Origin of the sequence: Paenibacillus endophyticus (assembly GCF_014192395.1) — a bacterium.
Lineage (GTDB): Bacteria > Bacillota > Bacilli > Paenibacillales > Paenibacillaceae > Pristimantibacillus > Pristimantibacillus endophyticus.
Genome location: NZ_JACHXW010000009.1, coordinates 54,131 through 111,801, shown reverse-complemented (window position 1 = coordinate 111,801; position 57,671 = coordinate 54,131). Strand labels below are relative to the sequence as shown.

39 protein-coding genes and 2 pseudogenes (1 of these 41 cut by a window edge) are annotated in these 57,671 nt (G+C 49.4%); 20 read left to right on the top strand and 21 right to left on the bottom strand.

Going from position 1 to position 57,671, the window contains the following annotated elements; all coding sequences use genetic code 11:
• From FHS16_RS16260 to FHS16_RS16250, 3 genes are all read left to right on the top strand, one after another.
• On the top strand, nt 1-318 hold the 3' end of the coding sequence (locus FHS16_RS16260; RefSeq protein ID WP_183564495.1) for an efflux RND transporter periplasmic adaptor subunit. 843 nt of this gene lie to the left of the window's left edge; 318 of the gene's 1,161 nt are visible here — the last part of the coding sequence; the start codon falls outside the window, past its left edge; it ends in the stop codon at nt 316-318.
• A gap of 25 nt (nt 319-343) precedes the next feature.
• Nucleotides 344-1,675: an extracellular solute-binding protein gene (locus FHS16_RS16255; RefSeq protein WP_183564492.1), complete on the top strand. Its 1,332-nt coding sequence runs from the start codon at nt 344-346 to the stop codon at nt 1,673-1,675.
• Between the two features lie 2,669 nt (nt 1,676-4,344).
• Nucleotides 4,345-9,483 carry a cadherin-like beta sandwich domain-containing protein gene (locus tag FHS16_RS16250; protein WP_183564489.1) on the top strand — a complete coding sequence of 1,713 codons (5,139 nt, stop codon included), beginning with the start codon at nt 4,345-4,347 and terminating at the stop codon, nt 9,481-9,483.
• A 1,459-nt stretch (nt 9,484-10,942) separates the two neighbouring features.
• On the opposite strand, the gene FHS16_RS16245 is transcribed toward FHS16_RS16250, so the two are convergent.
• The 3 genes from FHS16_RS16245 to FHS16_RS16235 all read right to left on the bottom strand — a co-directional run bounded on the left by FHS16_RS16245 (nt 10,943) and on the right by FHS16_RS16235 (nt 14,178).
• A complete protein-coding gene (locus tag FHS16_RS16245; protein WP_183564486.1) occupies nt 10,943-11,296 on the bottom strand; it encodes a hypothetical protein in 354 nt (117 codons plus the stop codon).
• Nucleotides 11,289-13,526 (bottom strand): YhgE/Pip family protein, encoded by a 2,238-nt coding sequence (locus FHS16_RS16240; RefSeq protein ID WP_183564483.1) that lies wholly within the window; start codon nt 13,524-13,526, stop codon nt 11,289-11,291. Before FHS16_RS16240 ends, FHS16_RS16245 begins: the two co-directional genes overlap by 8 nt.
• 76 nt (nt 13,527-13,602) lie before the next feature.
• Nucleotides 13,603-14,178: a TetR/AcrR family transcriptional regulator gene (locus tag FHS16_RS16235; RefSeq protein WP_312890936.1), complete on the bottom strand. Its 576-nt coding sequence runs from the start codon at nt 14,176-14,178 to the stop codon at nt 13,603-13,605.
• 405 nt (nt 14,179-14,583) lie between these two features.
• On the opposite strand from FHS16_RS16235, the pseudogene FHS16_RS16230 reads away from it, so the two are divergent.
• Nucleotides 14,584-15,728, top strand: a pseudogene (locus FHS16_RS16230) (IS3 family transposase).
• A gap of 457 nt (nt 15,729-16,185) precedes the next feature.
• Here FHS16_RS16230 and FHS16_RS16225 read toward each other — a convergent pair.
• From FHS16_RS16225 to FHS16_RS16210, 4 genes are all read right to left on the bottom strand, one after another.
• Nucleotides 16,186-17,625, bottom strand: a complete 1,440-nt coding sequence (locus FHS16_RS16225) for an N-acetylmuramoyl-L-alanine amidase (RefSeq protein ID WP_183564477.1) — start codon at nt 17,623-17,625, stop codon at nt 16,186-16,188.
• A gap of 215 nt (nt 17,626-17,840) precedes the next feature.
• The gene (locus FHS16_RS16220) at nt 17,841-18,995 is read right to left on the bottom strand and encodes a hypothetical protein (RefSeq protein WP_183564474.1); all 1,155 of its coding nucleotides are present in this window, start codon (nt 18,993-18,995) and stop codon (nt 17,841-17,843) included.
• Nucleotides 18,992-20,443: a sensor histidine kinase gene (locus tag FHS16_RS16215; RefSeq protein WP_183564471.1), complete on the bottom strand. Its 1,452-nt coding sequence runs from the start codon at nt 20,441-20,443 to the stop codon at nt 18,992-18,994. Before FHS16_RS16215 ends, FHS16_RS16220 begins: the two co-directional genes overlap by 4 nt.
• Entirely contained in the window at nt 20,427-21,152 is a 726-nt protein-coding gene (locus FHS16_RS16210; RefSeq protein WP_183564468.1) for a response regulator, read from the bottom strand. Before FHS16_RS16210 ends, FHS16_RS16215 begins: the two co-directional genes overlap by 17 nt.
• A 332-nt stretch (nt 21,153-21,484) precedes the next feature.
• On the opposite strand from FHS16_RS16210, the gene ytxJ reads away from it, so the two are divergent.
• From ytxJ to FHS16_RS16190, 4 genes are all read left to right on the top strand, one after another.
• On the top strand, nt 21,485-21,823 hold the full coding sequence (gene ytxJ, locus FHS16_RS16205; RefSeq protein ID WP_183564465.1) for a bacillithiol system redox-active protein YtxJ: 339 nt from the start codon (nt 21,485-21,487) through the stop codon (nt 21,821-21,823).
• A 90-nt stretch (nt 21,824-21,913) separates the two neighbouring features.
• Nucleotides 21,914-22,342, top strand: a complete 429-nt coding sequence (locus FHS16_RS16200) for a GNAT family N-acetyltransferase (protein ID WP_183564462.1) — start codon at nt 21,914-21,916, stop codon at nt 22,340-22,342.
• Between the two features lie 352 nt (nt 22,343-22,694).
• The gene (locus FHS16_RS16195) at nt 22,695-23,942 is read left to right on the top strand and encodes an S-layer homology domain-containing protein (RefSeq protein WP_183564459.1); all 1,248 of its coding nucleotides are present in this window, start codon (nt 22,695-22,697) and stop codon (nt 23,940-23,942) included.
• Between the two features lie 120 nt (nt 23,943-24,062).
• Entirely contained in the window at nt 24,063-25,178 is a 1,116-nt protein-coding gene (locus FHS16_RS16190) for a stalk domain-containing protein (protein WP_183564456.1), read from the top strand.
• A gap of 156 nt (nt 25,179-25,334) precedes the next feature.
• Here FHS16_RS16190 and FHS16_RS16185 read toward each other — a convergent pair whose 3' ends face one another.
• Nucleotides 25,335-26,717 carry an amino acid permease gene (locus FHS16_RS16185; RefSeq protein ID WP_183564848.1) on the bottom strand — a complete coding sequence of 461 codons (1,383 nt, stop codon included), beginning with the start codon at nt 26,715-26,717 and terminating at the stop codon, nt 25,335-25,337.
• Nucleotides 26,718-26,964: 247 nt separating this feature from the next.
• Between FHS16_RS16185 and FHS16_RS16180 the strand changes: the two genes are divergently transcribed.
• Nucleotides 26,965-27,579 (top strand): PH domain-containing protein, encoded by a 615-nt coding sequence (locus FHS16_RS16180; protein WP_183564453.1) that lies wholly within the window; start codon nt 26,965-26,967, stop codon nt 27,577-27,579.
• A gap of 461 nt (nt 27,580-28,040) precedes the next feature.
• Here FHS16_RS16180 and FHS16_RS16175 read toward each other — a convergent pair whose 3' ends face one another.
• The 7 genes from FHS16_RS16175 to FHS16_RS16145 form a co-directional block, all read right to left on the bottom strand.
• Nucleotides 28,041-28,553 carry a hypothetical protein gene (locus FHS16_RS16175; protein ID WP_183564449.1) on the bottom strand — a complete coding sequence of 171 codons (513 nt, stop codon included), beginning with the start codon at nt 28,551-28,553 and terminating at the stop codon, nt 28,041-28,043.
• A 996-nt stretch (nt 28,554-29,549) separates the two neighbouring features.
• Nucleotides 29,550-30,776, bottom strand: coding sequence for a (S)-ureidoglycine--glyoxylate transaminase (locus FHS16_RS16170; RefSeq protein WP_183564446.1), 1,227 nt, complete (start codon nt 30,774-30,776; stop codon nt 29,550-29,552).
• A complete protein-coding gene (gene allC / locus FHS16_RS16165) occupies nt 30,773-32,059 on the bottom strand; it encodes an allantoate deiminase (RefSeq protein ID WP_183564443.1) in 1,287 nt (428 codons plus the stop codon). Before allC ends, FHS16_RS16170 begins: the two co-directional genes overlap by 4 nt.
• Nucleotides 32,060-32,088: 29 nt before the next feature.
• Nucleotides 32,089-33,459 carry an allantoinase AllB gene (gene allB / locus FHS16_RS16160; RefSeq protein WP_183564440.1) on the bottom strand — a complete coding sequence of 457 codons (1,371 nt, stop codon included), beginning with the start codon at nt 33,457-33,459 and terminating at the stop codon, nt 32,089-32,091.
• A gap of 378 nt (nt 33,460-33,837) precedes the next feature.
• Complete coding sequence (locus FHS16_RS16155) at nt 33,838-34,923, bottom strand: ABC transporter substrate-binding protein (protein WP_183564437.1); 1,086 nt, start codon at nt 34,921-34,923, stop codon at nt 33,838-33,840.
• Between the two features lie 80 nt (nt 34,924-35,003).
• The gene (locus FHS16_RS16150; protein WP_183564434.1) at nt 35,004-35,900 is read right to left on the bottom strand and encodes an ABC transporter permease; all 897 of its coding nucleotides are present in this window, start codon (nt 35,898-35,900) and stop codon (nt 35,004-35,006) included.
• Nucleotides 35,900-36,661: an ABC transporter ATP-binding protein gene (locus FHS16_RS16145; RefSeq protein WP_183564431.1), complete on the bottom strand. Its 762-nt coding sequence runs from the start codon at nt 36,659-36,661 to the stop codon at nt 35,900-35,902. Before FHS16_RS16145 ends, FHS16_RS16150 begins: the two co-directional genes overlap by 1 nt.
• A gap of 219 nt (nt 36,662-36,880) precedes the next feature.
• Here FHS16_RS16145 and FHS16_RS16140 point away from each other — a divergent pair, with 219 nt between their 5' ends.
• The 3 genes and pseudogenes from FHS16_RS16140 (at nt 36,881) to FHS16_RS16135 (ending at nt 39,928) form a co-directional block, all read left to right on the top strand.
• Nucleotides 36,881-38,554, top strand: coding sequence for a PucR family transcriptional regulator (locus FHS16_RS16140; protein WP_183564428.1), 1,674 nt, complete (start codon nt 36,881-36,883; stop codon nt 38,552-38,554).
• A 153-nt stretch (nt 38,555-38,707) separates the two neighbouring features.
• Nucleotides 38,708-38,899, top strand: a pseudogene (locus FHS16_RS31780) (WCX domain-containing protein); the annotation flags it as partial.
• Between the two features lie 459 nt (nt 38,900-39,358).
• Nucleotides 39,359-39,928 carry a YdeI/OmpD-associated family protein gene (locus FHS16_RS16135; protein WP_183564425.1) on the top strand — a complete coding sequence of 190 codons (570 nt, stop codon included), beginning with the start codon at nt 39,359-39,361 and terminating at the stop codon, nt 39,926-39,928.
• A gap of 399 nt (nt 39,929-40,327) precedes the next feature.
• Here FHS16_RS16135 and FHS16_RS16130 read toward each other — a convergent pair whose 3' ends face one another.
• Nucleotides 40,328-41,182 (bottom strand): YheC/YheD family protein, encoded by an 855-nt coding sequence (locus FHS16_RS16130; protein WP_312890935.1) that lies wholly within the window; start codon nt 41,180-41,182, stop codon nt 40,328-40,330.
• Between the two features lie 157 nt (nt 41,183-41,339).
• Here FHS16_RS16130 and FHS16_RS16125 point away from each other — a divergent pair, with 157 nt between their 5' ends.
• From FHS16_RS16125 to FHS16_RS16115, 3 genes are all read left to right on the top strand, one after another.
• Nucleotides 41,340-42,563: a phenylacetate--CoA ligase family protein gene (locus tag FHS16_RS16125; RefSeq protein WP_183564422.1), complete on the top strand. Its 1,224-nt coding sequence runs from the start codon at nt 41,340-41,342 to the stop codon at nt 42,561-42,563.
• 17 nt (nt 42,564-42,580) lie between these two features.
• Complete coding sequence (gene sbnA / locus FHS16_RS16120; RefSeq protein WP_183564419.1) at nt 42,581-43,546, top strand: 2,3-diaminopropionate biosynthesis protein SbnA; 966 nt, start codon at nt 42,581-42,583, stop codon at nt 43,544-43,546.
• 84 nt (nt 43,547-43,630) lie between these two features.
• A complete protein-coding gene (locus FHS16_RS16115) occupies nt 43,631-44,620 on the top strand; it encodes a 2,3-diaminopropionate biosynthesis protein SbnB (protein ID WP_183564416.1) in 990 nt (329 codons plus the stop codon).
• 99 nt (nt 44,621-44,719) lie between these two features.
• On the opposite strand, the gene FHS16_RS16110 is transcribed toward FHS16_RS16115, so the two are convergent.
• Both FHS16_RS16110 and FHS16_RS16105 read right to left on the bottom strand, forming a co-directional pair.
• Nucleotides 44,720-45,085, bottom strand: coding sequence for a hypothetical protein (locus tag FHS16_RS16110; RefSeq protein WP_183564413.1), 366 nt, complete (start codon nt 45,083-45,085; stop codon nt 44,720-44,722).
• Between the two features lie 203 nt (nt 45,086-45,288).
• Complete coding sequence (locus tag FHS16_RS16105) at nt 45,289-45,525, bottom strand: DUF6953 family protein (protein ID WP_183564410.1); 237 nt, start codon at nt 45,523-45,525, stop codon at nt 45,289-45,291.
• A gap of 205 nt (nt 45,526-45,730) precedes the next feature.
• Here FHS16_RS16105 and FHS16_RS16100 point away from each other — a divergent pair, with 205 nt between their 5' ends.
• The 4 genes from FHS16_RS16100 to FHS16_RS16085 all read left to right on the top strand — a co-directional run bounded on the left by FHS16_RS16100 (nt 45,731) and on the right by FHS16_RS16085 (nt 48,436).
• Nucleotides 45,731-46,180, top strand: coding sequence for a MarR family winged helix-turn-helix transcriptional regulator (locus FHS16_RS16100; RefSeq protein WP_183564407.1), 450 nt, complete (start codon nt 45,731-45,733; stop codon nt 46,178-46,180).
• A 48-nt stretch (nt 46,181-46,228) separates the two neighbouring features.
• Nucleotides 46,229-47,209 carry an aldo/keto reductase gene (locus FHS16_RS16095; RefSeq protein ID WP_183564404.1) on the top strand — a complete coding sequence of 327 codons (981 nt, stop codon included), beginning with the start codon at nt 46,229-46,231 and terminating at the stop codon, nt 47,207-47,209.
• Between the two features lie 108 nt (nt 47,210-47,317).
• Nucleotides 47,318-47,806, top strand: coding sequence for a general stress protein (locus tag FHS16_RS16090; protein ID WP_183564401.1), 489 nt, complete (start codon nt 47,318-47,320; stop codon nt 47,804-47,806).
• A 135-nt stretch (nt 47,807-47,941) separates the two neighbouring features.
• Nucleotides 47,942-48,436, top strand: a complete 495-nt coding sequence (locus tag FHS16_RS16085; protein WP_183564397.1) for a glutathione peroxidase — start codon at nt 47,942-47,944, stop codon at nt 48,434-48,436.
• Nucleotides 48,437-48,573: 137 nt separating this feature from the next.
• Here FHS16_RS16085 and FHS16_RS16080 read toward each other — a convergent pair whose 3' ends face one another.
• Nucleotides 48,574-49,746: an ATP phosphoribosyltransferase regulatory subunit gene (locus tag FHS16_RS16080; protein WP_246431793.1), complete on the bottom strand. Its 1,173-nt coding sequence runs from the start codon at nt 49,744-49,746 to the stop codon at nt 48,574-48,576.
• Nucleotides 49,747-50,018: 272 nt separating this feature from the next.
• Nucleotides 50,019-50,801, bottom strand: coding sequence for a CPBP family glutamic-type intramembrane protease (locus tag FHS16_RS16075; protein ID WP_183564391.1), 783 nt, complete (start codon nt 50,799-50,801; stop codon nt 50,019-50,021).
• A gap of 364 nt (nt 50,802-51,165) precedes the next feature.
• Here FHS16_RS16075 and FHS16_RS16070 point away from each other — a divergent pair, with 364 nt between their 5' ends.
• Complete coding sequence (locus tag FHS16_RS16070) at nt 51,166-53,007, top strand: AbfB domain-containing protein (RefSeq protein ID WP_246431792.1); 1,842 nt, start codon at nt 51,166-51,168, stop codon at nt 53,005-53,007.
• Nucleotides 53,008-53,080: 73 nt separating this feature from the next.
• Here FHS16_RS16070 and FHS16_RS16065 read toward each other — a convergent pair whose 3' ends face one another.
• Nucleotides 53,081-57,226, bottom strand: a complete 4,146-nt coding sequence (locus FHS16_RS16065) for a glycosyl hydrolase (protein ID WP_183564385.1) — start codon at nt 57,224-57,226, stop codon at nt 53,081-53,083.
• Nucleotides 57,227-57,671 lie beyond the last annotated feature (445 nt).

Sequence of the window (57,671 nt, the reverse complement as noted above, 5' to 3'; positions counted from 1 at the left end):
CGCCTCCTTTTGGATGATGACGCTCTGAAAGGGGGTGAACAGATTTCGGTCAAGCTGGAGCTGGCTTCGCCTAGGAAAGGGTGGCTTATTCCGAACGAGGCGGTTCATAGGGAAGGCGAGGAGCAGTTTATATTCAAGGTGGAACAGCTGCGAGGGGCTTTGGGCAATGTGTTTTTGGCCCGCAAGGTTCCCATTGAGGAAAGTGAGTCCACGGATCGGGAGACGATGATTCCAGAAGACCGGCTGTATGAAGGGGAAATGATTATTCTGGAAAGCAGTGAGCCGCTGCAGGACGGTAACCGGATTCGTCTGCAATAAAAACATTGATGGGAGGTATGAGGCTATGATTAAAAGAGTAGGTTTGACAACGGTTTGGGCAGTTCTCATATCCATGGCTATGACGGCTTGCAGCACCGGAGGAGACGAGGCAGAGATCGGTGGAAAAAGTGAGGTAAATGAAAATGGAAAAACCGTCCTCACCCTGTCCGTTATGCAGGCCACGCCGTTCTATACAGCGTTGGAGAAAAAATTCGAGGCCAAGCATATGGACATCGATCTGCAGATTCAGGCATATAAACAGGCCGGGGAAGAGTTGAAACCCGGGGAATGGGAGGAATACCGGAAGTCAATGAATACGGCTTTATTATCCGGGAAAGGGTCAGATGTTATCGAGCTGTTAGACGGATTGCCAGCGGATGAATATGTCGAGAAGGGACTTCTTTTGAATATGGAAGATTTAATGAACAAGGACGACACGTTGAAGCCGGACAACATGTATATGAATGTATTAAATGCCATCAAGCAAAAGGGTGGAACGTATGCGATTCCTTCCGAATTTTACCTGAGGGCGTTCATCGGGGATGGAGAGCTGTTGAAGGATGCCCAAATTAATGAGCAGACTTGGACCTGGCAGGATTTTGCTGGCATTGCTAAGCAACTGACGCAGGGAAAGGACGGCTTGTATGCCATGGCTGATTATACGCCGGATATGCTAATGCAGGAAATGACGATCGATAGTTACAGTTCTTACGTGGATAAGACTGCTAAAAAAGCAAAGTTTGATACCCCTGAATTCGTGTCACTACTGAAACAGGTGAAGAACATGTATGACGAAGGCGTGATGACTGCAGAACCGGCTGAGCGCGACAAGCAATTATTCTATTCTGCCGTATTGCGCGAGCCGGCAGATGTGGTTAACGTAACGCATACAACCTTCAGTCACCCTCGGCTGCTGCAAAAGCCGCACAGCCTAGAGCAGTCCGGCATGATGCGGATCATCCCGTCCTCCAGGTTTGCGATTCGAGCGAAAACCCCTTCGCAGTTGGAGGCATGGAAGCTACTCAGCTATCTCCTGTCCGAAGAGGGGCAGTCGATGCCGGAGCGGAGCGGATTCTCGCTGCTCAAATCGGTGAATGAACAGAAGCTCGACGAGATTAAAAAACAAATTCAGGCAGGTACCTACAAACTTCCTGACGGCCAGTCCATCCAGGCCGCAGATGAAGAATTTACCCGGTTTACGCAGCTTCTGGATTTGGCTGACCAATACTCGATACTCGATGGAAAAGTGATTTCCATCGTGGGGGAGGAGTCCCTTGCTTTTTTCAGCGGTCAAAAGTCCGCAGAAGAGGCTGCCGGGCTTATCCAAAACCGGGCCATAACCTTCTTGAACGAGTAAACATTCCAATATAGCTATGGTTAAAATGACTATTCCATGAGCACGACCGGTTACCGCGGTCTTGCTCTTTACTTATTTTAGCGCGGCCGTTTGGCGATTCCAACTAACTTAGAAAGCTAAACGCTCATCTTTGCTAAACAGCTAAAAAAGTTAAGCCTACCATGTGGATGTAATGAGACCGCGCTACGTAAATCTATTTCATTTGTTCCTAGAGAGATGCTGCAAGCTCCCCAGCTCCACATGCTGCGGTTATGGCCAGCCCCCATTTTACTCATGCTTCTGCTTCTGCATGTGCTACTACTTCTGCTTCTGCTTGTGCTACTACTTCTGCTTATACTACTACTAACTACTACTACTACTACTACTTCTACTGCTACTGCTACTGCTACTGCTACTGCTACTGCTACTGCTACTGCTAATGCTACTGCTACTGCACCTGCTTCTGCTACTGCTCCTACTTCTACTTCTACTTCTACTTCTACTTCTACTTCTACTTCTACTTCTACTTCTACTTCTGCTACTGCTCCTACTTCTGCTTCTGCTTCTGCTTCTGCTTCTGCTTCTGCTTCTGCTTCTGCTTCTGCTTCTGCTTCTGCTCCTGCTCCTGCTCCTACTTATGCTTATGCTCCTACTTCTGCTTCTGCTACTGCTACTGCTTCTGCTCCTACTTCTGCTACTGCTCCTACTTCTGCTACTGCTCCTACTTCTGCTACTGCTCCTACTTCTGCTACTGCTCCTACTTCTGCTCCTACTTCTGCTACTACTCCTACTTCTGCTACTGCTTCTACTGCTTCTACTTCTACTTCTACTTCTACTTCTACTTCTACTTCTACTTCTACTTCTACTTCTACTTCTACTTCTACTTCTACTTCTACTTCTACTTCTACGTCTACTTCTACACTGCTTCTGCTTCTGTTACCGCTACTGCTTCTGCTCCTACTTATGCTTATGCTTCTGCTCCTACATCTGCTCCTGCTTCTGTTACTGCTTTTGCTTCTACTTCTACTTCTACACAGCTTCTGTTTCTGCTTCTGTTACTGCTACTGCTTCTGCTCCTTCTTATGCTTATGCTTCTGCTCCTACTTCTGCTTCTGCTTCTGCTTCTGCTTCTGCTTCTGCTCCTGCTCCTGCTCCTGCTCCTGCTCCTGCTCCTGCTCCTGCTCCTGCTACTGCTCCTGCTACTGCTTTTGCTCCTACTTCTGCTTCTGCTACTGCTACTGCTCCTGCTCCTGCTTCTACTACTGCTTCTGCTACTGCTTCTGCTTTTGCTCCTACTTTTGCATGTGCTACTACTTCTGCTACTAATCCTACATCTGCTCCTGCTTCTGCTTCTACTTCTGCTTTTGCCCTATTCCTCCCCCCGCTCCTGCTCTTACTTCTGCCCTACTCCTTTCCACATATTTGAACTCAACTTGTATCCGCACACTTCCGACACTTCCCCCCACTTCCATCACTTCCACAAGCACAACAACAAACAGAACAATAAGCTACGCTGTACTTTATACAACCTAAACCTTACATAGCGTACAGATCCTTTACCTACGTTGTAAAAAATACAACAGAATAGCTCCCTTTGCTCCTTAAATGACTGAATCATTCATTTACATTGTAGATACTGCAGCGTAGCCAGCCAACGACCTTCGTATGGCGAAATACGTTGCACTTTATGCACTGTAGTCGAGCAAATGAGCTGCACCTAGTTCCGGCTTTAATGTTGGTCGAATTAATAAAGCAACAACGGTGGTAATTACGATCGTTGGTCGAGCAGATGTTCCGTAGGTGGACGGTGGCCAGGATCTGGTGAAGCTGCAGACTTTTGGACTGTTTTACCAATTCGGTCGGAGCAAATCCAGCAGCAGCACTTCGCAGAGCGTAGAAGGTCACAGAGCAGGCTTTGGAAGAGGAATTCTGGAGGAGGTCACGGAGCAGGTTTTTGCAGAGGAATTCTGGAGGAGTTCAATGAGCCTCTATTTCGAACCATTCAGGCGATCAAGAACAACCGCGTTATCAACGTATCCGCGATAGCCGGAATAACGGCTCGTACGAGATCGATAAAGCGGTCGACGACCTCATTTCGCAATTGTATAACTGCAATGTCGCTCAACTATCTTTTTCAGCGCATGTGCATGTTCCATACATGATCGGGCTTTACCAATAATTAAGGAGAAGGTGCGGAATAGAAAGTTTACGCTTGCGGCGGAAAACCTTGCACGCACAGACAATAAACTTTTTCCAATGTCATAAAGTCGATAAAGGAATATGCCCAAACAAGTCGATTATTATGATTGAATCTATTATTATTAGAATCAAATCTATTATTTGTTTATTTAACTCGGCTTTCGGGGGCTTGGGCTATGATTTAGAAGCACGTGCCAACATAAATTGCACTCTCGATCTGGTGGTGTAAGCCGAGCATGCCTACCCTATTTAGCAGCTTCGACCTACCCGCCCGGGTAGGTCAATTCGATCCAGCCTTGTTTTATAGTAGAAGAAACGACCCATGCGTGTCGTATCTTACGAACCTGCAAGGAGAGTAGAGCATTCATGCTGAGGCGTTTCATATAGGTGATAGTTTCATTAAGGCGTCATCAATAAAATGATTCTATAGCTTATTTTACAATGTATGATTGCTATTAAAAACATTATGGAAAAGGTGCGTGTTGATAACTATGTATAGACGTTTAGTGGCCATGCTGGCCGTGTGCGCTGTCCTGGCGGGTCTTCTTCCAGCCCCCACTCCTGCTTCCGCGGCAACCGGAGACCTCTGGGCTATAGCGTACGGTAATGGGATGTACGTGGCGGTTGGCGAGGGAGGTGCGATCAAGACCTCTGCAGATGGAGAAAGCTGGACAGGAACAACTGTATCACCTAAATGGTCTTATTCCGATGTGGCATACGGCAATGGTTTGTTCGTAGCGGTCGGGGACAAAGGCAGCATAATCAATTCCGAAAACGGCAGTTCCTGGTCCCCAGCCGACTCGGACGTGACGGATTATTTAGTCGGCGTTATCTATCAGGACGGGAAATTCACGGCGGTAGGTGGCAATGGAGCCGTTACAACATCGACGGATGGGGTCACGTGGACCAGCCAGTCATCCGGGACATCGAGAAATATGGGACAAATTGCATACGGCAACGGCTTATATGTAGCGGCGAGTTCCGATGCAATACTGACCTCCAGCGATGGCATCACTTGGTCGGAGCAAGTCTTGGAAATAGAAGGGGCGTCTATTGTTTCCGTGAGCTACGGGGACGGGATGTTCGTGGCTGTCGGAGGCTACTACTTTAGTGGTGGCAGCAGCGTTGTCATGACTTCCGCGAACGGTACCATATGGACCAGACGGGACTCGGGAGAAGCAACTTCGATCATCTATGACGTCGCCTATGGCAGCGGCAATTTTATGGCGGTCGGCAAAAGAGGAGTCATTCTAGTGTCTGAGAACGGCATCGACTGGGATTCTCGCACTGCTGGCACATTAGCGGATCTCAAAGGCATTGCTTTCGCCAATGGCAAGTTCATGGTTGCGGGTACAGGCGGCGCGATTATCAGCCCAAATGAAATAACGAATTGGACGCATCCATCATCGACGACCTCGTCTTCGCTGCGTGACATCGTTTTCGGCAACGGCATGTTCGCGGCGACAGGGGAAAAGGGCGCAATGCTTACATCCACCGACGGCATCAGTTGGTCAAGCCGCGATATCGGCGATGCTACTCAAATGGAAGGCGTTGCCTACGGCAACTCACGGTTTGTGGCGGTCGGGTACGGCGATAAGGTTGTCACCTCGGATGATGGAATCACATGGACCGATCGTTCGGGCGAGTGCTGCACGTACGGTGTTTTTCACGATATCTTATTTGCGGACGGCAAGTTCGTGGCTGCCTACGTAGGAGGCTTAGTCAAAACATCCAAAGACGGCATAACCTGGACGGTGCATGAATCGGGCACGAGCTCCCCCTTGAAGGACCTCGCCTATGGGAATGGCATCTTTATCGGGGTAGCAGCAGACGGATCAGTCGTGACCTCTTCCGATGGAGAAACATGGACGAATACGTACAAATCTTCATATGGCCTAGTGACTGTAGCTTACGGCAACGACAAGTTCGTGGCGGCAGGAGACATCGGTACCATTTTAACTTCAAGCGACGGCGTCACCTGGACAAAGCAATCATCAGGCATTCGTAACCTAATCAATGGAATAACATATGGAAAAGGAAAATTCGTAGCCGTAGGGGATGACGGCACAATCGTGTCGTCTGCAAATGGCATTTCTTGGGGGAATATGACCTGGATCACCCCCAAACATCTGAATGGCATTGCGTACGGCAATGGGATGTATGCGGCTGTAGGGGCCAAAGGAACGATCGCTCATTACACTGTTGCCGATTTGAACGCGCTGACGGCTTCTGCAGGCACGCTTAATCCGGCATTTGATAAAGGGGTATACCAGTATTCGGTTAGTGTCGCGAATGACGTGGACCGCATCTCGTTCACGCCAACCGTGGAGGATGCGGGGGCGACGGTAATCGTGAACGATATGACGGTCACGAGCGGCACGGCGTCCGTTGAGATTGCTCTGAGCGTTGGCAATAACCCGATCTCCATTGAAGTGACGGCGGCAGATGGGAGGGCGAAGCAGAAGTATGTAGTGACGGTGAAGCGAGCGGCGCCGTTAAACAGCGATACCGATTTGAGCTACTTGATCCTGACAAGCGACTCCCAACTGAGCCCGGCATTTGTGCCAGGGATACATAACTACCAGATAAGCGTTCCTTATAACGCGGAACCTTTCATGGTCATACCGGGCGCCGCCTTCGCAGGAGCGACGATTAAGGTCGACGGCAAGGAAGTCCCAAGGGGGGGGATGTCAGAAGCAATCACGCTTAGCGTAGGCGAAACCCTCATTATCATAGAAGTGACGGCCGCGGACGGCGTGAACCGGTCGACGTACACCGTCACGGTGACTCGAGCGGAGCCGCCGAGCGCGGATGCGAGCTTGGGCAGCCTGACATTATCTGACGGAATTGCCCTAAGCCCGGCGTTTGAGCCAGGTACGGTAGCTTACACGGCAAGTGTCACGCATGACGTGAGTACCATGACGATTACACCAAACGTAGCTAACGCTAAAGCAAGGCTGCAAGTATACGGTGGAACGATCGCTAGCGGTACTCCATATGTGATCGCGTTGCGAGAAGGTAACAATCCAATCCCCCTTCGCGTGACGGCAGAAGACGGCAAGACAACCACGGAATACATGGTAACGGTGACGCGCGCCGCCGCGCCGCCAAGTACGGACGCGAGCTTGCGCGTATTAAGTTTTGTCGCCGGCGGACCGCTTAATCCAACGTTTGCGCCGGGGACGTTGAATTACACGATGAATGTAGACTATGACATGAGTGATATCATCGTAGCCCCAATCGCCTCAAATAAGGGTGCGACGATTCTGATTAACGGTATGACGAATCACGATGATCCCATTCCGCTGAGCGAAGGCGATAACCTGATCACGATTGAAGTGACGGCAGCGGACCGGATCGCGAAGCAGACATACAAGCTAACTGTGACGCGTGCGGCACCTCCTTTGAGCGGGAATGCCGACTTGAGCAGCCTAACATTATCTGGCGGAGTCATGCTTGATAAAATGTTTACATCGGATATGCTGTACTACGATGCGAGCGTGGCCTATGAAGTGGATACGCTATCGGTGACGCCGACTGTGGCGAATGGGGGCGCGACGGTCAAGGTTAACGGAGCAAATGTAAGCAGCGGAACGGCGTCCGACAACATTGCGCTGAACGTAGGCGTCAATCCTATTGATATTGAAGTGACGGCAGCGAATGGATTAAAGAGGACGTACACGGTCTGGGTCATGCGTGCGGAAGTAAGCGTAAATGCCAGCTTGGGCAATCTGACGTTGTCTGGCGGAGTCGCACTAAGCCCTGCGTTTGAGTGGGACACAATAAGTTACACGGCAGACGTACCGAATGATGTGAGTACACTAACGGTCACGCCAACCGTGTCGGCCGAGGGAGCTAAGGTAACGGTAAAAGACATGACGGTAGCAAGCGGAGCCGAATCGGGCGCCATCCCATTGGACGTAGGCGCGAATACGATTCCGGTTGTGGTAACGTCCGCGGATGGCACGATAACGCAGATGTATACAGTAACGGTAACGCGTGCTGAGTCATTGCCGAGCTTAAGCAATCTGGTCTTGTCGGGAGGCGCGGCACTGGACCCGGCGTTTGATCCAGCTACGACAGACTATGTCGTTTTCGTGCCGTACAGCCAAACTAGCTTGACGGTCACGCCGACGGCGACTGATGCAGGAGCGACGATAATCGTAGAAGACAATATCGTAGAAAGTGGTACGGAATCAGGCGAAATCGCACTGAAAGAGGGCATCACCTCCATTCTGGTCCTCTATGTGCCGGCGGACGGTAACGAAACGCAGGCTTACCTAATTACTGTGGTGCGCGCATCCACGTCGGCGAGCACGAATGCCAACTTGAGCAATCTGGCGCTTTCGGAAGGCGCGGCGCTGAATCCGGCGTTTGCATCGGGTAGGACAATTTATACCGCTAGCGTAGCGAACGGGGTAAGCAGCTTGATGGTCATGCCTGCAGCGGCGGACGCCAAGGCGACGGTCAAAGTGAATGGCATGGCGGTAACAAGTGTAAATGCGTCGGCACCAATCACGCTAAACGTTGGTGCCAACATCATTGAGGTCGTGGTCACGGCTGAGGACGGAACGACAATGAAGACGTACACGGTAACTGTAACCCGTGCGGCGGTGATAGATCCTTCACCAAGCCCGTCTGTTCCGGCACCTCCTTCGAACGAACCTATCGTTTCGAGGAATGGTCAACTGACGCTTCCTGTGGGCAAATCCGGGGAAGTCAGCATGGACAACACCGTGAAGCTGGTAATACCGAGCGGGGCTGCAGAGCAAGAACTTAAGGTGAAAATCGAAAAGGTGCTGGATACGGAAGGCCTGTTAACGGATAATGATACATTGGCCAGCTCGATCTATGAGATTACGAAAAACTTCACGAAAAACTTCGATAAACCGATAACGCTGACCTTTGCATTCGATTCTAGCAGCGTCAAGAACACCGACAAGCCTGTCATCTTCTATTATGACGAAACGAAGCAAGAGTGGGTCGAAATCGGCGGAGAAGTCACCGGCAGCGAGATTAGCGTACAGGTGGACCACTTCACGAAATTCGCGGTCTTCGCCGTGGATAAGGAGGCTGTTCCAAATCCCGAGGCGCAATTCAGCGACATTGCGGGGAATTGGGCTGAATCGAGTATTAAGCTGGCTGCGAACCTTGGCTTGGTCAAAGGCTACGACGACGGCACATTTAAGCCTGGCAGAAGCGTAACGCGTGCAGAATTCGCGGCTATGCTCGCGCATGCGTTGAAGCTGCCGCAAGCAGACGGGGAGCTAGCCTTCACGGATAAGGCGCAAATCGGAGCTTGGGCACGGGAAGCAATCGCCAAAGCTGTTGAAGCGGGGATCATCAAGGGCTATGCAGATGGCTCCTTCCGTCCCAATGCCGAGATTACGCGCATGGAGATGGCAGCGATGATCGCAAACGCGCTGAAGTTGACTATTCCTGCGAATCCCGTCTCTGGATTTGCGGATGACGGAGCAATCCCGGCATGGGGGAGAGGTGCAGTGGCTGCAATTAAGGAGCTTGGGCTTATAAAAGGCACTGACGATAATCGGTTCAACCCTGCTGCGCCAGCGACGAGGGCCGAGGCTGTGACGATATTAATCCGCATGCTGGAGGGATTAAATCAGTAAACCAAGCAAACATAAAGTCTACATTGCATAGGGTACCTATTTAGGTGCCCTTTCATTTTTGAAGGGAGTCTACAGAATCCCTCACAATCGAACAAGCATCCTCCGCCATTTCTTTGAGGAGCCTTTCTGGGAGGTTATCACTACGAATAGGATGAAATGCATGTCACGCGATTTCTTGTATCAGAAGACTCCACTCCCCCTAAATGTTGCCTATCTCAACGCATGGGACTTACATCCCTTTTGGCTATTCTTTTGTTCAAAATTCCCTTATTTAACCTAGTTCCGCACCGACTCATTCCATTACTCGCCAACGCACCAATTTCGCTCGTCCCTGTGTCAGCGCTCCTATCCTATAGCTACTCACGATTCTTTCCTCAAATCAAATCTCCATTGCATCTTCGCTTTAACTGCGGTTTATCTGCGGTTTATCTTCTACGTCTCATCTGCATTCAATCCGCGTTTCTTCTGCGTTTCATCTGCATTCAAACCGCGTTTCTTCTGCATTTAATCTGCGTTTCATCTACGTTCAATCCGCGTTTCTTCTGCATTTCATCTGCGTTTCATCTACGTTCATTCCGCGTTTCATCTGCATTTCATATGCATTTTATCTGCTGCGTTTTTCTGTGTTCTATCTGTGTTCTATCTGTGTTCTATCTGCGTTCCATCTGCGTTTTATCTGTGTTTGTATCAACGCACCGTCCCTACAGCTGACACCCAGCACCAATTAGCCTACACTGTACTTTCTGCAATCTAAACCTCACACAGCACACAAGTCTGCCCTCTACACTGTAGAAAGTGCAATAGTATGGCCCCCTATCCTCCTAATTCAGCAGTAATCCTTACTTAACGTTGTAATAACTGCAATGTAGCTAGCCATTTACTTACTTCTTGAGGATTACATTGCACTTTCTACAGCGTAGCTATACAGGCTCGATAAAATTTGTCTAAGGGATGGCACAGTATGGCTCTTAAAGCTTAATCACCGTCATTGCAACGATGAATGGCTCTTTGCGAGCCTCTAAAGAGGAAAGCTGCCTAACTTTATCTGATTTTCTCGGAAGCAGACGTGAAATCCTCTCTGCTAAACCCACTATTTAATTGGGCTGCACTCGTTAACGTCCAGCAAGCAGATAGAAAAAGAGGATAGCGATGATCGCTACCCCCTCGTTTACCTGCTGTCTTGAATGCTTGTTGTACTATTATTAGCCGATAAATCTGCTAGCAGCTCGCAAGGCGTACCTGTAATCGTACCGACAATAAAGCAATATCGACTGCACTTTCCGGACTGCTCCACAAGTTTCCAGAGAAAACAGATGTAGCACGGTCAAAGACGAATGACCTGTCGCTCCGTTTACGCATGTCGCGCTCGTTGCTCCCGGATCCCCTATGCTTCCAGTAACCGATTGATCTTGTACCTCCAGTAACCAATTGCTCCTGTGACTCCAGTAATCAATTGCTCCTATGACTCCAGTAACCAATTGCTCCTGTGACTCCAGAAACCAATTGCTCCTGTGACTCCTGTAGCCATTTGCTTCTGTACCTTCAGTTCGCCGATTGCTCCTGTGACTCCTGTAGCCGATTGCTCCTGTGACTCCAGCAGTTCCTGTCGCTCCCGTCTCCCAGTTAGTTCGGTTGGACCCATTGCTGAAACATAAACATCGTCTTGAACGACGACAAACACAGCTTTAACGGGAACGTTAGCAGAGAGACACACGAGAGCCGCACCAGCATTCACAAGCGGAACGGAAACGGGTGAAGCAACTTTTACAATGCCTATCCCTGAAATGAATCCGTGCAGGAAGCCTCTAAACAACCGGAACTGCCGGCTGCTCCGAGCTTTCATTTTTGATTTTGCGATGAGACAGCGTGAAGTAAAGGTAGGATAACAGGGCGAATAAAATCGCAATGCCTGCAAGTGTCGCAATATCTCTGCCCATTGAGCTGTAATCGCCGCTCGATACGATGTCCCTAAATCCTGCTACCGCATAGGTCATCGGCAGGAATGGAGAAATCTTTTGCAGCCAGCCTGGTACAAGCTCGATCGGGAACGTCCCCGCGGAGCTCGTCAACTGGAAAATCAACAATATTACGGCGATAAAACGCCCTGGATTGCCCATTGATGCAACCAAGAACTGAATGATCATCATGAACGTTAAGCTGGTCAGCATGGAATAAAACACGAATAGTCCCACACTCTGCACTTCAAGCCTCAATAAGAATAGAAGCGCTGCGTCAGCAATTAACGCTTGGATGATGCCGATTAGCGACAAGGTAAGCGCCTTGCTCCAAAACCAGCTCCAGCCGCTGTCCGGACGGACAGCAGGCTCGCGCACGGAGTACACGATTGTCAGCAGCATTGCCCCTACGAACAAGCCCAGCGACAGGAAGTAGGGAGCGAGTCCCGTTCCGTAGTTGTCGACCTCAGTCATTTTCTCGACATCGAGCTTAACCGGGTCCGAGAACATATCGACCATCGCATCGGTTAGATTCAAATCAGCCGTTTTGTCCGATGCATCACCCAGCTTGCCGGAAAGCTCCTGTGTACCGTCTTCCAGCTTCAACAGCCCTGTGGCGACTCGCTTTGCGCCATCCTCCAGAGCTGCGGACCCGTCTACAAAGGGAGCGACGCTAGTCGACAGCTGCGAGAGCCCCGCCGTAAGCGTTGATGCTCCGCTATCCAGCTGCTTCGCTCCCGCTGCAAGCTTAGCCGCACCGCCGCTAGCTTCTTTCAGCTTGTCGCCAAACTGAATCATACCGCCTGCAAACTTTTCTGCTCCAGTTATGACCTGCTCCGCACCAGCGCCTAATTGCTTGCCGCCAGCAGCCGCTTCCTGCGCTTTCACATCGAAGCTTCCAAGGCCTTCAGCGACCTTCACCAATCCATCATTAAGCTTGGTGGCGCCACCGCTCAGCTGCGCTTGGCCGGCAGCGGACTTCTCCAATCCTTCAGCCAGCTCGCGGCTAGCCTTCAGCAGCGAAGCAAAGCTGTCGCTCGAAGCCAGCTCCGGATTAGACTGGCCAAGCTGCGCCAGCCCATTCGCCAGCTCCGCAGCCCCATCCTTCAGCTGCTCCTCGCCTGCTGAAGACTCCTTCATCGCGCCAGCCAGCTGCCCCGCAGCCTGCTGCGCGTCCGAAGCCCCTTCCGCCAGCTGTCCGCTCGCTCCAGCCAGCTGCGCCATCCCGTCGCTGAGCTTCGCCGCTCCGGCGCCAAGCGAACCCGCGCCTTCGCCTAGCGATGCTGCTCCGGCGCCAAGCTGCTGCTGCGCAGCCTGCAGCTGCGCCAGGCCGCTCGCTAACCCTGCAGTGCCTGCGCTGAGCTCGGCACTGCCTTTCCCAAGCGCCGCGCCGCCATCGCTAAGCTTGGCGACACCTTCCTTCAGCGTCATTGATCCGCTGACGAGCTTTGCAAGATTGCGCTCGATGAGCACGGCTCCATCCTTTGCTTTCGTCGTGCCGTCGGCAATCTCGCCGGCACCGTCGCTCGCCGCCCCGATTCCGTCAGCGAGCTCTTCGATTTGCCCAAACACGGTACGCGTATACGCTGCCGTCACTTCGCGGCCAAGCTCCACCTTCATCGTATCCACTGCTTTGCTGCCAATCTGCGAGGCTAGAAAGTTATAGCTCTCGTTAGCCAAGTAAGTCAGCTGTGCTGGCGTAGGCTCATCCGAAGTGAGCGTCGTTGTTTTCTCGGAGAAATCAGCGGGAATCTCAATAGCCATATAATAGCTGTGATCCTCCATCCCCGCTTCCGCTTCTGCCTGGCTTACGAAATGCCATTCGAATTTTTCGTTTTCCTTTAATTGTTCCTCGAAATCATCGCCAATATGCAGCGTTTCGTCGTTATACGTGTATCCTTTATCCGCATTGACGATAGCTACGGGCATTTTGTCCAGATGCCCGTAAGGATCCCAGAATGCGCCCAAAAACATCGATGAATACATAAGCGGAATCATAAGTACGCCGATTACGGATATGAGCAGCATTTTGTTGCCTGCAATGCCGGTTAGTTCCTTGCCAAACTGTTTCAATCCTCTGAACTTCAACGCGTCCACTCTCCTCATTACTAATTGACCATTATTGTCATTCGGTCATTTTATAGTGTAAAAAAAGGCATCCAGGCTATTCCGGAGCCAATCCTACTTGCATATAAAACCGCAGCTGCTCCGCTACCTGCTGCTTATCCAGCGGATCATGCGTTTTTTTCCAATCCACCGTCAGTGCCATGTACAATCTCAGCATGACAAATGCCGTAATTTCCGGGTTGCATGGTTTAATCTCGCCTTTATCCATCGCCTGCTGCACCTGGTTTTGAATGTAGCCTACCACAGCTTTCTCAATCTGCTGCATGCCTTCCACTGCCATCGGCGTACCGATCTCACGCACCTCATGGGAGAGCTTGAGCGCAAGCTCATGCTCCTCACGGAATTCAAGCAATTGCTCCAGTGCTGCATGCAAATTATCGAAGAACCCGCGATTTGGATCGAGAACCTTCTCTGCTACCAGCTTCATTTCCATAATCAGCTTTTTCATAATCTCATGAAACAGCTCTTCTTTATTCGAAAAGAACGTATAGATCGTTCCCTTGCCTACATTCGCAATCTTCGCAACCTGATCCATCGTCGTCGCTTTGTAGCCGAACAACGCAAAAGACTTGGCTGCCGCATCCACAACCTGCTGTCGTCGATCAATTGCCACCCTAACACCTCCGACCCGATACTTCTCAATAAATGACCAAAAAACCAAAACGGTCATTTCGACTTATGTCATCATAGCACGCGCCAATTTCAATTGCAACGGGTTCATTTATATATACCGGAAATCGTACAGCTGACGTGTTTATTAAGCTAAAATTATGGTTTTTATAGAAATAGTGCAGCCGATGCGGGAACCGTTCAGGACGCCAAAAAACAAGAAGCAACCATCCATATGGTTACCTCTTGTTTCGTATTTGTTTCGTATTTGTTTCGTGATTGTTTGTACTTATTTGTTCTTACTTCGCACTTGTCTCGCACTTATCTCGTACTTATTTCGCACTTGTGACCTTGCCCCGAATAGATGGACACGAAGAAAACCTCTATAATAAATTATGGAGGGATTCACATGGGACAACGAAAAAAATTCGACAAGGCATTTAAGGAGCAGGTAGTCCTGCGTATATTAGCAGAAGAATCAACAGCTTCTTAAACAGCCAAGGAACTAGGCGTGCATTATACGACGGTTAAAGACTGGATAAAGTTGTACAAGCAAGACGGCGAACAATCCTTTCCTGGCAGTGGAAATCTTAAAGTGGAAGATCAGGAAATACGTAAGCTTCGTAAGCAACTCGCTGATCTCAAGGAAGAAAACGACATTCTAAAAAAGGCGGCAGCCTACTTTGCGAAAAATCTGAAGTAAACACGTTCAAGTTTATCTATGAACACCGCTTCGAATTTCGGATTGCAAAGATGTGCCAGGCTCTCCATGTCTCTCGAAGCGGCTATTATGCTTATGTGAAGCGACCCGAAAGTAAACGAAGTGTAGAAAATCGGAAGCTGCTAGATACGATCCGAAATATCCATCATGCGAGCCGTAAGATCTATGGAACGCCACAAATCACAAAGAATCTACCGCCGGACCAGAAAGCTAGCCGAGGCCGTGTAGCCCGCCTCATGCAAGCAAATGGAATACGGTCTAAAGTGGTCAAGAAATACAAAGCGACAACGAATGCTAAACACAATTTGCCTGTTGCCGATAACCTACTAAATCAAAACTTTGAAACAACGAAACCACGTGAGAAATGGCTGACTGATATTACGTATATTCCAACTGACGAAGGTTGGCTCTATCTTGCAGGAGTTATGGATCTGCATGGCCGCGCCATCGTAGGGTGGGCAATGGACAGCCGCATGAAGACTGAACTCGTATCATCTGCATTAAAACAAGCCATAGGCCGCGTAGGTGCAGAAAAAGGCTTGATCGTCCATTCTGATCGTGGTGTTCAATATGCCAGCAAGAAATACCAACGTCTTCTAAAGAAACACGATTTCGTCTGTAGCATGAGTCGCAAAGGTAATTGTTACGACAATGCACCAATGGAATCTTTCTGGGGGAAGCTTAAAATGGAATGGCTAAATGATCGTAAATTTAAGACTAGGGCTGAGGCCAAGAAGGCTGTATTTGAATATATTGAGCTGTTTTACAACCGACGGAGAACGCATTCTTCCAACGGTTACCTCACGCCATTACAGCTTTTCTTGGCAGTGTAATGTTTAGACTAACAGTTGTAATGAGGCTTTCTTACTGTCTACTTAATTAAGGCAACGTCACTTGTTTCGTACTTGTTTCGTACTTGTTTCTCGCTTGTTTCTCGCTTGTCTCGCACTTGTCTCGCACTTGTCTCGCACTTGTCTCGCACTTGTCTCGCACTTGTCTCGTACTTATTTCGTACTTGTCTCGCACTTGTCTCGCTCTTGTTCCGCTCTTGTTTCGTACTTATTTCGCACTTGTCTCGCACTTGTTTCGCTCTTGTTTCGTACTTATTTCGCACTTGTCTCGCACTTATTTCGCACTTGTCTCGCACTTGTTTCTTACTTGCTTCGTACTTGTTTCATACCATAAATGAATCGTTGTCGCTGAATGGACGATTGCGTTGCAGTCCATGCCAATCATCGCCGTTCACATAACTTATAACTTCACCGTTAACATAACTTCACCGTTCACACACTAAGCGTCCTGGTAATCGGGCAAGTTCAGCATTTCCGGTACCGTAACGAATGTGTATCCTTTTTCTCGCAATTGCGGGATCATGAGTTCGAGCGCTTCGACCGTATTTCCCCTTCCGCTGGTAGAATGCTGTAAAACAATGCCCCCCGAATAGACTTGTTTGTTCACGATTTTCAATATAGCTGGCGCAGTTATTCCAGACCAATCCATCGTATCCACGGACCAGTTCACAACAGCCATGTTCAGCTCATGTACAGCCTTCACTCTCTCCTCATTCAATTCCCCATAGGGAGGGCGAAACAAGAGAGGACGCAAGCCCGAAATAGCTTCCAGTTGATCCTGTGTATCCTTTATTTGTTTCAATGATTCTTCGATTGTCAGTTTGTTGAAATTAGGATGTGACCACGAGTGGTTGGCTATCACATGTCCTTCTTTTACGATTCGCTTCACCATCTCAGGGTGGGCCTTCGCTTGTTTTCCCACGATAAAAAATGTCGCCTTTATCTCATTTTCTTTCAAAATGACCAAAATATCAGAAGTAATCTCCGTGTCTGGGCCATCATCGAAAGTCAAGGCAACGCGCTTTCCATCAGCCGCTAAGCCGTTGTAATACACCTTCTTATTAATAATAGAGCTTGCATCTACATTCGAATGCTCCTCATCATTATGTTCCTCTTGACCATCTATTTGAAGTCCCTCCAGATTAGAGGGATGCTCGCCATATTGTAAGAAATATTGCTTTAGGCCTTCTACGATGCCCTTTGCTGCTGCATTTTGTCCGTCCCCGCTGAGCATGACAGCTTCCTCGCCAGCGTTGGTTAGATAACCGACCTCAACGAGTGCTGCCGGCATTTCGCTGAGCGAAAGCACCTTTAGCTGCTCCTCCTTCACTCCGCGGTCCCGAAAACCTAAAGCCTCGATTACGTTCTTTTGAACGGTTTGGGCCAATAGATTGCTATCATCATGTGTGTACAACGTCTCCGTTCCGTTTGCACTGTCATCCGTGTACGTATTTCCGTGGATAGACAATAGGGCATCAGCCTGCCATTCATTTGCCATAGCTGCGCGATCTTCCAATTCAACAAACACGTCTGTAGTTCTCGTCATGCGCGTCTCAAACATCGGTTCATCTCTGAGCAAATCGAACACCTTCTTCGCAAGGGCGAGCGTATAATCCCTCTCGTAGTTCCCGCTTACCCCCGTGGCGCCTGGATCTTTCCCACCATGTCCCGGATCGATCATAATTTTATACTTTTGCGTTTGAGAAGATGGAGGAGATAGCTTAACCGGATTATCGAAAGAGTGCTCGGTTATTGAAGGAAGTTTCTCCTCTGAATGACCGATGCTCCAAGCGGCAACAACACCCACCATAGTAAAGAATAAAAGAAAGAGTATAATGAATGCTTTCATGGACTGTTTGCGTTTTTTATAAGTTTTCATGGCGCCTCCTAGCGAATGATCGTAATAGTCATCTCTTAAAATCTACTATAGTTCAGAGATGTCTCACCCACTTCGCTAGCATGTAAACAAGTTGTGTACGCCTTCTACCTCCCAATCCTTTAAATCGCAAACGCCTTCTCTTTCATAAAAACGCAACGCAACAAAAGAGCACAGCTTCTGCCGTTAAGCAGAGGCTGTGCTCCTCCTATCCGTTCTTAATTAAATTCAATGACTAGGCTCTGCATGCCCTTAAATGCTTGTGTTTCAGCCATAGGTTGGGCAATGTCGTACTTTTTCGATCCACTAAGCAATAACTTCCCATTATCCGGGCTCCAAGCCATTTGGGCGGGAATGATTCCTTGATAAATCTGTTTCATGTTTAACACATTATTCCCATATAGTCTTGCTGCAAAAACGGAATCGCCATCCTGGCAAAAAGCGATAAATTTCCGGTCATCAGATAGCCGAAAAAGTCCAATATCTCTTAACAAAAGAGACACCACAGCATTTCGCAGGTCATATGCGTACAAATTCCCATCCGGCCCGACGAATGCGATCTGATCCTGGTGAATCCACTCCACCCATCCCTCGGAGCTAATCGGATGCTCGTATTTGCTCTTGAACTTGTCCCCGCTCCATTGGCCGACTTCAAGCATTAACTGCCTGGCTACATATTTTACAATGACCGCGCTTTCCCCGTCATTGGAAACATGAATCGAATGCAATGCGAAAAACTCCTTTGAATTTGACCCATTTTGCGCTAAAGAGTACCACTTTGTATCCCTAGTTTCCCTATCATAAACGCCGATTTTCACCTGTTTATCCGCTTCATTCACGATTGAATAGGTTAGGAAACGACTATTGCTAGACCATGTCATTCGAACAAATTTCAGTTGGTCGGTTGTGATCTCACCGAGCAGCTCGCTATTGCCTCCCGCAAGCGAAAACAACTTGAGCGTAAAGGCACCATTCTCCACCACTGGAAAAGCTGCCTCTTTCCCGTCTGGAGATAAGGCTATTAAATTATTAAATAGAAAAATGCTGTTTCTCTCATCCCATAATTTTGTTTGGGATACATATGGAAACTCCACGCGGTTAATCGTCGACGCAAATTTGTAATTTTCCGCCCCAAGCGTAATTAAGGCGTTTTCATTGCTCCAGCCAAGTGGATAGACTTGGTCTGATTTGCCTTCCATTACAGGATAGATGGTCTTGACTTCAAAAAGGGACAGCTCGTCGTTTGAAGCCTGCTGATCCTCTTTATCATCAATAATAATCGTCTCGACTTTATTCGCTCCCTGGCAGCCTGCCAGTAAGCAGCAAATCACGATTATTAATGCGAGATAGACGGCTCTGCTCCTCATATTCATTTCCTCTCGGCCTCCATGAACGAAAGCTCAATTTGCACGCTCGTCTGCCCATTGTTACTCGTTATCCGAATGAGACCTTGGTGCTCGTCCACAATAGACTTGCTTATGCTAAGGCCAAGTCCTGCGCTCGCTTCTTCATTAACAACGCTTCCGGCCCTGTAATACGGCTCGAAAATTTTTTTTAGATTATCCGGACTGATCGTTTCCCCTTCATTCGTAACCATGATTTTGACCGCTTGGGCATCCAGATGGGCCTCAACCACTATTTCCGAATAGGCAGACGAATACTTAATCGCATTATCCAGCAAATTGATAAAGAGCTGGCGCAGCCGGTCTGATTGACCATATACGAACAAATCATGACTGGCTTTGCAATGAATCGTTTTTTTGTACCGCTTCGCTTTGATCGCCATCGACTCAGATACGTCCCGTAATATACAAGCTGCATCAATTCTTTCAAAGTTATTGGCTCCTTCGGATGCCTTGGACATTTCCAGAAGCCTCAAAACCATGTCATGCAGCCGTTTGCTCTCATCCATAATATGGCCCATCCCTTTTTGAAAAATAACCGGATCCTTCGCACCATTCATCAATATGATTTCGGAGTAGCCCATAATCGTCGTAAGTGGTGTTTTCAGCTCATGGGTCACATTATCAAAAAAACGCTTCCGATGATTGATCAACTCTTCGAGCCGATCCCGGTCCTTCTCAATGGTTAGAAATTGCTCTCTGAGCTTCTCTATCATGCTGCTGAAGTTAGTGGCAAGGCTGCCGATCTCATCCTTTCGCTTGAAAGCGATGCGAACGTGCAGATTTCCATCTTTCACCTCATTCGAGGCTTGCATCAGCTTAACCAGCGGAACCGTAACATGACGCGAGAGGATATAGGAAAACAGAAATGCTGCAGTAAATACCGCCAACGCGATAAAAAATATCGTTCGCTTCATGGCTCTGCTTTGCTCGTAGAGCGGAGTAAAATCTTTGGCAAAACGTATGATACCTACTTTAGTGCCATTAACAACAACGGGATAGGCATAGAGAATGGATACCTCCCCGTTAATCATTGCAATCGTATACGCTGTTTTTCCCTGCATGGCCGCTGTCAGATCATCTCCGCCTGCTTTAAATATACTTTTGTCGGAAGTATACAGCAGCTCACCAGCTAACGAATACATTCCGACACCGTCGGAAACCGTATGCTGCAGATCCGTTCCCATGTCCTCGGCAATTTGCTCAAAGTAAATCTCATCGCTCGTAAAGTGATGCGTTAAGAAGGATTGCCGAATATAGTTGTTGCTGTTTTTTTTTAAGTCAATCAAGCTATCGGAAATTGTGCTCCGGTTGCCGGCTTCAATATTCCTTGTCACCCACTGGTTGAGGATTAAGAAAAATACGGTGAAAATAACAAAAAAACCGAGGATGAACTTGGCCCTAATCGTGCGAATCATAGGAAGTGTCCACATGCTTGTTGAATTTGTAACCAATGCTGAATACGGTCGTAATCAGGTCCGCTGCATCCAATTTTTTGCGCAACCGTTGGATATGCGTATCCACTGTTCTCGTGTCTCCAGTGTAATCGTATCCCCATACGTAATCCAGCAGCTCCGTTCGAGTGAAAATTTTCCCCCTATTTGTATAAAGCTTCAGTAGGAGATCATATTCCTTAGGGGTCAATTCAATCTCTTTTCCGCTTTTCTTGACCACTCTCTCACTAACAGCGATCTCGATCTCCTTAAAGCGAATCACTTGGTCCTCTTGTTCGGTATTTCCATCGGCATGCCGATTGGCTTGCGCAACCCGTCTAAGAATGGTACGGATTCTTGCAATGACTTCTCTTAAATCAAAGGGCTTCGTAATATAGTCATCCGCACCAAATTCGAGCCCTAATATTTTATCCGTAATATCGGATTTAGCCGTAATCATCAAGATCGGGATATTATAAGATGCCGTTACTTGCTTGCAAATATCTAATCCGCTTTGATCCGGAAGCATCCAATCGAGAATTAGCAAATCCGGCTTGAATGACGCAAGCGCCTTAAGACCGTTCGCACCTGAATAGGCTTTTTCCGTTTCATATCCTTCCATATTTAGACCGTATTCCAGTATATCTGCAATGGCAGCTTCATCTTCAATAATTAAAATTTTAGTTTTCTCCATAACCATTCCTTATCAGTCAGATTTATAACAATATAAACTCTGCATGTATCCGCAACGTGATCAACTTGTCACAAACTTGTAAACAACAAATATCGGTGTTTGTTCGTTTCGGTTTAATTGAGGATCTCTCGGCGCTCAGCGCATCCGGCGCCTTCTTAGTTGTTGTCTAATTTCCAAGTAATTATTACAGAATGTTTGAACGATCAGGCTTCATCGACATTCTTTCATTTTCCACTCGCCCAAAGATGACTTTAATCGGCAAAAAGAGCTATAATACATATAGAGTTGTAAGTAACTATCATCTGCAAAGCAGAATATAAGGAGTGTTCCCGATGACTTTGAAAGAAATTACATCCATTGAAGAATGGAATAACGTTTACGAAGCTTCCGCTACTCGCCCGCTCGTCGTATTCAAGCACAGCACAACGTGTCCGGTTAGCGCGAATGCTTATACAGAGTTTAACCAATACCTGGACGGCAAGCCGAGAGAGGACGTTGATTACGTGCTCGTGAAAGTAATCGAGTCCCGTCCCGTTTCCAACCAAATTGCTGAAGATACATCCGTGAAGCATGAATCGCCGCAAATCATGTATATCGACAAAAAAGAAAAAGTATGGTCCGCTACTCACTGGTCCATCACGAAAGCACATATCACCGCTGTTCTTGACTAAGCTTAACAACGCAGCAGCAGCGAGGCTGTTCTTGAAGGTTCAACACCCTTCAGAGCAGCCTCTTCTTATTACCTATGGGGAGGAATTCAAATGTCAGACATCGTGAAGCTAACTACTGATGAGCAAATTCTCGGCGCATTCCCGTTAATCCAGCAGCTTCGCCCTCATTTAACCAAAGAAGATTATTTGGCAAAAGTAAAACGGATGCAAGCCCAGCACGGCTATGCCCTCGTCGCCGCCATCGTGGATGGCGAGGCCAAGTCCGCAGCCGGATATCGGATTAATGAATCGCTGGCATGGGGCAAATATTTTTATGTCGACGACCTGATCACCGATGCGGGCAGTCGTTCCAACGGCTATGCCAAGCTGCTATTCGACTGGCTCGAAGCGGAAGCGGCTGCCAATGGCTGCGAGCAATTCCATTTGGACTCCGGCGTCCAGCGGCATGATGCCCATCGTTTCTATTTGAATAAAAGAATGGATATTGTTGCTTATCATTTTTATAAGCCGCTCCCCTAATAATACCACTGTATGCTGCAACCAAGCGTAAACGGCTGTCGCCGTCCTCCGTGGCAAAAGCAGTCGTTTCGCGGAGATAGATAAGCACATTTATGTGTGATTACATATAAATTCTTATATACGAACAAAAAGCTGCCTAGGCAGCTTTTTTTCATATGCCAGCCCCATCAAAAACGTACGGAATCCATACCCCCCACTTCTCGAAACCACAATCCACATAAAGACTCACAGCATTTAGAACTACACCGCACATCTTCACTATGCCATTAAGCCCATTCTCAATAACGCATATATGTGGTTATCTAGAGAATGTCGGAATATATCGTTTTTTATAAATTAGGGGGATATTTTTATGAAGCGTTTCGCTTTAATCGCAGTGATGATCACCATTCTCGGGATCGCTTTTTCAAGCACATTCACGAATGATCAGGCAACGGCAGCAGCCTCAGCGCCGGTATTCAAGGATATTAAAGGCCATTGGGCGGAGAAAACGATTGCCGATTTGGTAAAACAAGGGATTTTAGACGGATATCCCGACGGGACCTTCCGACCACAAGAGCCTGTAAAGGTGGACCAATTCATCAAAATGCTCGTTCTTTCGTACACTGACCTGCACCAAAACGGTTCACGGAGCTGGAACCTTCCGTTCCTTCAATCGCTCAGCGAAGAGAATCAAGCCATTTTAAAGCAGGACTACCGATATTTTGATTTCAAACCGAACCCTGTCGGATATTGGGCCAAGCAATTCATCGACGTAGCCAGCGATCTTCATTTTCTAAACAAGGCCAGATATAACGATTTCCAAGCAGATATGACCCGCGAGAATGTGGCCGAGATTGTTTATTACACGCTGCAGGAAACCGAATTTTTAGAAGACGGCCTATTCGGACAGAAGATGGCTCAAGCTTATGGCGACATCATGGGCGCAACGGAGCGCGAGCAGAAATTTATTGCAGAAACGCTAGTGAAAGGCATTATGCAAGGGTATCCTAACGGCTTCTTCGGCGTTGGCGACACCGTTACCCGCGCGGAATCGCTCGTTATACTGAATCGACTTACCGATAAATCGAAACGACTGGCAATCACCGTGTCTCCCGAAAAGCTGGAGCGCGTGGTTCCTACTCTTGGCGGCGGGAAAAAGATCATCGTGTTCCCGGACAAACGAATGTGGGATGCCTATGAAGCACTCATTCAAGCTGGCCAACTACGCGGCTCGAACCATGATCTATACGAAACGACGCTCCGTCTATTCAAAGACCAAGCAGAGAAGGACAGCGTACTGAACCGCCCGTCCGGCGCTGCGGCAGTAGACGAGGAGGCCGCTGTGTGGCTCGATCCGCAATACAATACGTACGGCATAACGATGAGGCTGAGAGAAGGCACGCTCGCACGGAACAAAGAGGTGGTGGAGCAGTTCGCCAACCAGCTGTTCGGCTATAATGCCTCCGTCTTCAAAGAGCTGTTTAACGATATTTGCAAAAAAGTCGAGTCAGGCGCCAAGGTCGCATCGCAGCAGAAACTGATCGGCAGCGATAATGTAAACATTCAAATAGATGCGGCTGCCAAAACGGTTATTTTCTCCATTGCTACGAAAAAATAAATAAAACTTCCGTTTGAAGAAGCTGCTCTACGGTTAAAAACCTGTAACAGCTTCTTTATTTTATTGGCAAGCAAGCAGGTGACTATCTCGCTCTTCATGCATTCGAAGGAGGAATAAGATATGGCTCTAACGATCTCTCATTGGAATAAAGCATCAAAACGAAACCGAAAGCTTGTGGCTTTAGTGACGGCAGTACTCCTCGCATCCACGCCAGCAACCGGCATTCTTCATGGCGGAGGAACAGCGGCTGCCGCCGAGTCCACGCTGAACGTTGTACCTCAGCCCTTCGTTATAGACGGCATGCGCACAACCGTGCCTACAGCCATCGTCGACGGAGAAACGTACATCAGCCTCCGCGCGCTTAACGAGAAGCTTGGTCTGGCGACTAGCTGGGATGCCAAAGCAAGAACCGCCATCGTTATTGGACGCAATCGAGTATTCATCGCATCTCCAGACAAGGGAACCTACGAACTGAACGGCCAGCCCGTTTACGGAAGCATGTCCATCCTGTCCAACGGGTCAACTTATATCCCGCTCCGCTTTCTACTAGAGAGGATGGGCTACACGATTTCCTATGACGCGCCTACGCGTACCATCGGCATTCAAACCATTGATGAGAATAAGCTGACCATCGCCAGTAAAACGATCAGCGAGGTGAACGAGTCACAATCACTCGTCATCCATTATCCGGTGATCTCGGGCTATAAGAACGAGGAAGCTGAGGACAAAGTGAATGCTTACTTGAAAAAGGAAGCCGAAACCTTCTCTGTCTCCGCTCAGGAAAGCCTCACCAAGGCGATCCAAGACAATAAGAAATGGCAGGCCGATAATCCAGGCGTGGACTATCCTCCCGTTGCGTATGAGGCTACCTATACGATTACGTATAATGAAAACGACTATTTAAGCCTCTACGTAGACTATTATATTGATCTCGGCGGTGCCCATGGATCAACGATACGCGTACCGTATACGTTCGATTTGAGTACCGGTGAAACCGTCTCTCTGAAGCAAGCCGCGAACAACAATACAAACTACGTATCCATCATTAATAAACACATTAATGACCAGATCAAAGCGAGAAAGCTCGACTTAATCGCTCCTTTCGAAGGTATTAAGGCTGACCGCCCTTACTACTTAAGACATGGAGCCATCGTCATTAACTTTGAGCAATATGAGTACACCGCGTATGCGCTTGGCATGCCGGAGTTTGCCATTCCTCTAATGACCTTTGAATAGGAGTTATCAGTTCCACTTACCGTTGATTCGGAGTTCGCCAATCCTCCTAAAGATCCTTCGATAGGCGTCATCAACTCCACATATCGTTGATGTGGCAAAAGATCTCCGCAGGCCTCAGCCAGCAGAGATCTTTATTGCTTTTTCCGCTTTCGAATTTTAATTGTCTGGATCTAGATTGCATTCTGCAAGCGTAAGCATGCGAGTGCGATGCTTCCACTTATGACCGAGAAATATAGCAAGGAACAATGGAATGCCTATATATGAAGCAATAATGTACGCCCAGTCAATTCGACCGTCATTCAAAGCCCCTATGAATTGACCTCCGATCACCACGATGCAGAGGAGCATGGCTAGGATAGGACCGAAGGGAAACCACTTGGCGAGATAAGCCAACTCATCCAGCCTCCGTCCTTGATACATATAGGCTTTACGAAAACGGTAATGGCTGATCGCAATACCCAGCCATACGATGAAGCCAGACATTCCTGACGCGTTGAGCAGCCAAACATACACAACTCCGTCGCCAAAAAATGAAGCCAGAAATGCCAACAGCCCAAGTGCTCCCGTCACGAGCAAGGCGGCAACCGGTACGCCTCGTTTATTCAGGCTTGCAAGGATGCGAGGAGCTTTGCCTTCCTTGGCAAGCACCCAGAGCATCCGCGTCGAGGCATACATGCCCGAATTGCCTGCAGACAGCACAGAGGTCAATATGACTGCGTTCATAATGGAAGCGGCAACCGCCAGCCCTGCCTTTTCGAAAATCATCGTAAAAGGACTCGTTGCAATATCACTGCTTGCAAGCTGCTCGCTCGAGTATGGAATTAACATACCGATTAGGAGAATGGCAAGGATGTAGAACAGCAGAATGCGCCAAAATATCGAACGGATCGCTCGCGGAATATTTTCACGCGGGTTCTCGCTCTCACCTGCGGTTACACCGATTAATTCCGTGCCTTGGAAAGAGAATCCTGCTGCCATAAACACGCCTAGCGTAGCTAAGAAGCCCGCCGGAAAAGGATTTTCAGTCAAATTCTTTACACCGACCGCCTTTCCATTCCAGATGCCGATAACCATCATTAAGCCGATCGCGATAAAAATAATGACGGTGACGATCTTAATCATCGCGAACCAGTACTCGGACTCGCCATATCCTTTCACCGATAGCATGTTAAGTCCAAGCATGAACAAAAGAAACAGTGCGCTCCATAGTATAGAGGGGCTGTTCGGAAACCAAAACTTCATGATCAGCGTTGCCGCAGACAACTCCGCAGCGATCGTAATCGCCCAGTTATACCAATAATTCCACCCAAGTGCAAAACCGAGTGAAGGATCTACAAACCGCGTCGCATAAGTGCTGAACGTTCCCGATACAGGCATATAGGTGGCCATTTCTCCTAAGCTTGTCATCAGGAAATAGACCATTAACCCGATTAAGGCGTAAGCCAGCACCGCTCCACCCGGACCGGCAGAGTGGATAGCCCCGCCGCTTGCGAGAAAAAGCCCTGTACCGATGGAGCCTCCTAAGGATATCATCGTCATATGCCGTGCCTTCAGCCCTCTGCGCAGAGAGCTTGGCGCTTGTTGTTTTTCACTCAAAGGAACAGCACTCCAATCTTCACCTTAATATCCTCCCTGCAGCGTAAACGCCTTTCCTCAGTTTGCTGAAATTTTCGTATTTTATCCATTTGGAAGTGTTTAATTCCTACAAACGAACCATCATATTTGGCAATTTCTAATATATAATGAGTAAGTATGAAATCATTGGCATGACGAAAGGAATGGTACGATGTTTGGAAAATTAGCTGCAGACGCGCTTGGACTAAGCGATATTGGCGCGATTATCAAGCCGGCAGATTTCAGCAAAGCGGATTCTGACGACTACGTGATGCATGAGGATAACGAGAAGATCTATTTCCTGATCAAATCGAAATCCGACGAATACTGTTTTACGAATATCGCGCTTATCCACCTGGACGGCACAAGCGCCCTCAGCAAAAAACGTACGCTTAAACGTTATTCGTACAGCGCCCATCAAATTGCGCAGGTTGCGCTGGAAACAGCGGGGACAGTTGATCTCGACGTTGAGATCAAGTTCACCATTGGCTCCGTGCCGTTCTCGATTGACGTGAACAAGAAGCATATCGAGGAGCTTAAAGACCTGTACAAGGCACTCATCAAAATTTCTGAAATTACGCGCGAGAACGAAATCTCGCTTGAATATGCAAGACGCAGTCTTGATCTTGCGTCCACTACCTTACAGCAAATTCACAAAGGCGACTTCAACGTTGTTGAGCAATTCGACGGCTTGAACAAATCTGCCTTCAACTGGCTCGTAAACACGCACAAGCAGTACCGAGTGAAGGATTTCGGTGCGATATTCGAGCGTTATATCAATAATTAATCAATGCTCAGATGAGCCTATGAGCATATAAGCATATACAAGCAGATATGCATATAAGCATATAAAAGTAGATGAGCAAAATCAGAGCATTAAACAAGATGAAGAACGCCCGTATGCCCATCAGGCATTCAGGCGTTCTTTTTTGTTGGGGGTCTCACAACACACTCAACCGTGCTTCACCATCAGATCTCGCGCTGAAGCAGCCCAATTTCCCGCAGTTGCGCAGCAACTTTGCGTTGATTAATTAATAAATGAAGAACCTTGTCACCACAGCTGCCTCTTCATTCGCCTCCTAACTACGTTGCACTTTGTACACTCTATTCGTCGTTTAACTAACCACGCCCTTGCTACGTTGCAGTTTCTGCAATAGAAAGGCACTTTTGCGGCTCATATCTCACTCCTATGACTGTTTCTGTTGCACTTTCTGCAACGCAGCCTGGCAAATTGCTTTTTTTACGCGATTACATTGCACAAAGTGCAATGTACATCGCCGTGATTGGTTGGTTGGTTGGTTGGTTGGTGGTTGGTGGTTGGTGGTTGGTGGTTGGTGGTTTTTTGGTTTTTTTTGGTTTTTGGTTTTTGGTGATTGGTTTTTGGTGATTGGTGGTTGGTTGGTTTTTGGTGGTTGGTTGGTGGTTGTTAGTTTTTGGCTTATGGTTGGTTACTAGAACTCCCGCCATCTGACCACCCTTGCTACGTTGCACTTTGTACACTCTAATTGTCATATAACTAACCACGCCTTTGCTACGTTGCAGTTTCTGCAATAGAAAGGCACTTTTGAGGCCCTTATCTCGCTCGTATGACTGTTTCTGTTGCACATTATGCAACGTAGCCTGGCAAATTGCCTTTTTTACGCGATTACATTGCACAAAGTGCAATGTACATCGCCGTGATTGGTTGGTTGGTTTTTGGTGGTTGGTTGGTGGTTGGTGGTTGGTTTTTAGTTTTTGGTTGGTTACTAGAACTCCCTCCATCCGACCATCCCCTGCTACGTTGCACTTTGTACACTCTAATCGTCGTTTAACTAACCACGCCCTTGCTACATTGCAGTTTCTGCAATAGAAAGGCACTTTTGCGGCTCATATCTCACTCCTATGACTGTTTCTGTTGCACTTTCTGCAACGTAGCCTGGCAAATTGCCTTTTTTACGCGATTACATTGCACAAAGTGCAATGTACATCGCCGTGATTGGTTGGTTGGTTTTTGGTGGTTGGTTGGTGGTTGGTGGTTGGTGGTTGGTGGTTGGTTGGTTTTTAGTTTTTGGTTGGTTACTAGAACTCCCTCCATCCGACCATCCCCTGCTACGTTGCACTTTGTACACTCTAATCGTCGTTTAACTAACCACGCCCTTGCTACATTGCAGTTTCTGCAATAGAAAGGCACTTTTGCGGCTCATATCTCACTCCTATGACTGTTTCTGTTGCACTTTCTGCAACGTAGCCTGGCAAATTGCCTTTTTTACGCGATTACATTGCACAAAGTGCAATGTACATCGCCGTGGTTGGTTGTTAGTTTTTGGCTTTTGGTTGGTTGGTTGGTTGGTTTTTGGTGGGTGGTTGGTTGGTTGGTTGGTTACTAGAACTCCCTCCATCCGACCACCCTTGCTACGTTGCACTCTGTACACTCTAATCGTCGTTTAACTAACCACGTCCTTGCTACGTTGCAGTTTCTGCAATAGAAAGGCACTTTTGAGGCCCCTATCTCGCTCCTATGACTGTTTCTGTTGCACTTTATGCAACGTAGTCTGGCAAATTGCCTTTTTTACGCGATTCTATTGCACAAAGTGCAATGTACGCCAAAGTGATCGGTTATTAGCTGGTTCGTCAGTCCATTGGCTAGCATACTAGCTGGCTGGCTAGCCAGTCAGCAAGCAAAGCCCGCTCATCTCTGAAAGATTGAGCGGGCTCCAACAACAACAACAACAACAACAACTACTACTACTACAACTACTACTACAACTACTACTGCAGCTACATCCCGTAAACGTCCATCGCCGCTTGCAGCGCCTTGCCTGCTTCCAGCGAGTGTCCGTGGCGCAGCAACACGGCTTCGAGCGCGCCTAACGTAAGCAGCACGTTGCGCTTGCTGCAGCTGTAGCCCATTGTGCCGATGCGCCAAATTTTCCCTTTCAGCGGGCCGAAAGAGCTGGCGATTTCGATGCCGTAATGGTCCAGCAGCATGGAACGGACCGACTCTCCATCTACTCCGGCAGGTATCTCGATACAGGTGACGACGGTCATTTTGCAGGATGGATCGCCATACAGCCGAAGCCCCATCGCCTCCAACCCGGCGATCAACGCGCCTTCATGCTCGCGGTGCCGCGCAAAACGCTCATCCAAACCCTCTTCCAGCACAAGCCTCAATCCCTCGCGAAGCGCATAAAGCATGGACGTCGCTTCCGTATGGTGGTTCAGCCGCGCTGGGCTCCAATAGTCCTGAAGCTGGCTCAGGTCTAGATAGTTGCTCTGGATCGGCCGCAGCAGCGGATCATCATCGCCATCCGCTAGCAGCAGCCCCCTCTCAATTCGTTTGCGGCTTTGCAGCTTCGCCTCCGCCCTTTTGTTGTACGTAATGGGTGCCATGCCGGCCGGCACGGACAAGCATTTCTGCGTGCCGCCGATTACTGCATCAATAAGCAACTGGTCCGTAGCTACCTCAATGCCGCCTATTGTAGCAACCGCATCAACGACAAACAGCGCATTCGTTTCCCTGCATGCCTGCCCAATCCCAGCTAACGGCTGTATTCGTCCAGTCGAAGTCTCCCCATGGACAAGAGCTACGAGCTTCGGCTGATGCTCCCTTATCGCGCTGACGATTTCTTCCTCAGTGAACACGGTGCCCCATTCCGTTTCCAACTTCACGACTTCGGCACCGCAGCGACCGGCGATTTCCGTCAGCAAATGCCCAAACCTCCCGTAAATGGGCACAAGCACCTTGTCACCGGGTTCAATGATACCGACAAGCACAGCCTCGATGCCCGACCTCGACGTTCCATCTACCGGGAAAGCCCATTCATTCTCCGTCTTGAAGAGCAGCCGCAGCATACTCATCGTTTCATTCATTAAAGCCGTAAACTCCGGATCAAATTGTCCGAGTATCGGATAGGACATCGCTCGCAGCACGCGCGGATCGACCTCGACCGGGCCGGGCGTCATAATCGTACGCGGCGATGGCGCCAAATCTTTATACGCCTTCATAGCTCTTCCCCCTCATAGCCTAATCGATAGAGCAGCTCCGTCAAGACGAGCACGCCGACCGCGAGCTCGCTCGGCTCCGTATATTCCTCCGGCGAATGCGAGATTCCCCGTCTGCTTGGCACGAACAGCATGGCCGTCGGGCAAATATGCTCGAACATCTGCGCATCATGCCCAGCCCCGCTGATCATCCGCTTTGAGGAAATCGACAGCTCGCCGCACACAGCATCCAATTGCTGCTTCAGCCGTTCATTCATCGGCACCGGTTCCTCGCGAAACCATTCCGTGCCATGCAGCTCAAGCTGCCTGTCAGCTGCAATCGAAGCAAATGCCCCAAGTACCCAGCGACAAAAGCAATCAAGCGCCGCCTCGTCAGCATGCCGTGCGTCTACCGTAAATATAACCTTGCCCGGTACGACGTTCGGCACATTCGGCTGTACCTGCAGCCTGCCAACCGTCGCCACGAGCGGGGAGCCTATACGAATGGTCTCTTGGCGCAGCGTCTGAATCATCATACTGACGCCCTCCAACGCATCTCTGCGCATATGCATCGGCGTCGTTCCCGCATGGTTGGATTCACCGACAACCTCGAACTTCAACCTCCTCTGGCCCGCAATCGTATCTACCACCCCGATCGCAATACCTTCCTTCTCAAGCACTGCCCCTTGCTCGATATGAACCTCAATAAAGGCACCGATATCATGGCGGCGACTGTCTCTTGCCGTCCCCTCACCAAAGCCGCAGCGCTGCATTGCATCCGCGAAAAACACCTCATAGGAATCCTGCAAATGAACAATTTGCTCAAAATTCCGTTTGCCTACAATGCTCCCGGAGCCCCAGTATGCCATGGGAAATCGGCTGCCTTCCTCCTCGCACAGAGAAACTAGCTCCAGCGTCCTCTTCGGCTTTCCATAGTGCTTATGCAAGTAATCAAGCGCAAGCAGGCCCGCCGCAATACCGTAAGCTCCGTCATACATACCGCCTTGCACAACGGTATCGATATGCGAGCCTGTTATAATAGAAGGCGCATCCATATCCTCGCCTTGTAATTTTCCAAATAAGTTGCCTACGTTATCAAATGAAGTCGACAAGCCGTAGCTTGCCATTTTGACCGCTAATGCCTGCTGCGTCTCCAGCCAGCCGTCTGTATAAAGCAACCGCGTAATGCCGCCTTCTTCATCCGGACTGAATGCTGCCAACCAGTTCAGCACCTGCATAACCTCTGCTTCGAAATAAGACAGCATCTGTTCCTTATCTTGCGGTGAGAGACGTACATTTCGCTCCATAGCTGCTCCTCCTATCTCTCCTGCCGAATCTAGTTAACCCATTGTCCACGCATCATTTCACTTAATCCAGCATTCTCTCCATATACCGCCTGCCCCCGCAGGTAAGTCGCCTTGACTCGGCAATGCAGCTCTTCCCCTAGGTAGGGGCTGTGTTTATGCTTTTGATACAAATGACTCTCTTCCAATACATAGGTCTGTTTCAAATCAAGCAAAACAAGATCCGCGTCTAAGCCAATTCTGATCTCGCCCTTCGTCTCCTGAAGACCAAACCTCCTTGCCGGCCCACCTGAAAGCAGATCGGTTAGCAAAGTGAGCGGCAGCCCCCTTTTTACATACCCCTCTCCAACAATGAGCTCTACAGAGCTTTGCGCCCCAGCAATGCCTCCCCAAGCATCGAAGAAGTTGTCTGCCACCTTCATCGAGACCGGGCAAGGTGAATGGTCTGACGAAATCATATCAAACTGTCCCTTTCCGACGGCATCCCACAGTTTACCCCGCTCAACAGCATCGCGCAGCGGCGGCGAACATTTGGCAACCGCTCCCTTCGTTTCTAAATCCGCCGATGTCAAAGCCAAATAGTGCGGGCAGGTTTCCACTGTTACATCCAACCCTCTCTCACGCGCCTTCAAAATGGAATGAACGCCAGCCTCGCTGCTGATATGCACGAAATGCAAGGCGCACCCGGTCTGCTCCGCATAAAAAAGCGCACGGTTGATCGCTTCCAGCTCGGCTACGATCGGTCTTGAAGCGACATAATCGCTTGGCGACAAACGTCCCGTTTCTCTCATATCCCGGCCAAGCTTCGACACAATCGGCTCACTTTCCGCATGAAGTGCAAGTACTTTGCCCACGCTTGCAATGATTTTCATGCCCTCAAGCAGCGTGTAATCATCCACTTCGCGGAAGGCATCCTCGCTTGGATCGCCTGGCGATGACATAAACGCTTTGAAACCGACGACTCCCGCTTCATGCAGCGGAATAAGCTCATGCAGTTTCCCAGGAACAAGCCCGCCCCAAATGGCGTAATCCACATAGGATCGGTCCTTGGCAGATGCAAGCTTCTGCTGCATGGCGCTTACCGTAACCGTAGGCGGAATGCCGTTAAGCGGCATATCGATATAAGTCGTGCAGCCGCCTGCAGCCAGGGCAGCCGAGCCTGTCACGAAGCCTTCCCATTCGCCTAAGCCGGGTTCATTCAAATGAACATGAACGTCGATCATGCCCGCCATGACGGTGAGACCCGAGGCATCAAGCGTTTCTTCTGCGAGCTCGCCGTTCAACCCTTCTCCAAGCTGAATGATTTTCCCGTTTTTGATGCCGATATCCAGCATCCTCACTTCGTCCTTCAACACAATGCTGCCGTTTTTTATGATCAAATCAAGCTTTTCATTTCCCGTCATTTCACTCTCCGCCTTTCATGGGGCAATCATTGTTCCTGCACGCAATACGCGCTCGGCCTCTGTTGAAGCTTATGAGCAACTACCATCAAATAGTGAAGCTGCCGATACTTTTTTTGTCGGCCAGTTTTGTATACTTTTAGTGAGTACAACCTCATAACCCATGAGCGTTATCACCACTCACGAGCAATGAGCTTATGGCCACTTTGACGGTCAAGCTTCCCCTTCTAGAGAACAAACAAGAAAGGCCGCAGACAACGAGGTCCGCGGCCCGATTTGTTAGCTTCAATTATAGGATCGCAAACCATTAACCAGCAGCCTTCGCCTCACTTGCCGGTCGCATTAACGCTTTCTGATTAGTCACGATCATACATGCACGCCCTATTTCAGCTCGGTCACGATCAGGCTTGCGTCTACTTCCTTCAACAAACTGAAGTCATGGTAGGTCGCAGGAGCCGGAATCGATTTGATGTTGCCTACCGACTTCAAGTACTCGCCGACAGCAGGGCCGTTGCTTCCGTTCACGTAGGTGTCGCCCACTTCCATGGAATACACGTTGCGGGACATGATTTGCGTCAATTCTTCCACCGTCAGATGCAATTCAGGAGCAAGGGTCTTGATCGCTTCCTCACGATTGTCATTGATGTAATCTGTCGCTTTTTTCAAAGCGCGCAAAACAGCTTTCAAAGTGTTTGGGTTTTTGGCAAGAAACTCATCCGAAACCTGGATCGTCGTATGCACGCTCATCCAGTTTACATCACCTTGTTTGTCAGGAAGTTCGCTTTTCGTTCCGCTAAAGAGGAATTTGCCGCCGCCTTGGATCGCTTTCGTAATGAACGGCTCCCAAGCAGCCAATGCGTCGATGTCGCCTTTTTCCAAAGCAACGACCGCATCACTTGGAGCTAGGTTGACATATTTGATTTTGCTGGCGTCTACGCCAAGCTCTTTGGCCATGTTATTGATTGCAATCGTAACGTCGGCGCCGCTAGGAATTCCGATCGTTTTGCCTTCAAGATCCTTTGCGCTCTTCAGCTCCAGCTTGCTTGAACCGACAACCGCTTGTGTACCGGCGATTTGAGCAAGCGGGGCAATGATTTTGACCGGAATATCCGTGGATTTAAGAATGATGTCCATGAAGTTCGTTTGAATGCTTACCGGCGCGCTGCCTCCAGCAACCATCGGTCCAATGTCGGGTCCGCTTTCGATGAGCTGGCTCGTTACGTTAAGCCCTTCTTCCTTAAAATAGCCCAGCTTGTCGGCAATGATCTGCTGCGAAGAAATTTGAGCGTCACGAACGCCAACCAATGTAAGATCGGCCATTTCAAGCTCTGTAGAGGATGGCGCATTCGATGCCGCACCTTCATTCACGGCTGCTGGCGCATTGTTGTTGCCGCCACAGGCAGCGAGCACAAAGGTTAACGACGTAAGTACAATTGCAGATTTGAACCAATTTCCGGACTTCTTCATAGGTATTCCCTCCACTTTTCTCTTTGTAGTTTATGAGATCATGCCGTTTCCCTCGTCATCCGCCAGCCTTGCATAGAGCGTTACTTCTCGATGGCATCTCGAAGCCCGCCTTTGCGCCAAGCCATGACCCTCCTCTCAACAAGCTTCAACAGATAGGAGAACAAGCTGTATTCCAAGCCGATCAGAATGATGGCAATGAACATATTCGATATTTTGAAATAGTTCCGGGCATCCACGATAATATAGCCAAGTCCCGATTTGGCACCCATCATCTCCGAGACGATAAGAGCCGAGAAAGACAAGCCCAGACTCACTTGCGCGCCTACGAGAAAATTCGGAATGGCCGACGGCAGCATGACTCTCGTGAAAATCTGCCGCTCCGACGCTCCCAGGCTAAGCGCCGAACGAATGAGTGTCGACGGTACGGATTTAAAACCGTCCAGCGTGTAGACCAATACCGGAATAAACGTCGTCCACGCGATAAGCAGCACCTTCGGAAACTCTCCGATTCCGAACCAGATAATGAACAAAGGCAGAAGCGCCAGCGTCGGGATTGGACCGACCAGATTCAGAATCGGGGAAAACCAGCGCTCCACCGTCTTGAACTTGCTCATGATGACGCCGAGCAATACAGCAGCTGCGCTTCCGATGACAAAACCGAGCGCAATCCGGATCGTACTGGAGATCAGGCTGTCCGTAATAATGCCCGTCTTCGCCAGCTCCCAGCCCTCGGACAGCAAGACCGACGGCGCGGGCAGGAAGTTCGGATTAAAAAACTTAGCCGTTTCGTTTACCTGCGAGAATAATTCCCAGAAAACGAAAAATAAGATGGACGGGAGTATGTTGTATTTCTGAAAAAAACGGCTAATGGCAGATGGGCGTTTGCTTCGTGCCTGCTTGCTCACAACCGGCGCTGACGATATCGCTTGAACACCAGCGCCCGCTTCCTTTACGGTAGATAAATTCGCACCGTTCATTACGATCCCACCTTTGCTTGCGCTAGCTCCAGATGTTCTTCGTCCATGAGCACGCGTTCGATACGGCTCATCATTTCGCCAAAGCCCGCAGAATGCGAGGAGCGTGGATGCTTAATGCCAACATCGAAGATCTCTGCAATCTCGCCATGTTTCATGACTACAACGCGGTCAGCGAGGTACACCGCTTCGCTAATACTGTGCGTAACGAACAGAATTGTCGGCTTAAGCTGACTGCATATTTTCTGAAGCTCCACCCGCATCGTCTCCCTTGTCAGCACGTCCAGTGCGCCGAACGGCTCATCCATGAGGAGGATGTCCGGCTTGCTTGCAAGCGCCCTCGCGATACCAACCCGCTGCTTCATTCCGCCGGACAGTTCGCCAGGATAATGGTTCGCATACTGCTCCAGCCCAACCAGCTTCAGAAACTCCATTGCCGTCTCCTTCGCCTTCACCTTCGGCATCTTTTGCACCTCTGGTCCGAAAGCGATGTTGTCCTTGATCGTCATCCACGGGAAAAGAGCATGATCCTGAAACACCATCCCTCTTGATTTGGATGGTCCTTTAATCTCTCCCCCGTCTACCCTTATGGAGCCGTCATCCGGAAGAAGGTATCCTGCAATCATATTTAACAGCGTCGATTTGCCGCATCCGCTATGGCCAAGTATGCATATAAACTCTTGTGAGTCCACCGTAAGATCTACGTTCTTCAGTATCGTTCTTGTGCCGAAACTCTTCCCTACTTGATTCACAACCAATTTCATTTCCCCAACCCCAATCCATTTTGTTGTTAGCTTTTATAACATGTATCGGTGATGTATAGCTACATCATAATTGGTTTTCCTTCTCTTGTCATTGTGCATCATAGCTAAAAATATCCCATATTCATTGAGTATCCTAAACAAACATACATTTACACCCTGCGGCATAAGTGATATATTGATGTCATAAAATCTAACATAAAATTCATTGGTGGTGCTGTCATGCTTCTGAAAGAGCTTATTTCTCTCCCTATTTATGCGAATGCGAAGGTGGTTGCCGGACATAAGGGCATGACAAACAGCGTCCAATCGGTCAACATCATGGACGCTCCTGATATTATTCATTATTTGAAGCCGCAGGAGCTGCTGCTTACAACCGGATATGCGATGAAGGACCAGCCCGATGCCTTATTGTCGCTCGTAACCAATATGGCCAAGGTCGGCTGTGCCGGACTTGCCATTAAAACCAAGCGTTTTCTGCAAGAGGTTCCTGAGGATGTGCTGCAATGCGCGGAACGGCTGCAGTTTCCGATAATCGAGCTTTCTCTGGAGCAGTCGTTGGGTGATATATCCAACTACTCACTTAGCCATATTTTGGAGAAACGTACCGATGAGCTGCATTACGCATTAACGACACACAAGCAATTCTCGCAAATGATCATGCAAGGCAAAAGCACCGAAGACGTGATCGAGGAGCTGTCCCTTCTCATCAACTCACCCGTAATGCTTATGAATTCTCATGGAGGACTGCTGTTTCGCTCAAGCTCCATGACCGAAGAGCTCTGCCATGAGCTGTTAGCCGAGCTGCAAGCAGAGTTCGCATCATCCTCTGCGCTGCACAGCTCCTTCAGAATCGCGCTTCCAACACCGACTTTTAAAGGAACGCTCTATTCGATCGCCGAACTGCATCCGATTGCCACCTTCCAGCTTGAAGGCTTTTTAATTGCGCTAACCAGCGATATCAGCAAACATTTCAGCAATTTAACGAAGCATGCTATGGAGCAGGCAACCAATGTCATCGGACTTGAGCTTATGAAGAAGCAAGCGGTCAAGGAACGTTCACGGCGCTACAAAAACGAGTTTTTTTCCGACTTTGTGGATGGATTAATTACATCGGAGCAAGAGCTTATTCACCGCAGCAAAAACTACGAACTGCTTGGCCATCCCGTCTACATAACCGTTGTTGCCAAGCGCGATACTTCGTTTGACCCCATACGTCCAGCAAGTGCCCTGGAGACCGACGGCCGATTCATCTCGGAGCGCGATCGCCATTACAATCTGCTGAAAAGCGAATTCTCGAAGCTGGATCTCCGGTTCGTTCTCTTCACCAAAAACGAATATTTCTGTTTTCTTGTAGCCTTGCAAGCGAGCCAAGATGTTGCAACCGGCAAAGAAAGCAAGTTTATCGAGCAATTGAAGCAAATGGTCAGCAGCCTAAGCGAGCTTCACGGCATTCCGATTTCCATGGGTATCGGCAATCCCGTCTTGCAGCTTCCCCATATCCCCTTATCCTATAAGGAAGCTGTTGAAGCGCTGCAATCAGGATACGACGCTAGAAAGAAACAGTTTGTACAGCCCTACCACGCCAAAAACTTCAATAACCTGCTCCGATTGATACCCAAAGAAGAGCTTAAGGAGTATTACGAGGAAACGTTCAAGGACCTACTGAGCATTGAGGGGAAGGAACGCAGTGATTTACTTAAGACACTGAGCACCTTCTACAATACTCATTGCCAGCTTGCAGAGACTGCGAAGCAGCTATTCGTCCACCGCAACACAGTCACATACCGATTGGACAAATGCGAGAGGCTCACTGGCCGCGATCTCCGCGATCCCGTTGAGAGCCTCCGCTTCCGAACCGCCTTCTCCATGGAGTCGCTTTTCCTGGCTGATTAATCGCCAATCATCGCTGTAAGCACACCTGGTTGCTTACAGCACACAAAAACCGGTTACTCCCATGCTGCAAAAGCATATATGTTCTTACAGCCCCCTTTCGCACTCGTTCAATGTCGCATGAAAACAGCCCGTACAACCGTATTCGGTGAAGATATGGGACCCGAGGCTCTCGCAGAAGCTATGGATCCATTTCACCAGATTGATAAGCAATTTCTAGCCGATGGAAGTGTGCTGATGCGAATTCCAGTCTACAAGCTATTAGAGGCACGCTGGTTTCGCTCCATTCTGCTGAGTTTCGGCAGCGGCGCCGAGGTCCTCGAACCTCTTACACTAAGAGGCATATGAAAAGAACAGCTTCAAAATATACTCAAACGATAGGAAGAAGTATGACAGACAGTTGTCATGCTTTTTTTATTATGATTGCAACAGCAACAAAATTAAATGCGTGAATAGTCAAATGGAGACGTTACGAATGTCCAATCATTCGGTACTAATTTATGCTATTGCACGAGGAAGAGAATGTTCAGCAGACGAGAAGTTAGCTCCAATTTTCATTACAGGACTATTTGTTTGCGGCGAGGTTTGACCGCCGACGGATGACTGCGCGCCTGGAGGCGCGCGCCGTGCGGATGATTCGTAACGACAGTGGCCTAGTCGCCATTTCATGCTAGACATAAGCCGCCTTTGCTATTATGGAGGTATGTATCATTACCCTTATGCTCATCAATTGACATGAACTAGGCTCATAGGCTCTATAATGTATCTTATTACTCTCCATACCTAGAAAGGAGAATTTTTTTGTCTATGGAAATTGAAAATTTAATTACAGTACGAGCGAGAGAAGATTTGAGAGGCTGGCTGCAGGAGAATGGCAAGACCGAAAAATTTTGCTGGGTCGTTGTTAGTATGACACCAAACCCGGATACGCTGCTCTACTTGGATGCTGTGGAAGAATCATTATGCTTTGGATGGATCGACAGCGTTAAAAAGAAAGTATCCGAAACCGAGGTGGCACAAAGACTGTCTCCTCGAAATAAAAGAAGTTCTTGGACAGAATTGAATAAAGAACGCGTCCGCCGACTGGAAAAGCTAGGGCCGATGAGCGATGAAGGAAGAAAGGTGCTTCCTGACATGGACCTCGACTCTTTTAAAATAGATCCTATTATCGAGCAGCGGCTAAAAGAGGAAAGACTTGTATACGAGAACTTTTTGGCATTTCCACCTCTTTATAAGAAAATTCGGATCGACACGATACAAAGCAATAAAAATCAGCCCGAGCTGTTTGAGAGTCGATTAGACAAATTCATTGCAAACACAAAAGAAAATAAAATGTACGGTCAATGGCATGATAATGGACGCCTTCTAGATGATTAAGATTCACATCCCGTTCTATAAGCACACCCGCGTGCTTATAGAACGCCAACCAATGTTACTCACCTGCTGTAAGAATACATTTGCGCTTACGGCCTTCTTTCGAGTCCATCAACCGCCGGATAATCGCTGTAAGCGCACCGTGCGCTTACGCCTTCCTTTCTTTCGAGCCCGTCAACCGCCGAGTAATCGCTGCAAGCGCACCCGTGTGCTTACAGCCTCTTTTTCAAGCCCATCAACCGCCGAATAATCGCTGTAAGCGCACCCGTGTGCTTACAGCCTCCTTTCGAGCCCGTCAACCGCCGAATAATCGCTGTAAGCGCACCGTGTGCTTACAGCCTCCTTTCGAGCCCAATCACGCGCCGCCGAATGGTCGCTGTTAGCACTCCTGCTCACACCTGCTCACAGCATCCCCCTTCTCTTTCCACGCTTTGCTTTTTTGCAATGTAAACGATAGGTTTTGCCGTAGGCTTTGGCATAACGTACGATTCTACGAAGCATAGACTGATCCTCCAGCAGCGTGAACGGACAAGGGTCGGGCACCGTATTCACCTCCAGGATCCACGGCTTCAGCTGGCGATCAACCGCAAGATCAAGCCCCAGCTCTTTAATACCTGGATATGCTCCATGCAGCCGCTTAGCCACTCTTACCGCAAGTTTATCCATCCCTTCGAGCATCCTGCTCCGCAAAACCTTGCTGGCAAAAGGCTTTAGCAAATAAGCGGTCGGATAAATCATGCCGCCTTGACTTCCGTTCGTAACGATTTTGCGTGGATGAGCCACTCGCCCGAGCGTACCCGTAGCCACCCACACCCCTTGAGGCGACCGCTGCATGACAAGCCTGATATCAAATGGTCTCCCGCCATGCTTCAGCATACGAATGCCTTTTTGCACCAGATATCCTTGTCGCTTAGTCACTTCCAGAATTGATCGATAAAATGCAGCATAAGTGCTGAAGGTTCGCCGCGTCTCACCGAGCTGATATATATACCTCGGTCCGACGCCGCCACTCCTACTTCCCGACTTCAACTCAGCCCTCATGACGCCGTTTCCCTGCGATCCCCGTATCGGCTTAACGTACACCATTCGCCACTTCCGCAGCATCTCATCCAAAGATTTCTCAGTCATCACTTTCGTCTGCGGCAAATGACGCGCAAGGCCTACGTCTCCGCGCAGCACCTCCGATTTCGCCCATTTATCCGCTACGCGGCGGCTTCCTTTCCCTTCCAACGCACGCTCTCCAGGCTTTTGTTTCACCTCGTCCCTCCGTTCATCTATTCACTCTTATTAACATACGAACTCGCATCTAAATGGATATAGGCGTCTGTCGTCATAAGTCGAACCTGCGCGCGGATGCAACATATGCTTTAGTAATCGACCAACCTAGTTACATGTCCCTGAGGAGGAATGCCCCATGCCGCCCATCTATCCGCTGGAAAAGCTAGTTGACAGCGTCTGCCGCTACCACCCCTGGTACCGCAGCCTGCTTGTACAGCATCCGCTTCAAATACAGCTCCAAGAGGCTCAGCTATCCGAACTGCCGCTCATAACCGCCGAAGTGCTTGACCAGCATTATTTCACCTCTGCAGCCCGGCCCGATCCAGAGCTGTCCGTCTATAAGACCTCAGGCACTTCATCCGGCATTCGAAAAGCGATTTATTATTCCAAAGAGGATGACGAAGGATATATCGCAGCAAAAATGGCCTCTTACCGCGAATGGCTCAAAAATCCATCCATCGTTCACAAAGCACTAGCCGACATGGGTACCGGGCATGCCGCTAGCACCGCGCTTGCCATCTTCAGCCGACTCGGCTGGCAGGCAGCGTCCCTTTCCTTCGAGCTGCCGATCGAAGCGCATATCGCCAAGCTTAAACAATTCCAACCCGATCTCCTCTACACAATGCCTTCCATCCTCGATGCCATAGTAGCTGAAGCAGGGAACCCTCTGCTGTTCGGCATTCAGAAAATTATTCTTGTCGGCGAAATCGCCCCCATCGAATGGCAGGCACATATCGCCGCGCGATTCGGAATCGAGCCCGCTGATATTTTAGATACCTACGGCTCTATCGAGATCGGCGCCATCGCATCTTATTCCCATGAGCTCGGGCTGTATATCATCGATGAGACCCTGTGCGCCGAGGCACTGCCTGCTGAACAAATTAACGATCGGTTCGAGCCGCTCCAAGGAAATGAGGCCGTCCTCGTGCTCACCTCCTATATACGGTCGATGTTTCCAGCCATCCGATACGTTACTTATGATGTCGTCCGTGATTTTCAAACCATCACCATTAACGGAAATCCTCGGCAAGCCTTCCAATGCATTTCAAAACGGATTGGACCTGACTTGAAGCACGGTGAGAAAATCAGCCTTTATGATATCGAAAGCGTCGTGCATCAATTCGTTCACGATGCCGAGCTTCGCGTAAAGCTCGTGCACAACCAGCTCTCCATCCATATACGAAGCCGTTCATTGAAAGAGGAGATGCTCATCCACATTCAACATGCTATCGAGCATAAAATTAGTGAAATCGGACAAATGATCCAAAACCGGATCCTTGCAGGCATCACTGTCACCCGCGCGGCAGAGAACGAGCATCTTGAACGAGGGACAGTCAAATCCAAAAAACTTTATTTCTAAAAAGGAGGGCTGTCTCCATGAAGAAAAGCTTGTTGTCGATCATCGGAAATACCCCGATCGTCCAGCTCTCAAAGCTGTTCGCCAGCGATCGCGGCATAAAAGTATTTGCCAAGCTTGAATCGCTGAATCCAAGCGGCAGCGCAAAGGATCGCCCCGCCGCGCGCATACTCGACAAGGCGTGGAACGAAGGATTAATCGGCCCCGGTTCTGTCATTATTGAGTCCAGCTCAGGCAATATGGCTATTAGCCTTGCTGCCCTGTGCTCCTACCTTGGCATGCGATTCATCAGCGTTATCGATCTTAAGACTACGCCGCAAAACATTCGAATCATGCGTGCCTACGGCGCCGAAATTGAGCTGGTTACGGAAGTCGATCCCGATACAGGCGAATTTCTGCCGGCAAGACTATCGCGGGTACAGCAGCTCCTCGCTGCTAATCCCGGCAGCTTTTGGCCTAATCAATATTCGAATAAGAACAACTATTTATCCCATTATGAAGGTACGATGCGAGAGGTTATTGAAGAGCTGGGCCATGTCGATTACATAGTCGGCGGGGTGAGCACCTGCGGCACTATGCGGGGATGCGCCCAATATATCCAAGATTACAACCTCCCAACCAAGGTGGTTGCCGTCGATGCTGCGGGGAGCGTTATATTAGGCGGCGCGAATAGCGTTCGCAGATTCCCCGGCCTCGGAGCAGGGATTATTCCGCCTTTTGGCCAAACCCGTTTCATGGACCGTTCCATAAAGGTTGCAGACCAAGACATGGTTGCTGGCTGCAGACTGCTCGTTATGAAGGAATCCATTCTAGCCGGCCCTTCCACTGGCGCCGTTATCCATGCATTAAAGTCAATCGAGCATGAATTGCCCGACAATGCCGTATGCGTAGTCATTGTTCACGATCGCGGCGAGCGCTACATGGACACCGTATACAACCCAGAGTGGGTGGAGCAGCAATTCGGAGCGTCAATGCCTTGCGAATGATTGCTCCGACAACATCGCTTATACCTTATAGGTTAAAACGGAAAATACGCTGTACCAGAAAGACAGATCAGGATAGAGAGGACAATGTTTGTGTTATATCTCGGCGAAGAGCATATCCGCATGATCGGACTGAACTGGGAGGCACTAGTAGACCGCATGGAAAATGCGGTACGGATCATTGATTCGGGAGATTACAAGCAGCCCATCAAGCCCTATCTCCGTTACCACAACCCTGCGAATCGGATTATCGCGATGCCTGCTTATGTCGGCGGCAGCGTGCAAACAGCGGGAATCAAATGGATTGCCAGCTTTCCCGGCAATCTCGACGCCGGTCTTCCGCGCGCCCACGGCATCACGCTGCTCAATGATGCCGCAACAGGCGTTCCGCGCGCCATGCTGAACACGCCCCTGCCAAGCGCGGCGCGAACAGCAGCGGTCAGCGGCTTGCTCCTCCGCCATTACTTAAGCGCACAGGGCGAAGACCGCCGCATAAAGCTTGGCATTATCGGCTTCGGGCCTGTAGGCCGGCTGCATTACGAGATGTGCTGCCAAATCTATAAGGAACGAATCGATCAGATTGATCTATTCGATATTAGAGGATGCCGGTTGGACAGCCCCGATCTTGATCGCGTGGACGCCCATCTTCTTAGGCTGACAAAAGTCGCGGCCAGCTGGCAGCAGCTGTACAACGAATGCGATGTCGTCATTACGTGCACAGTGAGCAAGGAACGGTATATCGATGTATCTCCGAAGAAAGGCTGCTTGCTGCTCGATGTATCGTTAAGGGATTTCCATACGGCCGCTTTAAGCAGCGTCCATGCGATTGTCGTGGACGATTGGGATGAGGTCTGCCGCGAGAATACGGATATCGAGCTCCTCCATCTCCAACGCGGCTTGACCAAAGAGCAGACACTAACGTTGACTGACGTTGTTTGCCGTCACGCCTTGAAGGATTTGCGAAGCGAGGAGCCTGTATTGTTTTGCCCGATGGGGATGGCTGTATTCGATTTGGCCACTGCAGCATATTTCGTAGAATGCGCAAATGCACTGGGGATTGGGATCCAACTTCAATAACTAGCATATATGCACAAAAAGGATGATGCTTGGCGCGAGGCCTGCATCATCCTTTCTATCTCACGCTATGTCCAAGGCTTAATCAGCCGATAAGAAAATTTACGCGGATTGCCCCAGACGGTTTGCCGGGAACGGATAAACCTTCGAGCGGTCTCCCGCTTTTCCTGCGACCTCGCTTGCATTCCTCGTATTCGTAAGCTCCATAAACCAAGCTTCATCCCATGTATCCAATGCCAAGTCGATTGAATTCTGAAAAACTTGGGCATCGTCTAAAGGGATGTCAGATACGTTTTTGAGCCAAGATGACCGAACAGCAACGATTTTGCCGATGACTTCCTCGTTATCCGATTTAACAACATTTACAGTGACGAACCCTTGCAAAATATCGATCGTTTCGACAAATCCGTGAATCAGCTCGCCGTCTTTCGTTTTTCCTTGTACCCAGTCGCTTATGTTGAATTTCATCTTCCAACACCACCTATCCCCATTAGTAAGATCACCCGGTAACTGTACCAATTTCTCGTACACTTAGGCTAGAAAGGAAGACGCCGCATTTCTTTCCACTGACGTCTTACCGCTCAACTTCTTACTGTAAGTTTAATAGTTACAGTTATCTTTGTCAAGTGTTCTCCTGCATTTAGGCGCGAGCCACTGCAACTCTGGCAAAGCTAGCTCCAACCCCAGAAGAAGCCGTCTCTCTCCCAAGCCGCTTTTCCTTTATGCAGCTTGCGGAATATCTTCTTAACCTCTTTATCGATCGATGGGTTGCCATGCTCATTCACATATATAAACGATTCACCGAAATGGCTTTTAATATGCGCCACTGCCTCGCCCTGATGCAAAATCCCTTTTTCCTTCAACTCGCCTAACATCCATGCTGCAACCTCTTCTGCGGTTCGGGACATCGCTATCACTCCTTCACTCGAATAAACGCAGTACGTATCGCATACTTTCGTCTCTTTCTTCAATATAACGCTGCATCGCTTTGATTGACAGCCCCTGAAGCAAACTTTATTATTATATTTATCACAATTTAATTTTGTTAAACTTAGGAATTCCGATAAATGACTAGCAATTCTAGGCGCTTGCCGTCGAGTGGAGGATAACAACATGGACAACCAAGATATATTGAAACTGGATAATCAAATCTGCTTTGCCTTCTATGCATGCTCCCGTGAGATCACCAAGTTATACCGGCCCATGCTGGAGAAAATAGACCTTACTTACACGCAGTATGTAACGATGCTCGCCTTGTGGGAAGAGGATCATGTAACGGTTACCGCATTAGGCAACAAGCTTTACTTGGACTCCGGCACATTGACACCGCTGCTCAAAAAGCTGGAGGCTGCGGGTCATCTGACGCGCACGCGTGACCGCAATGACGAGCGGAGCGTTCTCGTAGAGCTGACCGCTCAAGGGAGAGCACTGCGGGAGCTGGCAGTCGACTTTCCCAATCAGCTGGCTTGCAAGTTGGACGGCACGCCTGAGGAAGCAGCCGGGTTGCTCGCGATCACGCATCAATTTTTACAAAAAATACAGCAAAGCAGCAATAAAGAGTAACGTAATGCCGCAATAACAGCCGCCATTAGCGAAACAGGAGGAATAGCGATGAATCAAACCGTTCTAAGGCCATTCGGTCCAACGAAGCTGCAATTATCTCCGCTTGGACTGGGCTGCTGGCAGTTCAGCAATGGCAAGGGGCTTGTAGGGAAGTTCTGGCCTGTTCTAGAAGGCAGTCTTATTAACGACATCGTGAGAACGAGTTTCGAGGGTGGAATCAATTGGTTTGACACCGCTGAGATCTATGGGAACGGACAATCCGAGCAATTGCTCGCACGCGCCTTACGAGAAACGATTCATTCGGATAACCCTGTTTATATTGCAACCAAATGGTGGCCGCTATTCCGGACTGCCGGGAGTATCGGCGCGACGATCGAAGAGCGCATTAGGCTGCTGGAAGGCAGAACGATTCACCTGCATCAGGTTCATCAGCCCTTCTCCCTCTCCTCCGTCAGCAGTGAGATGAAGGAAATGGCCAAGCTAGCGGCAGCAGGCAAAATCCAGCACGTCGGCGTGAGCAACTTCTCCGCTAAGCAAATGATGGAAGCCGATCGCGTGCTGCGCGAGCACGGCTTGCGGCTTGCCTCCAATCAGGTGAAATACAGCCTGCTCGACCGGCGCATTGAGCAAAACGGCATTCTAGAAACCGCTCAGCAGCTTGGCTGTGCGATTATTGCCTATTCTCCGCTTGAGCAGGGCATACTAAGCGGGAAGTTCCATCATGATCCAACACTGGTCAAGGCCATCAAAGGTCCCCGCAAATGGAGCGCAGCTTTTCAAGCCAAAAGCTTGAACCGTTCAAGACCGCTTATTGATTTGCTTGAGCAAATTGCCATAGCTTATGACGCTACTGCCACTCAAGTCGCTCTCAACTGGCTCATACATGCGCATGGCGATACCATATTCGCCATCCCGGGCGCTTCCAAAATCCATCACGCCGAGCAAAATGTGAAGGCCATGCATTACCGGCTGTCTATTGATGAAATTGCGGAAATAAACGAGGTTTCGCATTTTGCCGTGTCCAAATAAGAAGCTCAGTATCGCTAATCACACAGGCTTCTCGATTCAAAGCAGTGAGGGAAGGGTATAAGAAGATGTAACCTCATATTTGCTTAGAAGCGAGAGGAGGGCTCACCCATGACGGTGACCATCGGTATTTTTGAGAAAGAAGAAAACGTCCTAGAAGCGATTAGAATGCTCCAAGCTGCACGGACAGGCAAACAAAATCTTCAAATTATAGTGAAAAATAAGGAAGCCGCGCCTTTGCTGGCAGGTCAGACCGACATTCCGGTTGACGAAGTTTATGACATTCGGGAAGCGCAAGAACGGAACGGCGAGAGAGTAGTTGCTCCGCTTGGCGCAGCACCGCTAGCGGCCGGCGGCTATGTTGCCGGAGGAACGGGCGTCGTAGGCGGAAGTCCAGCCGGTTTTGTTACTGGCGCGCTCGATGCCGACAACGATACCCGAACCGAAGACGTCCTGCAAGGCATCGGCATTCCCGATAAACACGCCAAAACTGCCGGAGACGCTATTGAGCAAGGACGCTACCTGCTTTCTGCCGATACGGATTACGAGGAAGAAACAAAAGCCCTGCTCATCCAAGCCGGCGCTGCTGACGTCATTTAATAATCCTGAATAGAATCGATATACGGAGGCTGCCCATTTGTTGGGCGGTCTCCTTTTTTTTGATTGACACCACTTTTTATATTGTGTACAATTAAATTATAATAAATATAAATGAAAGTCATTGGAGGTTTTATTATGTCCTTGTACGATATCGAAGTAAAAACGATCAGAGGAGAAGCACAAACTCTCGCCCCTTATAAAGGGAAGGTTATGCTCATCGTCAATACGGCTACCAAATGCGGCTTCGCCAACCAGTTCAAGGGTCTCCAAAAGCTTCATGATACGTATAACAAGGAAGGCTTCGCCGTGTTAGGATTTCCCTCCTCGCAATTCGCTAACCAAGAGCTTAGCGAGGACAGTAAAGTTGCCGAAGCTTGTGAAATCAATTTTGGCGTATCCTTCCCGCTTTATGCCAAAATCGACGTAAACGGCAGCACGGCACACCCGTTATTCCAGAGACTGACAAGCGAAGCACGAGGTTTCCTCGGCTCACGGTCAATCAAGTGGAACTTCACGAAGTTCCTCGTCGATCAGAACGGGAAAGTATTGAAACGCTTTGGCTCCAAGGATACGCCCGAGCAAATTGAAAGCCACATTCAGAAGCTGCTGAAGGCTCCAACGCACGCTTAATCTCATAGTGCTTCACAAGTCAAAAGCTGCCGGCAAGCTCCGGCAGCTTATTCGGCTGCACTCTTATTTGGCACAGTCAATGCCTTCATACCGCTTCGCCGTATATGGAACCTCTGACCTCCCCCGTCCTGCTGCGCCTAACAGCTGGACAATTGCTCATATCGCGAGCTATAACAGTCGCCGATGATGTAGATTGCCTCGTCTACGCTCACTTCTCTCTCCGTCCGCTCCTCTAAATCCAGCAGTCGTACGCATCCTGCCAGCCAATTGCGCTCATTAAGCAATAACGCGTAGCGAATGCCATTACCAGGCAGCGATGCCAAACTATCTTCCAGCTGCTGTCCACTCTTATCAAGCTTCACCCTGACGCCGTTATAGCGCAGCTCCGCTGCCGCCTGAAGCAGCACTGCCGCCGTTACGTCCAGCTGTATGAGCACGACTGTTGCATAAGCCTGCTCTACCACTCGATTCTCAAGCAATGCCATAATGGCCTCCAACTCAAAGGACATCCGAGCTGCGCTGTATGCAGCCTCGTCTCCACTGATCGACCTCCAGGTAAAATCGTCGACATACCTTCCGCCTCCTCCTAAGCTCAGTGTATAGCCATCATCAGAAGCATCAAACACCTCAACCTCATATACCGTTCCTATATAATCCGAAGGACCATACGAGAGAAACGGGTCAAACACGTACTCCTTATCCAGTCCGATTGCGTGCAGCATATTCCGTACAGCCAGCACCTCTTTCGCTCCCGCGCTGCCTTCGAGACTATACGTCTCTATTAATTGCTCCAAACCAGACTCTTCGTTCGCAATCAACACCATAACCGCGGACACTGCGGTATCCTGCAGTCCATACATCTGGAGCTCTGCCTTCACAGCGTTCGCCCCAGCTCTCGCCAGCTTATCCAGCGCAAGCATCACCGCGTATGCATCTGAGATCGGAACGGCAGCAGCCTCCAACAGCTCTGTCAGAAACTGCCGGTTGTTCCACTTCAGCCTAACCTTTATCGCAAGCGCTCGGAACACATCCAACGCCAGCTGCATCAGTTCTATCTCCGCTTCCGGACCTTCTATCCCCACAACATTGACATTCCATTGCAGAAACTCTCTCTGCCGGTCGTGCATCTCCAATCCGCCGCGAAGCACTTTCCCTAATTCAAAGCGTTTGAGCGGCATGATCAGTCCAGGTCTCAATGCGACCTCATCGAAATCATAGAGCTCGAACTTCTCGCGAAGCGTCGCTTGAATATACCTTCTTAGGGCCTGCTCCTTGCCGAAATAGCCATAATTCCCCTTTGCATTCTGCATCACGATCATCCCTCTCTAAAATAAATGGAATAAAAAAAACGCGCAGGACCCCATGGTCCTGCGCGCATCGTATGCTGCAGGGGGGCCAACGCGAGAAGCGCTAGCCCACCCTGAATGTTGATCAGGTGTGCTAACGCCTAATGAAATGATGAAGCTGGTTAAATTGGAATTTGTACATGATGCTTCACCCCTTCGTCTGAATTAAAGTGATTATAGCGAATAACGCTAGATCACGCAACACCCTCCTTTAAATTCATATTCCTTTTCACGTCTCATAACTGCTCGATGGCTGCCTTATTCATGCGCAATCGGCGAAAAGCCAGCAGGATAATGAACAGTAGCATAAGAGCAGTATAGCTTTGCGCATGATCAATCAGGTTTCCAGATCCCGCATCGGCCACGACCAGAAGCCCCTTGCCATCGGAATGGCCCGGAATCCCGTAAAGCAAACTAGACACAAAGCTCACGCCTGTGCTGATTCCAGCACTCATCCAGATGGAATTCGTTCGCAGCAGCACAAAGCCAAGAGAGAGGCCGAGCATAATCGAAGCCAGCACCTGCGAAGCGCGGAAGCCCGACAGCCAGATATCGTCAAACGCATAAAGACAAGCTGCAAGAAGCAGGAGATAGCCATTTCCTATTTTGCCTTTAAGATGCGCGAATACGTATCCCCTGACCACCAGCTCATTCATTAACGAGCCCAGAAAAGCGACAGCGAATGCCTTTGACAGGAATGCCGCAGCGCCTGTCGCGCCTCGCACGCCCACTATATGAAGCGCCTCCGATGCTGCCAGTAAACCAAACATCGCCGCCCAAGCCGAGGCTCCGAGCAGGAAGCCGATCCGCACATTTCTTTTCCAGCCGTAATGACCCGTTAAGCCTAGCTCCCCCACCCCCCTGAGACCGGTCAGCTTAGCCACCCAATGAACCAACACTAAAAACAAGCTTGCATATAGCAGCCACGGCGTCGCCTGCCGGAGATCAAATAATTGCGGGATGAGGTTCATATATAAGTCAATAATCAGGAAACCCATTATTCCAAATAAGATCTTCATAGCAAGAATCCTTTCTCTCTCAATTGGCCTTGCCGGCTTGTCCAATCTACGTATCTCCACAACTTATCCATTCCAGTATATTCACCATAATCCCGCTTATTCCCCTGTTTTACTGCCTATCTGCACCCCTCCTTCCGCACCAAACAAATCGTTCACTTTGTGCACGACCATATATTTCACAAATGTTTACTTTCTTTACTTGTAAGCGTTTACAAAATGAACTACCTTGATGTTGAGATCCCCATGCACGCTGTGACTTGCTGCAATATGCAACGGGTCGCCGCTGGCAGCGGATCATCTATCTCTTGTGGGAGGGAAATGAAGGATGCGTACAGCTCCAAAAAGATTGCTCTCTATGCTCGTCATGTGTTTACTTATCGCATTAACGTATGCGGGAATCAAGCTTGAGCAAGCAAACGCAGCAAGTGTCAGCATAACGAATGGCACCGAATGGCTCGATACAGCCGGCAATCCGATCGACGCTCACAGCGGCAATATTTTGAAGGTAGGCTCCACCTACTACATGTATGGCGAGAAAGCAGTAAATTGGACGTTCGACCGGGTAAACGTGTACACTTCAACCGATTTGAAAAATTGGACGTTAGGCAACAGCATTTTGACCAAAACCTCCGCCCCTGAGCTGAACTCCAGCAAAATCGAAAGGCCGAAAGTTATTTATAACGCAGCCACGAACAAATACGTGCTTTGGATGCATTATGAGAACGGCACCGATTATTCACTCGGCCGCGTAGCGGTTGCGACAAGCAGCACGCCTGACGGCAATTTCACTTATCAAGGCAGTTTCCGCCCGCTTGATTACGAGTCTCGGGACATGACCGTCTTCGTCGACACGAACGGTACCGGCTATTTGGTTACCGCATCGAAGAAAAACGGCGGTACAAATGATACGATGGCTATTTTCCAGCTCAATAGCAGCTACACGAATGTCCAATCCTTTGTAGGCTGGGTATTCGAGAACGGATACCGCGAAGCCCCTGCCGTTGTGAAAAAGAACAATACGTATTATTTGTTCACCTCGCAGGCCTCGGGCTGGTATCCGAATCAAGGCAGCTACGCCACCTCTACATCGATGACCGGCACTTGGTCGGCACTCTCGCCATTCGGCGACCCCGCCGCTTACGGCTCGCAAATCCACAGCATCGGCACCATCACCGGCAGCAGCACAACCTCCTATATTTATATGGGCGATCGCTGGAACCCCCTCAACTTAAGCGACCATCATTATATCTGGCTGCCGCTTACCTTAAACGATACGAGCGCAGCCGCCTCGTTAAATTGGTACAGCTCATGGAGCATTGACGCCGCAACAGGCTCCGTAACACTTCCATCCTTAGTCAACCATGCGCAGGGCAAAACAGCGACCGCCAGCTCGACGGGCACGGGCTCTTCCGCCTCGAATGCCAATGACGGCAATGCCCAGACAAGCTGGGCCGCTTCGAGCAGCTCTTGGCCTGCATGGTGGCAGGTCGATTTCGGCGCACCAAAGACCATTACAGAGGTCGACATTTCGTGGTTCATGTATAAAGGCTCTGAGGCGTACTACAAATATAAAATCGAGGTCAGCAACGATGGTGTCAACTATTCAGCGATTGACCGGACCGGCAATACGAAATATGGTTTCACGACCGACGCCGTTCGCTTCACCGCCCGCTACGTGCGCATCAACCTTGTGAATGCCGTTCTCTTCAACAATCCTAACAACTGGTACACGCCTACAGTGCATGAAATCCGGCTGCTCGGTCCGGCAACCGCCGACGCGACCGGCTACAGCAGGCTGGAATCCCACAACTTCTCCACCCGTTACGTTCGACACTACAATTATGCCGCCCGCATCGATGAGAACGTATCTCCCGCACTGGATTCCCAGTTCCGCATCGTGCCAGGGCTGGCAAGCGCATCCGGCGTCTCCTTTGAATCAATGAACCTGCCGGGGTATTACCTGGCTCGCAACGCAAGCAACCAGATCGTGCTGCAGCCATTCACCGGAACCTCCGCCTTCAAGGGCGATGCGACCTTCAACCAAGCCGCAGGCTGGGCGGACAGCGCCAAAGCCTCCTATGAATCTCATAGCCAGCCCGGTTACTTCATACGTCACTATAATTATGTGCTTCAGCTGTCTGCCGTCCATGCAGCAAGCGCGGCAACGCTGAAGAGCGACGCCACCTTCAAACGCTACAACTACTAGAAGCCGAAGAACCCCGGTAGCTTTGGCTCGCGCCATTCGCCTCCGGGGTTCTTCCTCTCTCTTTTATATACGGCTAGCTTACGTTAAGTGTAATTTCATCCATATAAACAAACGCCTCGCCCGAGCCATCTGTCGGCTCAATCTTAATGCCGATCGCTTTCACCGCATCACGGTCAGCTATGCCGTTTAACGGAATGTAGAGCGTCTTGAACTCGGTTGAATCTACGCTTACCGCCGTTCCGCTGTCATACCAGCTCCAACCCGCTCCCGTCTTCATATACAGCCGTACATTGGCTGTCCCCGCGGATAGCTTCACCTTTGCGCTGACTGCATCCACCGCCGATAGATCCAGCGCCGATACCTTCGCGAGCTCAAAGCCCGTTCCCGCCAAGCTGAAGGAGGCGCTCAGCGAATGCGTCCCCGATGTCGCGGCATCCGCCGTTATTGCCGGAGCCATAGCGCTTGCCTCGTTGGATTCCACGTTAAAACCAGAGGTTTCACTCTCAAAATCGTACAATACTCCCGCAGGCGAAGGCGTGCTGCCCGCTCCGTTCCCTCCATTCGGAACGCCGCCCCCTCCGTCATTAATCGCCTCGATATCATCGAAATATAAGCTGCTGCTAAGCATCGCTCCCGATACCGCGTTTACATAGATATTGAAATCCTGCACGTTTTTGAGGCTTGCTTTATTGATTTTTTTGCCGGCATTGCCCGTATCCCAAGGCGCAACCGCGAACTCATTAAAGTGCAGCGACACCCACTCTCCCGTTGTACCCGCAAGCGATGGGTAAGCCTCATACGAAACGCCGTCTACCCTCAGCTGGATAACGAGCTTCTGATTGGAGCCATCCGGAACGATCCAAAATTTCAGCTTGTTAAAGGCCGACCAATCCACGCCTCCGAGCCCTTTCGTAATGCCCGCATAGCCCGACCCGCCAAGCGTATAATCGAATCTCATGGCATATTCGCCGCCACTCTCATGCGAAGGGTCTAGGCTTACCACAACCGTGTCGCCTCCCGCTTTCACAAACTTGGCTTGCAGTGCAGCGTTCACGCCTTGGTAGCCTTCAAAATCATCAACGAGTGACGGGATGATCGGCGCTTCGAAATAACTGCTGATCAGCTCAATATTATCCACATAAATTGGACCGTCAAGCTGCAAACCGCTGCCGATCAAGGATAAGGCAATGCTCGTCGCCTCGGCTGATTTGGCGGCATCATTCAAGTTGACCACGGCTGTATAACGTGCGTACGCAACGCCGTCTATCGTCACAGTGTCTAGTTCCGACAGCTTTTCTTCCGTCGTCAGCATGCCATATTTACCTTCATCCGACCAATCCGGCGGTAGCATAACGACAGTACGCAGGCTGGCATTCGCACCCGCCGCACCGGCTGATGCCGGAATCCACACATCCCATTTCACGCGGTTTACGGATGCCAAAGGTACCGCGGTTGCCGCATCTGTCAGTTCTAATTTAAATTCCTGCCAATTGTCGCCCGGCACGGCTCCCGTTACATTCAGCTGAAGCATGCCATTCCCGCCTATCAATGCATGCGCAAGCGAAAGCCCCATTGCGGCCGGCCAGGTTCCGTTATTCTGAATACCATTGATTTGTTCATCGAATGTATACGAGCGGAGCGGAAGCTCATCCACCTTAACGAAAGCGAGAACCGACTGCTCCAATACAACGCCGCCTTGCTTATATACCTTTACTGTAACCGATGCCGTTTTGCCATTCTGCTCGCCTGCAGGCGACCAGCTTGCTGAATAATAGCCGTCTTCATCCAGGCTCATCGGTATTTCCGACGCAGAGCCCTCCGCTACATATACAACCTTGGACGGCGCCGCATGCAGCACCCTAGCCCGAATTAGCGTATCCGTTTCTTTGACCGTGCTTTGATCGACAGGCGACACGATATGCAGGGAAGGTTTTTCCTCCGCCGCTCTAACCTGCATCCCATATACATCCCCGACTTCTGCCGCGAATGCCGTATACGGATCATTATAAAAAGCGACTAAGTCGTCAAGCAGCTCATGATCGCCAAGCGCCGGCGCATCGCGATAAGGCACGAATAAATTTCCGTTCAGATGGAAATTGGCCCACGTCTGCATGTATGAAATCCTTCTTGCATCCGGGTCCGCCTTAATGGCGGCGAGCACCTTCGTAAACCAATTCAAATCCACGTTCCCCTGTGTCAGCATTCCTTGCGGACTATAGCCAAACTCAGAAAATGTAGCTATTTTCCCTTTGGAATCCGCCAGCCTTGAGATCATAGCCAGATCATTGACCAACAAGCTTAGAAAGGTATCGCTTCCCGGGTTTTGCTGGTTGTCATATTGATCCATGCCGAGAATATCCACGTAGTCATCGCCGGGATAGGTTGTTAAATAAGTGTCTTCGCTTCCGGAAAACGCACCGTTTGGCGAATACACATACAACAAGCTGTGCACATTTTTCTTATCCCGCAAATATTCGACGGTATACCGATATATTTCAATATATTCGCTAACGGTCGTCGTCTTGGCCCCCCACCAGAACCAGCCGCCATTCTGCTCATGGAAAGGACGGAACAGAATCGGTATCAACTCTCCGTTATCATCCTTAAGGTTGTTGGCCAGCTCGGCGATCAGATCCAAATAGGCATTGAACTCGCTATTTTTGTCGCCGCCCGGCAGTATATGCTGCACGACAGAGCCCGCCGTATCGTTAAAGCCGCCGCCCGTTACAAAGTTCGGAAAGTGGGTGCTTAACGCGACTATGCCGCCAAGCTCATGCGCTTCCTTCATTTTTGCCGCGAGGTTGATTCTGCTCTGCTCCGTATCGCCCGTGACTCCCGGCTTTTCTTTGCCTTCCAGACTGCCAGTGTCCCAGCCAAAAACAGCAGGGAAATCACCTACCGCCTTCTTCACATCCGATTGCGTCTCGGTCGTATTTATAAAGGATATGCCCTCTGTCGTCACATGCTGCTGGCCAAAGAGCATCTGCTGGCCGCGCACATCATCCAAGTAGGCAAACAATGACTTTGTGAATGCAGTAGCATCCGGGTCTACCAAATTCTCCACCCGCTCTGCCGATCCTCCTCCGTTATCCCCTCCACTGCCGCCAGACCCGGTTCCGCCGCTTGAGGCATTTACCGCCTTCCCATCCTTGATGGCAGCCTCTCCTTTCGGAAGGTTCGCTCCATTCAGCTTGACGTCATCCGCTTGAACAACCGCTTTTTTCACATCGCCCAACCCTTTAATTGCGCTGCCCTGGGCACCCGCACGCAATGTCAGCTCCCCCACACCCGTGTCCGCATCAAGCTCCAGCGTAAAGATGCCGTTCGCTGTTACACGCTGAGCGGATGAGCCTTGGCTGAAATGCACGCGTACCGGTCCATCCTTGCGCTCCACCTCTACACCCGCAAGCGCGGAATGATCAAACGATACCGTATTTTCTCCCCCGCCCCACACGTATGTTTCACCATTCACCGTGACGTTTACCAGCTTGGCGTCTCCGTCCGCTACCGCAGCGGTTACGTACAGATTGCCGTTTATCGTCATATCCTTCAGCACCACATCGGCTTGATTCACAACGACGTTGCCTGCGATTGATCCCCCTGCAAACTCGCCTGCTTTGGGATAATACCCAGCAACCAGCTTGTCGATAACGGCTACCAGCTCCGCTCTCGTCAATGGATTGCGAGGCTTGAACGAGCCATCCCCATACCCTTCGAGCACGGAGGATAGAGCATCCACCGCTTCTTTCGCATACACGGCGATGTCTGCTTCATCCTTAAAGGAAGCGCTGCCAACTGCTTTCAGATGGAAAGCCTTAGCCAAAAGAACGACGGCATCCTGCCTCGTTACCGCATCCAGCGGCTTCGCTACATTTGAAGGATATCCTTCAAAATAACCTGCTTCGCGTGCGGCAGAAACCGCTTCTGCATACCACGCAGAGGCTGCAACATCTGAGAACGGCTGCTCTGATTGCGATCGAAAGCCCAGTGAGGCATTGATGATCGTCACCAGCTCTGCCCGGTTTATTGTCCTGTTCGGCCTGAAGGAGCCATCGGAATAGCCATTAATAACACCATTAGACTGCCATCTCTCAATCGCCGCTTGCGCCCAATGCCCTTGCGTGTCTGTTGTTTTCGTCTGAGCGATTACAGGCATGGCAAGCGATAGAACAAGCATCGGGGCAATCGCTCCCGCGACCCATTTGCGTACTTTTTTCATTCGAATCCTCCTGTTAATTTGTTATTTTTGTTATTGCCTACATTTAAGTTATGTAAGCGCTTTATAATTAGTATATCGTTCGTTTCTGTACAAAAAAATGGTTTAAACTAGCTTTTATAGGCTTTAAATGATTTTATTATTATTTATTTTGTTATGTTGTTATGTCGAAACTCCCTTGCATGGAATGACTCTTCTCATCCCCAACACATGTCTAACCTGAGCAAACCGCAACATATTCGCAATTAATTCCAGCAATATGCTATTATACTATTTGGACAAGCGTAAACGGCTGTCGCCATCCTTTGGCGGCTAAGCTTACGTTTCGCGTAGAAATATAGAGAAAGTTCGCGAATTAATATACTTTCCTATATTTCAAGCGTAAACGGCTGTCGCCATCCTTTGGCGGCTAAGCTTACGTTTCGCGTAGAAATATAGAGAAAGTTGG

What these genes read in the sequence shown, in the direction of transcription:
- FHS16_RS16100 (WP_183564407.1), top strand. Translation starts at nt 45,731, where the DNA reads ATGGACAACCAAGATATATTGAAACTGGATAATCAAATCTGCTTTGCC.
- FHS16_RS16185 (WP_183564848.1), bottom strand. Translation starts at nt 26,717, where the DNA reads ATGACGATGATATCCTTAGGAGGCTCCATCGGTACAGGGCTTTTTCTC.
- FHS16_RS16070 (WP_246431792.1), top strand. Translation starts at nt 51,166, where the DNA reads ATGTGTTTACTTATCGCATTAACGTATGCGGGAATCAAGCTTGAGCAA.
- FHS16_RS16140 (WP_183564428.1), top strand. Translation starts at nt 36,881, where the DNA reads ATGCTTCTGAAAGAGCTTATTTCTCTCCCTATTTATGCGAATGCGAAG.
- allC (WP_183564443.1), bottom strand. Translation starts at nt 32,059, where the DNA reads ATGGAGCGAAATGTACGTCTCTCACCGCAAGATAAGGAACAGATGCTG.
- FHS16_RS16220 (WP_183564474.1), bottom strand. Translation starts at nt 18,995, where the DNA reads ATGAATATGAGGAGCAGAGCCGTCTATCTCGCATTAATAATCGTGATT.
- FHS16_RS16210 (WP_183564468.1), bottom strand. Translation starts at nt 21,152, where the DNA reads ATGGAGAAAACTAAAATTTTAATTATTGAAGATGAAGCTGCCATTGCA.
- FHS16_RS16125 (WP_183564422.1), top strand. Translation starts at nt 41,340, where the DNA reads ATGCCGCCCATCTATCCGCTGGAAAAGCTAGTTGACAGCGTCTGCCGC.
- FHS16_RS16095 (WP_183564404.1), top strand. Translation starts at nt 46,229, where the DNA reads ATGAATCAAACCGTTCTAAGGCCATTCGGTCCAACGAAGCTGCAATTA.
- FHS16_RS16180 (WP_183564453.1), top strand. Translation starts at nt 26,965, where the DNA reads ATGTTTGGAAAATTAGCTGCAGACGCGCTTGGACTAAGCGATATTGGC.
- FHS16_RS16065 (WP_183564385.1), bottom strand. Translation starts at nt 57,226, where the DNA reads ATGAAAAAAGTACGCAAATGGGTCGCGGGAGCGATTGCCCCGATGCTT.
- FHS16_RS16155 (WP_183564437.1), bottom strand. Translation starts at nt 34,923, where the DNA reads ATGAAGAAGTCCGGAAATTGGTTCAAATCTGCAATTGTACTTACGTCG.
- sbnA (WP_183564419.1), top strand. Translation starts at nt 42,581, where the DNA reads ATGAAGAAAAGCTTGTTGTCGATCATCGGAAATACCCCGATCGTCCAG.
- FHS16_RS16150 (WP_183564434.1), bottom strand. Translation starts at nt 35,900, where the DNA reads ATGAACGGTGCGAATTTATCTACCGTAAAGGAAGCGGGCGCTGGTGTT.
- ytxJ (WP_183564465.1), top strand. Translation starts at nt 21,485, where the DNA reads ATGACTTTGAAAGAAATTACATCCATTGAAGAATGGAATAACGTTTAC.
- FHS16_RS16110 (WP_183564413.1), bottom strand. Translation starts at nt 45,085, where the DNA reads ATGAAATTCAACATAAGCGACTGGGTACAAGGAAAAACGAAAGACGGC.
- FHS16_RS16190 (WP_183564456.1), top strand. Translation starts at nt 24,063, where the DNA reads ATGGCTCTAACGATCTCTCATTGGAATAAAGCATCAAAACGAAACCGA.
- FHS16_RS16255 (WP_183564492.1), top strand. Translation starts at nt 344, where the DNA reads ATGATTAAAAGAGTAGGTTTGACAACGGTTTGGGCAGTTCTCATATCC.
- FHS16_RS16225 (WP_183564477.1), bottom strand. Translation starts at nt 17,625, where the DNA reads ATGAAAACTTATAAAAAACGCAAACAGTCCATGAAAGCATTCATTATA.
- FHS16_RS16175 (WP_183564449.1), bottom strand. Translation starts at nt 28,553, where the DNA reads ATGGAGGGAGTTCTAGTAACCAACCAAAAACTAAAAACCAACCACCAA.
- FHS16_RS16145 (WP_183564431.1), bottom strand. Translation starts at nt 36,661, where the DNA reads ATGAAATTGGTTGTGAATCAAGTAGGGAAGAGTTTCGGCACAAGAACG.
- allB (WP_183564440.1), bottom strand. Translation starts at nt 33,459, where the DNA reads ATGACGGGAAATGAAAAGCTTGATTTGATCATAAAAAACGGCAGCATT.
- FHS16_RS16105 (WP_183564410.1), bottom strand. Translation starts at nt 45,525, where the DNA reads ATGTCCCGAACCGCAGAAGAGGTTGCAGCATGGATGTTAGGCGAGTTG.
- FHS16_RS16075 (WP_183564391.1), bottom strand. Translation starts at nt 50,801, where the DNA reads ATGAAGATCTTATTTGGAATAATGGGTTTCCTGATTATTGACTTATAT.
- FHS16_RS16090 (WP_183564401.1), top strand. Translation starts at nt 47,318, where the DNA reads ATGACGGTGACCATCGGTATTTTTGAGAAAGAAGAAAACGTCCTAGAA.
- FHS16_RS16250 (WP_183564489.1), top strand. Translation starts at nt 4,345, where the DNA reads ATGTATAGACGTTTAGTGGCCATGCTGGCCGTGTGCGCTGTCCTGGCG.
- FHS16_RS16200 (WP_183564462.1), top strand. Translation starts at nt 21,914, where the DNA reads ATGTCAGACATCGTGAAGCTAACTACTGATGAGCAAATTCTCGGCGCA.
- FHS16_RS16170 (WP_183564446.1), bottom strand. Translation starts at nt 30,776, where the DNA reads ATGAAGGCGTATAAAGATTTGGCGCCATCGCCGCGTACGATTATGACG.
- FHS16_RS16085 (WP_183564397.1), top strand. Translation starts at nt 47,942, where the DNA reads ATGTCCTTGTACGATATCGAAGTAAAAACGATCAGAGGAGAAGCACAA.
- FHS16_RS16135 (WP_183564425.1), top strand. Translation starts at nt 39,359, where the DNA reads ATGGAAATTGAAAATTTAATTACAGTACGAGCGAGAGAAGATTTGAGA.
- FHS16_RS16195 (WP_183564459.1), top strand. Translation starts at nt 22,695, where the DNA reads ATGAAGCGTTTCGCTTTAATCGCAGTGATGATCACCATTCTCGGGATC.
- FHS16_RS16215 (WP_183564471.1), bottom strand. Translation starts at nt 20,443, where the DNA reads ATGATTCGCACGATTAGGGCCAAGTTCATCCTCGGTTTTTTTGTTATT.
- FHS16_RS16080 (WP_246431793.1), bottom strand. Translation starts at nt 49,746, where the DNA reads ATGCAGAATGCAAAGGGGAATTATGGCTATTTCGGCAAGGAGCAGGCC.
- FHS16_RS16115 (WP_183564416.1), top strand. Translation starts at nt 43,631, where the DNA reads ATGTTTGTGTTATATCTCGGCGAAGAGCATATCCGCATGATCGGACTG.